Annotated in this window: 45 protein-coding genes (1 of these 45 running past the window's edge); 30 read left to right on the forward strand and 15 right to left on the reverse strand. The window is 48.7% G+C overall.

Going from position 1 to position 57,671, the window contains the following annotated elements:
• Positions 1-33 precede the first annotated feature (33 nt).
• The gene (locus AC1XUF_RS30210; RefSeq protein WP_483345605.1) at positions 34-585 is read left to right on the forward strand and encodes a dihydrofolate reductase family protein; all 552 of its coding nucleotides are present in this window, start codon (positions 34-36) and stop codon (positions 583-585) included.
• A 93-nt stretch (positions 586-678) separates the two neighbouring features.
• On the opposite strand, the gene AC1XUF_RS30215 is transcribed toward AC1XUF_RS30210, so the two are convergent.
• Positions 679-1,464: a 3-hydroxybutyrate dehydrogenase gene (locus tag AC1XUF_RS30215; protein WP_483345606.1), complete on the reverse strand. Its 786-nt coding sequence runs from the start codon at positions 1,462-1,464 to the stop codon at positions 679-681.
• Positions 1,465-1,556: 92 nt separating this feature from the next.
• Here AC1XUF_RS30215 and AC1XUF_RS30220 point away from each other — a divergent pair, with 92 nt between their 5' ends.
• The 7 genes from AC1XUF_RS30220 to AC1XUF_RS30250 all read left to right on the forward strand — a co-directional run bounded on the left by AC1XUF_RS30220 (position 1,557) and on the right by AC1XUF_RS30250 (position 6,966).
• Positions 1,557-2,237 carry a Crp/Fnr family transcriptional regulator gene (locus AC1XUF_RS30220; RefSeq protein ID WP_483345607.1) on the forward strand — a complete coding sequence of 227 codons (681 nt, stop codon included), beginning with the start codon at positions 1,557-1,559 and terminating at the stop codon, positions 2,235-2,237.
• 89 nt (positions 2,238-2,326) lie between these two features.
• A complete protein-coding gene (locus tag AC1XUF_RS30225) occupies positions 2,327-3,304 on the forward strand; it encodes a quinone oxidoreductase family protein (RefSeq protein ID WP_483345608.1) in 978 nt (325 codons plus the stop codon).
• A gap of 22 nt (positions 3,305-3,326) precedes the next feature.
• A complete protein-coding gene (locus AC1XUF_RS30230) occupies positions 3,327-4,658 on the forward strand; it encodes a ferredoxin reductase family protein (RefSeq protein ID WP_483345609.1) in 1,332 nt (443 codons plus the stop codon).
• 94 nt (positions 4,659-4,752) lie between these two features.
• Complete coding sequence (locus AC1XUF_RS30235) at positions 4,753-5,076, forward strand: ArsR/SmtB family transcription factor (RefSeq protein ID WP_483345610.1); 324 nt, start codon at positions 4,753-4,755, stop codon at positions 5,074-5,076.
• A complete protein-coding gene (locus tag AC1XUF_RS30240) occupies positions 5,077-6,021 on the forward strand; it encodes an SRPBCC domain-containing protein (protein ID WP_483345611.1) in 945 nt (314 codons plus the stop codon).
• 31 nt (positions 6,022-6,052) lie between these two features.
• Positions 6,053-6,433, forward strand: coding sequence for a VOC family protein (locus AC1XUF_RS30245; RefSeq protein ID WP_483345612.1), 381 nt, complete (start codon positions 6,053-6,055; stop codon positions 6,431-6,433).
• Positions 6,434-6,444: 11 nt separating this feature from the next.
• Positions 6,445-6,966 carry an SRPBCC family protein gene (locus tag AC1XUF_RS30250; RefSeq protein WP_483345613.1) on the forward strand — a complete coding sequence of 174 codons (522 nt, stop codon included), beginning with the start codon at positions 6,445-6,447 and terminating at the stop codon, positions 6,964-6,966.
• Here the strand turns inward: AC1XUF_RS30250 and pbfA are convergent.
• Positions 6,963-8,315 carry a (R)-1-hydroxy-2-aminoethylphosphonate ammonia-lyase gene (pbfA, locus tag AC1XUF_RS30255; RefSeq protein ID WP_483345614.1) on the reverse strand — a complete coding sequence of 451 codons (1,353 nt, stop codon included), beginning with the start codon at positions 8,313-8,315 and terminating at the stop codon, positions 6,963-6,965. The genes AC1XUF_RS30250 and pbfA overlap by 4 nt on opposite strands.
• A 330-nt stretch (positions 8,316-8,645) precedes the next feature.
• Between pbfA and AC1XUF_RS30260 the strand changes: the two genes are divergently transcribed.
• The 10 genes from AC1XUF_RS30260 to AC1XUF_RS30305 all read left to right on the forward strand — a co-directional run bounded on the left by AC1XUF_RS30260 (position 8,646) and on the right by AC1XUF_RS30305 (position 24,541).
• Positions 8,646-9,281 (forward strand): RNA polymerase sigma factor, encoded by a 636-nt coding sequence (locus AC1XUF_RS30260; protein ID WP_483345615.1) that lies wholly within the window; start codon positions 8,646-8,648, stop codon positions 9,279-9,281.
• Positions 9,278-10,348, forward strand: coding sequence for a FecR family protein (locus AC1XUF_RS30265; protein WP_483345616.1), 1,071 nt, complete (start codon positions 9,278-9,280; stop codon positions 10,346-10,348). The genes AC1XUF_RS30260 and AC1XUF_RS30265 overlap by 4 nt, the downstream gene beginning before the upstream one ends.
• Before the next feature lie 203 nt (positions 10,349-10,551).
• A complete protein-coding gene (locus tag AC1XUF_RS30270; protein ID WP_483345617.1) occupies positions 10,552-14,043 on the forward strand; it encodes a TonB-dependent receptor in 3,492 nt (1,163 codons plus the stop codon).
• 20 nt (positions 14,044-14,063) lie between these two features.
• Positions 14,064-15,566: a RagB/SusD family nutrient uptake outer membrane protein gene (locus AC1XUF_RS30275; RefSeq protein ID WP_483345618.1), complete on the forward strand. Its 1,503-nt coding sequence runs from the start codon at positions 14,064-14,066 to the stop codon at positions 15,564-15,566.
• 27 nt (positions 15,567-15,593) lie between these two features.
• Positions 15,594-17,564 carry a glycoside hydrolase family 97 protein gene (locus AC1XUF_RS30280; protein WP_483345619.1) on the forward strand — a complete coding sequence of 657 codons (1,971 nt, stop codon included), beginning with the start codon at positions 15,594-15,596 and terminating at the stop codon, positions 17,562-17,564.
• Between the two features lie 81 nt (positions 17,565-17,645).
• Complete coding sequence (locus tag AC1XUF_RS30285; protein ID WP_483345620.1) at positions 17,646-19,358, forward strand: hypothetical protein; 1,713 nt, start codon at positions 17,646-17,648, stop codon at positions 19,356-19,358.
• A 162-nt stretch (positions 19,359-19,520) separates the two neighbouring features.
• Positions 19,521-20,018 carry a hypothetical protein gene (locus AC1XUF_RS30290; RefSeq protein WP_483345621.1) on the forward strand — a complete coding sequence of 166 codons (498 nt, stop codon included), beginning with the start codon at positions 19,521-19,523 and terminating at the stop codon, positions 20,016-20,018.
• 464 nt (positions 20,019-20,482) lie between these two features.
• On the forward strand, positions 20,483-20,914 hold the full coding sequence (locus tag AC1XUF_RS30295) for a hypothetical protein (RefSeq protein ID WP_483345622.1): 432 nt from the start codon (positions 20,483-20,485) through the stop codon (positions 20,912-20,914).
• A gap of 16 nt (positions 20,915-20,930) precedes the next feature.
• Complete coding sequence (locus AC1XUF_RS30300; protein ID WP_483345623.1) at positions 20,931-21,362, forward strand: hypothetical protein; 432 nt, start codon at positions 20,931-20,933, stop codon at positions 21,360-21,362.
• Between the two features lie 29 nt (positions 21,363-21,391).
• On the forward strand, positions 21,392-24,541 hold the full coding sequence (locus tag AC1XUF_RS30305) for a T9SS type A sorting domain-containing protein (RefSeq protein WP_483345624.1): 3,150 nt from the start codon (positions 21,392-21,394) through the stop codon (positions 24,539-24,541).
• Between the two features lie 64 nt (positions 24,542-24,605).
• Here the strand turns inward: AC1XUF_RS30305 and AC1XUF_RS30310 are convergent, their stop codons facing one another.
• Together AC1XUF_RS30310 and AC1XUF_RS30315 are read right to left on the reverse strand one after the other, a co-directional pair.
• The gene (locus AC1XUF_RS30310; RefSeq protein WP_483345625.1) at positions 24,606-26,063 is read right to left on the reverse strand and encodes a SusD/RagB family nutrient-binding outer membrane lipoprotein; all 1,458 of its coding nucleotides are present in this window, start codon (positions 26,061-26,063) and stop codon (positions 24,606-24,608) included.
• Positions 26,064-26,075: 12 nt separating this feature from the next.
• Positions 26,076-29,324, reverse strand: coding sequence for a SusC/RagA family TonB-linked outer membrane protein (locus tag AC1XUF_RS30315; RefSeq protein ID WP_483345626.1), 3,249 nt, complete (start codon positions 29,322-29,324; stop codon positions 26,076-26,078).
• Between the two features lie 696 nt (positions 29,325-30,020).
• Between AC1XUF_RS30315 and AC1XUF_RS30320 the strand changes: the two genes are divergently transcribed.
• Both AC1XUF_RS30320 and AC1XUF_RS30325 read left to right on the forward strand, forming a co-directional pair.
• On the forward strand, positions 30,021-30,446 hold the full coding sequence (locus AC1XUF_RS30320; protein ID WP_483345627.1) for a hypothetical protein: 426 nt from the start codon (positions 30,021-30,023) through the stop codon (positions 30,444-30,446).
• Between the two features lie 104 nt (positions 30,447-30,550).
• Entirely contained in the window at positions 30,551-31,753 is a 1,203-nt protein-coding gene (locus AC1XUF_RS30325) for a DUF4249 domain-containing protein (protein ID WP_483345628.1), read from the forward strand.
• A 29-nt stretch (positions 31,754-31,782) separates the two neighbouring features.
• Here the strand turns inward: AC1XUF_RS30325 and AC1XUF_RS30330 are convergent, their stop codons facing one another.
• The 5 genes from AC1XUF_RS30330 to AC1XUF_RS30350 form a co-directional block, all read right to left on the reverse strand.
• Complete coding sequence (locus AC1XUF_RS30330) at positions 31,783-32,187, reverse strand: VOC family protein (protein WP_483345629.1); 405 nt, start codon at positions 32,185-32,187, stop codon at positions 31,783-31,785.
• A 104-nt stretch (positions 32,188-32,291) separates the two neighbouring features.
• A complete protein-coding gene (locus AC1XUF_RS30335) occupies positions 32,292-33,284 on the reverse strand; it encodes a hypothetical protein (protein WP_483345630.1) in 993 nt (330 codons plus the stop codon).
• 343 nt (positions 33,285-33,627) lie between these two features.
• The gene (locus AC1XUF_RS30340) at positions 33,628-36,027 is read right to left on the reverse strand and encodes an ABC transporter permease (protein ID WP_483345631.1); all 2,400 of its coding nucleotides are present in this window, start codon (positions 36,025-36,027) and stop codon (positions 33,628-33,630) included.
• Between the two features lie 174 nt (positions 36,028-36,201).
• Positions 36,202-37,626: a 3-keto-alpha-glucoside-1,2-lyase-like domain-containing protein gene (locus AC1XUF_RS30345; protein WP_483345632.1), complete on the reverse strand. Its 1,425-nt coding sequence runs from the start codon at positions 37,624-37,626 to the stop codon at positions 36,202-36,204.
• A 102-nt stretch (positions 37,627-37,728) separates the two neighbouring features.
• Positions 37,729-38,925: an MFS transporter gene (locus AC1XUF_RS30350; RefSeq protein WP_483345633.1), complete on the reverse strand. Its 1,197-nt coding sequence runs from the start codon at positions 38,923-38,925 to the stop codon at positions 37,729-37,731.
• Between the two features lie 175 nt (positions 38,926-39,100).
• Here AC1XUF_RS30350 and AC1XUF_RS30355 point away from each other — a divergent pair, with 175 nt between their 5' ends.
• Complete coding sequence (locus tag AC1XUF_RS30355; protein WP_483345634.1) at positions 39,101-39,553, forward strand: GNAT family N-acetyltransferase; 453 nt, start codon at positions 39,101-39,103, stop codon at positions 39,551-39,553.
• A gap of 88 nt (positions 39,554-39,641) precedes the next feature.
• On the forward strand, positions 39,642-40,571 hold the full coding sequence (locus AC1XUF_RS30360; RefSeq protein WP_483345694.1) for a DUF6624 domain-containing protein: 930 nt from the start codon (positions 39,642-39,644) through the stop codon (positions 40,569-40,571).
• 23 nt (positions 40,572-40,594) lie between these two features.
• Here the strand turns inward: AC1XUF_RS30360 and AC1XUF_RS30365 are convergent, their stop codons facing one another.
• Positions 40,595-40,819, reverse strand: a complete 225-nt coding sequence (locus AC1XUF_RS30365) for a hypothetical protein (protein ID WP_483345635.1) — start codon at positions 40,817-40,819, stop codon at positions 40,595-40,597.
• 143 nt (positions 40,820-40,962) lie between these two features.
• Between AC1XUF_RS30365 and AC1XUF_RS30370 the strand changes: the two genes are divergently transcribed.
• Complete coding sequence (locus tag AC1XUF_RS30370; RefSeq protein ID WP_483345636.1) at positions 40,963-41,484, forward strand: antibiotic biosynthesis monooxygenase; 522 nt, start codon at positions 40,963-40,965, stop codon at positions 41,482-41,484.
• On the opposite strand, the gene AC1XUF_RS30375 is transcribed toward AC1XUF_RS30370, so the two are convergent.
• The 3 genes from AC1XUF_RS30375 to AC1XUF_RS30385 form a co-directional block, all read right to left on the reverse strand.
• A complete protein-coding gene (locus tag AC1XUF_RS30375) occupies positions 41,481-42,113 on the reverse strand; it encodes a hypothetical protein (RefSeq protein ID WP_483345637.1) in 633 nt (210 codons plus the stop codon). The genes AC1XUF_RS30370 and AC1XUF_RS30375 overlap by 4 nt on opposite strands.
• An 11-nt stretch (positions 42,114-42,124) precedes the next feature.
• Complete coding sequence (locus AC1XUF_RS30380; protein ID WP_483345638.1) at positions 42,125-42,616, reverse strand: RNA polymerase sigma factor; 492 nt, start codon at positions 42,614-42,616, stop codon at positions 42,125-42,127.
• Between the two features lie 351 nt (positions 42,617-42,967).
• A complete protein-coding gene (locus AC1XUF_RS30385; protein ID WP_483345639.1) occupies positions 42,968-46,546 on the reverse strand; it encodes a histidine kinase in 3,579 nt (1,192 codons plus the stop codon).
• A gap of 304 nt (positions 46,547-46,850) precedes the next feature.
• Here AC1XUF_RS30385 and AC1XUF_RS30390 point away from each other — a divergent pair, with 304 nt between their 5' ends.
• From AC1XUF_RS30390 to AC1XUF_RS30420, 7 genes are all read left to right on the forward strand, one after another.
• Positions 46,851-47,531 (forward strand): response regulator transcription factor, encoded by a 681-nt coding sequence (locus AC1XUF_RS30390; protein WP_483345640.1) that lies wholly within the window; start codon positions 46,851-46,853, stop codon positions 47,529-47,531.
• 6 nt (positions 47,532-47,537) lie between these two features.
• Positions 47,538-48,794: a sensor histidine kinase gene (locus AC1XUF_RS30395; protein WP_483345641.1), complete on the forward strand. Its 1,257-nt coding sequence runs from the start codon at positions 47,538-47,540 to the stop codon at positions 48,792-48,794.
• 87 nt (positions 48,795-48,881) lie between these two features.
• Positions 48,882-51,356, forward strand: a complete 2,475-nt coding sequence (locus AC1XUF_RS30400; protein WP_483345642.1) for a TonB-dependent receptor — start codon at positions 48,882-48,884, stop codon at positions 51,354-51,356.
• A 28-nt stretch (positions 51,357-51,384) separates the two neighbouring features.
• Entirely contained in the window at positions 51,385-52,047 is a 663-nt protein-coding gene (locus AC1XUF_RS30405; protein ID WP_483345643.1) for a phosphatase PAP2 family protein, read from the forward strand.
• 120 nt (positions 52,048-52,167) lie between these two features.
• Complete coding sequence (locus AC1XUF_RS30410; protein ID WP_483345644.1) at positions 52,168-53,640, forward strand: ankyrin repeat domain-containing protein; 1,473 nt, start codon at positions 52,168-52,170, stop codon at positions 53,638-53,640.
• Between the two features lie 5 nt (positions 53,641-53,645).
• Positions 53,646-54,134 (forward strand): DUF2271 domain-containing protein, encoded by a 489-nt coding sequence (locus AC1XUF_RS30415; protein ID WP_483345645.1) that lies wholly within the window; start codon positions 53,646-53,648, stop codon positions 54,132-54,134.
• A gap of 15 nt (positions 54,135-54,149) precedes the next feature.
• Positions 54,150-56,345, forward strand: coding sequence for a PepSY domain-containing protein (locus AC1XUF_RS30420; protein WP_483345646.1), 2,196 nt, complete (start codon positions 54,150-54,152; stop codon positions 56,343-56,345).
• On the opposite strand, the gene AC1XUF_RS30425 is transcribed toward AC1XUF_RS30420, so the two are convergent.
• Positions 56,339-57,331, reverse strand: a complete 993-nt coding sequence (locus tag AC1XUF_RS30425; RefSeq protein WP_483345647.1) for an FAD:protein FMN transferase — start codon at positions 57,329-57,331, stop codon at positions 56,339-56,341. The two genes, AC1XUF_RS30420 and AC1XUF_RS30425, sit on opposite strands and share 7 nt — an antisense overlap.
• Positions 57,332-57,539: 208 nt before the next feature.
• On the reverse strand, positions 57,540-57,671 hold the 3' end of the coding sequence (locus tag AC1XUF_RS30430; protein WP_483345648.1) for a SusD/RagB family nutrient-binding outer membrane lipoprotein. The gene runs 1,308 nt beyond the window's last position; the window shows 132 of its 1,440 coding nt (coding positions 1,309-1,440); its start codon lies off the right edge, out of view — the gene reads right to left on this strand; its stop codon occupies positions 57,540-57,542.

Genomic DNA, 57,671 nt, shown 5'->3' on the forward strand with positions numbered 1-57,671 from the left:
AAAGTACACATAAGCCAAAAATAAAATACTTAGATGAGAAAGCTCAAATTACAGGTACAAATGACCGTCGACGGATACATAGCCGGCCGCGACGGCGAAATGGATTGGGTGACGTGGAACTGGGACAACGAACTGAAAAAATACGTCGGTGATTTAACTTCGCCAATGGACTGTATCGTTCTCGGCCGGAAGCTTGCAGAAGGATTTATCCCTCACTGGGCAGCCAACCTCCAGGAAGAAGGGGCGGTCCACTTCAATAATGCGCATAAAGTTGTTTTTACCAGAACCCTTGAAAAGTCCGGGTGGGATAATACAGTTTTGGCAAAAGGAGATATCACCGAGGAGATCAACAACCTGAAACAGCAGGCAGGCGGGGACATCATGGCATACGGCGGCGCTTCTTTTGTATCGTCCCTGATCAAGCACAACCTGGTCGACGAGTATCATCTGTTTGTCAATCCGGCTGCGATCGGCGATGGAATGTCGATTTTCAAAGAGCTCGAGAGCAAAAAAGAGCTGATTATGATCAAATCAATAGCCTTCGACTGCGGCATTGTTGTGCTGCATTTTGAGCCTAAAAACTAGCGTCTTCTTCTACTTTCTCCGTGTCCCGGGCCCTCGCCCGGAATACGGAGTGCTGCGCTGATCTGCCAGGATGCAAGTAGGGCAACAATACGCTTACTGCACGGTATAACCGCCATCGATCACCAAAGATTGCCCGGTAATGCCGGTGGCCTGGCCGCCGCATAGAAACATCGCACAATGGGCGATTTCTTCTTTGCTGATCAGTCTTTTCTGGGGGACCAGCGGGAAAATGACTTCTTCGAGAATTTTGTCTTCGGTCGTGTTCCTGGTACGGGCAAGATCCTGAAATTGCTTTCGCAAAAGCTCGGTGTCTACATATCCCGGACAGATTGCGTTGGCGGTGATCCCCCACTCCGCCCCTTCCAGCGCCGTTACTTTCGTAAGTCCGATCAGTCCGTGTTTGGCGCTGTTATAAGCGGCCTTTCCGGCAAACCCGATCAGCCCGTTGATCGAAGCCATATTGATAATACAACCCGACCGCTGCCTTTTCATAATCGGAAATGCATATTTCGTAGCGATAAACGGGGCTGTCAGCATGACTTTGACCATGAATTCGAATTGTGGTACGGCAAAATCTTCGATCAGAGAGACGTGCTGAAGGCCCGCGTTGTTGACCAGAATATCCAGCCGGCCATAAGTCTGATCTGCAAACGCGATCGCCGACTTCAATGCGTCTTCGCTGGTCACGTCGCACGGCAATCCCACCACATGATACCCTTTTTCGGCAAAGAAGGCCGCCTGCTCCCTGGCCCTTGACCCGTCGACGTCAGTTAATATGACCCTTGAACCGTTTTTGGCAAACTGACCTGCCATTTCCAATCCGATGCCCGAGGCGGCACCGGTGATCAGCAATACTTTGTCTTTGAGCGCATTTTCCATATGTATATGAATGCAATAATGTCCGGATCCTACTTAACCCCCGTCAGCAAAAAAATTGTCGCCCCAGAATCGCGTTGATGCAATTCCGGCGATTGAAAAAAAACAGGGTTCATCCGCACAAAGCATCAGAAGCGAATATATCGGCCTGGCTTTTTATCTTTGTGATGTTTAGATATACAGATACCGGTCTTCCAACAGTGCTCGAAAAATTCAAGACCCACTTCCCTGTTCCACCCGAAAAATGGGACGATTATGTGAGCCGCTTCAGGCGGATCCAGGTCCCGGCAAGAACTATCCTACTGCACGAAGGCGAGATATCCCGAAAAGCTTATCTGGTCGAAAAAGGTTGTCTCAGGGTATGGTTCAACAACAAAGGTGAAGAAGTGACCTTTCAGTTCTTTTTCGAAAATGGGGTGGTTTCCTCCATTGAAAGTTTTAAAAATAACATTCCCAGTTTATGCTCCATCGAGACAATAGAGCCCTGCACGCTGTGGTGGATCGATAAGGCCGACTTGGACAGTATGCTGGAAGAGATGATCGGGATCGCCTCCGTCCGCGATCGGATCATGGACACACTGTTCGATCGAACGGTGAACTATATCCAGCATTTCCTGTCCTTTATCCGGGATACGCCGCAGGAGCGGTACGTCAATTTGCTAAACGAAAGGCCTTACATTGTCCAGCGCGTACCCCAGCATTACATTGCTTCCTACCTGGGGATCAGCCGCGTCCACCTGAGCCGTATCAAGAGCAAGCTCGCGCGCTCAAAATAGGCGCATCACAAATTTGGTAACAAATGTTATCGTCTGCCGGGCAGGCGGCTTTCTACTTTTGTCGTACAAACATTCAAACGTAAGACAAAATGAAAGCAGCAGTCATGAACCCCGGAGAAGGAACCCTCCGCTACGTCGAGTGGCCCTATCCCGTCGTGTCCGGCAAGCACGAGGTAATCATAAAAGTAAAAGCCGCAGCAATTAAAAACGTCGACAGAAGCATAGCCAGAGGCCAGCACTATTCCACTGAGGCCGACGGCCCCGCACAAGCCCGGATCATCGGCAGCGACGGTGTAGGCGTACTGCCCGATGGCGCACGGGTGTACGCGATAGGAACCGGCGGAATGGTCGCTGAGTATGCCGCTGTGCAAAAAGACCGGACGGTTGGCATACCCAATAACCTGGCCGACGTAACTGCAGCCGCGTTACCCAATGCAGTGATCGGCGCAGCTTTGGGTCTCCGGTTTAAAGCGGATCTACAACCCGGGGACACGGTGCTGATCAATGGGGCAACGGGCGTTACCGGCCGCATCGCGGCCCAGATTGCAAAGCATTATGGTGCAGGAAAAGTGATCGCGACAGGGCGAAATCCCGAGTCTTTGCAAGCATTGCTGAGTCTGGGGGCAGATGAGATCATTTCTGTGCAGCAATCCGACGACCTATTTTTAGAAAACATCCGGGAAATACACAGCAGTACCCCAATCGACGTAGTGATCGATTATCTCTGGGGCCATACCGCCGAACTATTGCTCACAGCCTTGAAAGGAAGAGGTATGTTCACGCACCGGACGCGGTTTGTTTCAGTCGGAAGCGTAACAGGCGATACGATCCAATTATCAGCTTCCATTTTGCGAAGCGTTGACCTACAACTAGTCGGCTCAGGTCTGGGCAGTCTGACCCAACAGCATATCCATTCCTTTCTCACCGAAATATTACCCGAGATGTTTCAACTGGCAGCGGACGGAAAGCTGGTCATTGGAACCGTTGGCGTCCCTTTGGCCGAAATTGAATCTGTTTATGACGTGCCCGTTCCCGACGGCAAGCGCCTCGTCATCGAAATGAAGTAAGGGCCAATCTTTCGTTGATTTTATGAAACCTACAACAAGCTGGGTCACCGGTGCCCTGGTGGTCGCAGGGGCCGTTTTTGCCCTGTCGCCAGGCCCCGGCCATCTTCTTCACAATCCTTCCCCCTGGGAGTTTCGTGAGCAATTTGTTTTTCTGACAGGAGTTTGCACTTTGTCGCTCATGGTGCTGTCGATGGTTATTTCGTTGCGTATTCCCTGGATTAACAAGCAGGTGCATGGTTTGGACAAAGCTTACATCGTGCACAGGTGGACAGGCATCTTCGCAACCATGCTCATGATTTTTCATTGGCTGGCAGAAAAAGCGCCCGGGTGGCTCGTTGCATGGGAGGTAATCCCCAACCCAGGCGAGCTGAACGACGGAGGCAGTTTCTCGGACCTTGAAATTACGCTGTTCAAAAGCGGCACGGCAGTGGTGGAGGTTGCCTTTTACCTGGTGATCATTTTGGTGATCGTTGCGCTTTTCAAGAGAATACCCTACCGCATCTTTCGTAAAACCCATAAAGTTTTGCCGGCCATTTTTCTTCTGGCCGCCTATCATGGGGCCACCGCACAATTAAAGGAACGTTGGCTGACTTCACCGGCGGGGTATCTGTTGCTCTTGCTGGTAGCGATTGGCGCCGCAGCCGCCCTGGTGAGCCTGTTCCGGCAAATTGGTGCCTCCCGCAAAACGACCACCATCATTACCCAATTGAACGAATATTCCGATGGTATCCTGGATCTCAGGCTGGCCACCGCCGATAAATCTTTCTCTCACCGGGCAGGACAGTTCGCTTTCCTTCGATTTGCGCACGACAGAGAGCCGCATCCTTTCACGATCGCGTCCTCTGGCCGTGATCCGGGCGAACTGCGCTTTGTAGTCAAACCGTTGGGCGACTTTACAAATGATTTAACAAACAAATTGCAAGTAGGACAACCTGTGAAGGTGGAAGGGCCATATGGGGACTTCACCTTCCATTCTCCAAAGCAAAGACAGATCTGGATTGCGGGCGGCATTGGTATAACACCATTTCTAGCCCGTCTGGAATACTTGTCAAAGCAAGGCGGCACCACCCAACCCGTTGATTTCTGGTATTCCACGCGAGGTGTTAAGGATCATTCTTTTCCGGGATCACTGGATCAGTTATGTCGGCAGGCAGGTGTGACTTTTCAGCATCTGAATTCGGCCCAGGGCCAATACCTTACCGCCGACATACTTCTCCGGGCGATCGGCGACTTACAGGAAGCGAGTATCTGGTTTTGTGGTCCTCCCGCCTTTGCCGATTGCCTTCTGAAAGGACTTTCCCGCTACGGCTTCCATCCACGCTTCTTTCACTACGACAACTTCTCCATGCGGTAGGGCACATCAGGTAAAAAAAACGTCTTTTATTTGCAAACCAAATGGTTATATATACATTTGCATAACCGATTGGTTATATAATTGCAGATACCGGATGAAAGCGCGAAGAGATGTATTTCAGGCCATAGCGGACCCGACAAGGCGGGCGATGATCGGGTTATTGGCGAACCGCACGCTGACGATCAATGATGTGGCGGAAAATTTTGTCATGAGCCAGCCGGCCGTGTCAAAGCATATGCATATTTTATTGGAATGCGGGCTCGTGGTGATGGTCAAGCATGGACGAGAAAAGCGTTGCCGTGCGAACCTGGGCGCCTTGCAGGAAGTGACGCAATGGGCTGAGCAATACCGAGCGTTCTGGAACCAGCGGCTCGATATCCTGGAAGATCTTTTAAACACCGATGAACAGACTCATTGAATGGAAAAGCACAGCATTTTTGACAAAACCAGTGAAGATGATCCGGGGGAGGTATCTGTAACGGTCACCCGACAGTTAAAAACATCTCCTGAAAGAGCCTTCGATGCGTGGATAACACCTTCCATGATCGGGCGTTTCATGTTCGGGCCGCAGTTGCGGGACGAAACTATCGTACACCTGGAAGTAGATGCGCGATTGGGCGGAATATTCTCTTTCAAAGTGATACGTAATGGGCAGACGATTGACCATACTGGTGAATACCTGGCATTTGAAAGGCCGAACAGGCTGTCGTTCAGCTGGGGGATAGCTGGAGAAGCGACCGGGAAAAGCAGGGTTATGATTGATATCGTACCGATAGACGAAGGCTGCGTACTCACACTTACTCACAAACTTGATCCTGCCTGGAAAAATTACGCCGACCGGACCGCAAAAGGATGGAATTTCATGCTTGATAAACTAACAGAAACCATGGACACCAAAAACACAAGCCCGGCCGTGACGGCCCAAATGCTGATCCGGAAACCTGCCAGCATCGTTTTTGAAGCATTTATAGATCCTGAGATCACACGTAATTTCTGGTTTACCAAAGGCAGCAACAAGCTGCAGGCAGGCAAAACTGTTACCTGGGAATGGGAAATGTACGGCTTTTCAACACTGGTAGCCGTGGAAGAGGTTGTTCCCGAAAAGCTGATTGCAATCAAGTGGGGCGACCCGCTCACGACAGTAAGGTTCGAATTCCAGGAATTGTCCGAAGGATCTACCTACGTCACGATCACCAATACCGGCTTTGAACAGCAAGGCGACGAATTGCTCGCTGTCATCAACGACAACACGGGCGGGTTCACCACGGTGCTCGACGGGGCAAAGGCCTACCTCGAACACCATATCAACCTGAACCTGATCGCGGATAAATTCCCGAAAGAGCTTAGCCAGCATTCCAGATAATCTATTCTTACTCACCTCAAAACCTGATATCATGAAGATTGAAATGGTAAGTATTTTTGTCAACGACGTGAACGAAGCCTTCAAATTTTACACCGAAAAGCTTGGGTTCACTGAGCGGATGTACATGCCGGAGGCCTACCTGGCGATCGTGCTGTCGCCCGATCAGCCGGAAGGTACCTCTCTCCTTTTGGAACCCAATCAGAACCCGATTGCATCCACTTATCAGAAATCGCTGTACGAAGCGAACATTCCTGCGATGACCTTTTCGGCCAAAGACATTTACTCGGAACATGAAAGGCTGACTGCTGCCGGGGTACAGTTTCGCAAAGCACCGCAAAAAACGGAATGGGGCATTGAGGCGATTTTTGAAGATTCGTGCGGTAACCTGATCCAGCTAGCTTCCATCGCTTAATCCCGTTGATCATGAGCAAACAAGGAAAAATGCAGGCAGCAGACGTGCTTTGCTTCGAGCGCGTTTTTAACAGCCCCATCGAAAAGGTATGGACTTACCTGACCGACTCGGAAAAGCGTGGAAAATGGCTTGCAAAGGGCGAAATGGAGTTATGGGAAGGAGGGAACTTCACGCTCTTTTTCATGCATAGCGAGTTGAGTCCGATACCCGGTCCTCCGCCCGAAATGCACAAAGCAATGGAAAAAGGGCACAGCTTCTCCGGAAAGATTACGCGAATTGACCCGCCCAGATTGCTCGCCTTCACCTGGCATGACGATTCGGAGGTATGCTTTGAGCTAACCCAAGAAACTGAGGGCGTCAGGATGGTATTGACACATCGGAAACTGGCCGATACCAGAGCGACCCGACTGAATATTTCAAGCGGCTGGCATACGCATCTGGAAATCCTGGAGGCAACCCTGAATGGAACTACACCCCCCAATTTCTGGGCAGCTTTCGAAGAAATCCAGGAAATCTACAACCCGCTGTTTTAAACTTGATTCCGACCAAAAGCGACTTCCAATGCATGCACGATCATGTCGCATTCCTGCTGTGAAATCACCAGTGAAGGCCGCATGGTCAGTATGTTGCCTTCGATCACTTTAAGGGAAATACCTTGTTGCATACAATCATACATGATCCTTTCTGCATAATCAGTAGCCCGTTCCTTGGTCACCGGATCTTTGACTAAGTCTACCCCGATATGCAACCCTTTCCCGGCGATGTTCCCGATCACCGGAAAGCGGTTTTTCAGTTCTGTAAGTTGTGCGATCAGATATTCGCCCAGCGACGCCGAGTTGGCAACCAGGCTATTTTCTTCAATATAGCGGATGGTCGCCAGGCCTGCTGTGGAGCACAACGGGTTTTTCTCGTGGGTAAAATGGCCGATCGAGCGATGTTGGAGGACGTTGTATTTTTCTTTGGTCACAATACCCGCAAAAGGCATTAAGCCGCCTCCGAGCGTTTTGCCCAGGACCAATACATCCGGCGTCACGTAATGCGCACAGGCAAACCATTTGCCAGTCCTGCCGAAACCTTCGATAATTTCATCAAAAATCAAAAAGATAGCGTGCTGATCACACAACTCCCTGACCTGCTGCCAATAAGAAACCGACGGCACAACCGGCGTCGCCGAAATCGGCTCGGCTATAATCGCTGCGACATCGGGATGCCGCTGTAAAACGATTCTGATCTGCCTGAGGTACAAATCGTCGATGGCTTCCGGATCAGTCAGTCCCCAGGGATTGCGGTAATAGTTTGGGAATTCGACATGGAATGCGCCGGGAACCATAGGTCCCTGGCCAGTCGAAAAGTGTTCTTCGCCACCCACGCTGGAAGCCTGGAAACCGTTGCCGTGGTAGGAATCCCAATAAGAAATGGTTTTCCATTTACCGGTAACCTGCTTGGCAAGCGATATCGCCATTTCGATAGCCTCCGAGCCGCCAGGACAAAAAAGCACTCTCCTGAGTTCAGGAGGGGTGATTTCGATCAGCTTTTTGGCAAGTTCTATGGCAGGTATATTGGTGTAGCGGCGCGGCGTAAAAGCCAGATGCTCCTGCAATTGTTTGATCACAGCCTCAATCACGGCAGGATTGGAGAACCCGGCATTATGCACGCCGTTGCCGTGCAGGTCGAGATACCGGTGACCCGAAAGATCCTCAATGTAAGCGCCTTCCGTTTTCGACAGCACGTTCATGACCGGTGTCGACAATGCTTGATGCAGAAAATAACTCGCATCTTCTTCCAGCCAGAATTTGGTTTCAGCATTTAAGCCTTCCACATATTCCGCGCGAAACTCGCTTATATTATTGTCGCCCTGTTCCCTGGAAACCTCCCTGTTCATATTGTCATTTTTATTTATCCCGACAAATAGGGGCCGGGGTTGTCAATGTTTATAAATATTTAACAGCGGTAATTTAAAAATTTCCCCTAAGAAAGCAACGGCGCTAATTCATTGTCCGGATTACCATAGTGTTAACAAGCGCTTAACTCCCATTTACTCCCCGATCGTTACGGCAAGCATGGATAATGCGCCGCTTTTCAGCCGCGCTGTTTAATCATTTAAATATTTCTTTAAATTTTTTCAGGACATTGTTACATTTTCAGCCTCTTTAGAAACAGAAGCCTTTAATTCCGGAGTAACGGCCCGGTCAAATTGATTCGCGTTTCGTTTATGCCAGATCTTAATACCATTGCAGAGAAGATCACCCCCATTCACCCGCCTGTCGAAAACAGCAGCGAGGCCGTGTTATGGAATGCTTTTAAAAGTGGTGACCGGGAGGCATTTTCCGTTCTGATGAAAGCTTATTATCCTTTGCTGCTCAACTATGGATGCAGGCTGGATAAGGACCGCGAGTTTGTCAGAGACTGCCTGCACGACTTGTTTATCGACCTCTGGAACAAACGGCAAAAGCTGGACGACGTGGAAAAGCTGAAACCCTACCTGCTGACCACCCTGAGGAGAAGGCTGTTTCACGAAACAAAACGCCTGCGGTGGTTCCGGGAAGCAGAGCAGATCAATGAAGAATATACATTCGAGGTACAATTTGCCATTGAATCCTATATGGTCAGCAATGAAGTGCAGCACGAAGACCTGAAACGTCTGCGCTGGAACCTCGACAAACTGTCGAAACGCCAGCGCGAGGCCATTTACCTGCGTTTCTATCAGGAAATGGAATATGAGGATGTGGCCAGGGTTATGTCCATTAATTATCACTCCGTTGTTAACCTGATCTACGAAGCGCTCAGAATCCTTAGAAAGAACTGGTTTCTCAGCATATCAGCCCTATTTCCGATGCTCTGTCTATGAAAACGTATCTGAGTTATACCACTGAAGATTTTGTACAGGATATCTATTTCCGACGATGGGTGCTTGGACAGCTGAAACCGGAAGACGTTTTCTGGGAAACGTGGCAACGTGTGCACCCGCAACAAAATGAGATCATTGAAAAGGCCCGGTCGATTGTCATCGCCATGCAGGTTAACCCTATACCCGTTACCCTGGAAGAAGTACAGGACGCCATTGACGGCATCCTCCTTGCAACGGAGCAAAAAAACAGCACTTCCTTTTTCGGGAGAAACTGGTTGCGCTTTGCGGCCTCCGGGTTACTACTAGTCGGCTTAGGCACGTGGTTCGTCCTGCGTGAGCCCGTTGCCTCCCGCCATCCTGTCGCTACGGCAAGCCCTAAAGCTTTGGAAGAGCTGCATACTAATCAGGGAAAAACCGTAAAAACCATCACCCTTCCCGACAGCAGCCAGGTACTGCTCGAGCCGGGAAGTCAGCTCAAGGTCAGCTTAAATTTCGGACAGGCCAGGCGGGAAGTTTACCTGAGCGGGGAAGCGTTTTTCAGGGTAGCCCGAAACGTCGAAAAACCATTTATGGTGTATTCCGGCAAGATCGTCACCCGGGTGCTGGGTACCAGTTTCAGGGTCAGGGCTTACGATTCGGACGCCAACGTGTCCATCGGAGTGCGCACGGGAAAAGTGACTGTTTTCAAGCAAGCGACCAAGGAGCAGCCGGAACCTTCGCTTTCGGAAGAGGTGATCTTAACGCCCAACCAGCAGGCGGTTTTTGTGAAAAAGGACGAGCGGTTTGTCAAAACCCTGGTTTCCCAACCCCAGGCTGTCGCAACGGGTAAGGCCAGAGAAAGCCTTGAATTTCTGGAAACCCCTATACCAATGGTAGTTGGCAAGCTGGAACAGGTCTACGGAATCAGGATCATTTGCGAGGCGGACAGGCTGAAAGACTGCAACCTGACAGGTTCGCTCCATGAAGGCTCTTTGTACGACAAGCTGGCTATCGTTTGTGAGACCATCCAGGCCAGCTACAAAGTCATGGACGGGCAGATCGTCATTTATGGAAAAGGCTGTAAATAAGTACCAGTAGCATATCAATACCAGTGAAGAAAAAGGCCAACGGTGTTCGCGGCACCGCTGACCTGGAATCCCGGATGCATTTGTAAAACAAATGTAAGGGGACCGTTTTTGTCCAACTTTCTACAATCGTTCAAAAACTGCCGTAAAGGCTGATCAAATCTATGAAAAAACCCTTACTAAATGTTGACCTGTTAAGGACAGTTATGAGAATATCCTTTACACAACTGCTCATTGCGCTGATCAGCCTCCAGCTGACCTATGCCATCGAGTCGCCCGCGCAGGAAATGCTGGATAAGCATTTGAGCATCCGGGCGGAGGACCTGCCGGTCAAAACCATTCTCAACCGGATCGAAAATACTACAGGTGTCAAATTCACTTACAGCCCAAAGGCCATCCAGGCCGAAAGACGGACCTCCCTGGTGGCGCAAAACCAGTCGCTCCGGGACGTCCTGAACCAACTGCTCACACCTCTGCAAATTGGTTACCGTCCGATCGGGAACCAGATCATCCTCAGCAGTCAGCCCGAAACGCCCGATGATGCTAAACCCGCCAATCCCCCCCAGCCGACTTCGATAGACAAAACAATCAACGGGACCGTCAAAAGCGAGACAGGCGAAGGCTTGCCCGGCGTAAGCGTAGTTGTAAAAAACACCACGCAAGGAACCTCTACCAATGCGGAAGGCCATTTCACGCTGGCTGTTCCCGATCAAGCCGAGGTATTGGTTTTCTCGTACGTTGGCTACCAAAGCCAGCAGGTAACGCTCGGGCGCCAGACCAGCCTTGCGGTCCAAATGGTACCCAATCCCAAATCGCTCGATGAAGTAGTCGTGGTGGGTTATGGCACACAGGTCAAGCGGGAGCTTACGAGCGCGATCTCCAAGGTATCTGCCAAAGAACTTACCGAATTGCCGGTAGCGGAGGTAGGCCAGGCGCTTCAGGGCCGCGTGGCCGGGCTCACGGTAACCAATGTGAGCTCGCCCGGAACGTCCCCCAATATCCGGATCCGCGGCGTAAGCTCGGTGAGCTTTTCTACCGACCCGCTCTACGTGATCGACGGGTTCCCCACCACCAACCTTTCCAGCTTCGATAACCGCGACGTGGAATCCGTTGAAGTGCTTAAAGACGCCAGCGCAGCGGCCATTTACGGTTCCCGCGCCACCAACGGCGTGATCTTGCTGACGACAAAAAAAGGCCAGCGCAACAAAAAAATGACGGTTAACCTCGACTCGTACACAGGTGTCGAATCGGCCTGGCGCAAGCTGGACCCGATGAACACAGACCAGCGCATGCGGTTTATGGACGCTATGTTCTCCGGGGCTAACGACGAGAACGCATCGGCCCGCCCGAGCCGGTACACCACCGCCGAAATGAGCAAGCTGCCTTATCCGGGTGCCACACAATCTTACGCGCAAACCAATACAGACTGGCAAGACCTGTATTTTAAAAAGGGATTGATGACCGGCAACAACCTGTCCATTTCAGGAGGCAGCAATGCGTCTACCTTTTACAGTTCCGCGGGCTACACCAGGCAGGAAGGCATCGTGAAAGGCGTAGGATTTGACCGGTATAATTTCAGGATCAATTCTTCCCATGATCTGGGCCCCCGATTTACATTCGGCCAAAACCTGCTGATCGCTTATTCATCCCAATTGTACAACAACGCCGATGGCCAGACGGGCGACCAGGGCACACCGCTTTCGCTACTGCAGTTTGCGCTCCCGCATTTGCCGGTGAAGGACCCCAATACAGGCGCCTGGATCAAAGCAGGCGGGGATGCAATCGACGGCCACCCGTTCCCCAACCTGATCGCCGACATTGAAAACATTGTTTTCAGGAGAAATACCACTAAGATATTGGGTAGTGCGTTCCTGGATGTGAAACTGCTGAGCTGGCTCAAATTCCGCAGTACATTTGGCATCGACTACGCCAATTCATTGGAAAACGGAGCGGATAACAGCTACCTGGTCAATGACGGCAATAACACTTTTAAAACCAATGATGGTCTTTCGACGATTTCCAGCAATCGAAATGCCTATTCGTCGCTGCTTTACTCGGAGCAGTTGACAGCCGACAAAACACTTGGTACAGACCACCATTTAAATGCAATCCTGGTTTTTGAGGCCCAGAGCGGCCGCATCCGGACAGAAATGATGTCGGGCAAACAATCCAATCCGGCGATCAAAACATTGAACGGCGCCACCAACATCAGCGCATTGAACGCATTAGAAGAAAACCTGCTGACTTCATACGTCGCTCGTTTGGGTTACGCCTATAAAGGAAAATACATTGTGAATGCGAGTATCCGCCGCGACGGATCGTCGGTTTGGGCGCCTGGGAATAAGTTCGCCAATTTCCCGGCTGCCTCGGTAGGCTGGAATCTGGGGCAGGAAAGCTTCATGCAAACCATTTCCTTTTTGTCGGATATGAAAATCAGGGCGAGTTATGGGGTTACGGGGCTTAATCCTACCGCGCTGAGCAATTATCCATGGCAGTCACTGGTGTACAATTCATCCTATCCATTTAATAACGAAAATGTGGTCAATGCTTCCTTTTACAATAAGCTGGCCAATCAAAACCTGAAATGGGAAAAAACCAACCAGCTGAACATCGGTCTGGACGCAGCATTTTTCAATAATTCGCTCACCGTTACCGCCGAATACTTCAACCGGATCACCGACAACCTCATCCTGAAAGCCCCTACCCCGCCTTCCTTTGGTTATGTCCAGTTTACGGACGTCAACATTGGCAAAATGCGCAACAAAGGCTGGGAATTGCAACTGGGTTACCGCGCTCCGCGGAAAGGCGACTTTACATGGGGCGTAAGCGGCAATATCAGCGTGGTCAGGAACAAGGTACTCCGGCTCGATTCGCCCAGCGGGGTGATTTACGGAGGCGACGGCAACTACTTTTCAAGCTGGGGAGTACCGGTAACCCGGACGGTCGCGGGAGAATCGATCCAATCATTCTACGGCTGGGATTTCGACCACATTTACCAAAATCAATCCGAAGTGGACGCGGATAATGTGGCGGCCAGGTCCAAAACTGGTTCAGCGACTGCTTTTTACCAAAGTTCGGCCACCGCGCCCGGCGACGTCCGTTTCCGCGACCTGAACGGCGATGGCATTGTTGACGACAAAGACCGGAAGGTAATCGGCTCATTTCTGCCCGACTTCACGTATGGTCTTAACCTCACCGCGAGTTACAAGCATTTCGACCTCTCAATTCTTTTCCAGGGTGTGCAGGGCGGCGAAATATACAGCGGCATCGGCGTATATGCAGGCGCTTTCAGGTGGCCATTGGGCGGAAGCCTGTCAGCGTTTGAAAACGCTTGGACGGCCGACAACCACAGTACGACCAATCCCCGCATCAAATGGAGCGACCCTAACGATAATTCGAGGGTATCGCAGCGCTGGTTGCAGGATGCTTCCTACCTGCGTTTGAAAAACATCAATATCGGTTACGAGCTTCCGTCCGATCTGTTAGCCAAGAAAACCAATGGGGCCATTTCGAAATTCAGGATCTATCTGGCCTCCCAAAACATCCTGACTTTTACCAAGTATACCCTGGGATACGATCCGGAAATCGGTATGAAAATTGGCAGCAACCGCGGCGCAGGCAACCTGACCAACGGGATTGATTATGGTCAATACCCTGCCGCAAGGTCATTTACATTAGGATTGCAACTGGGTTTTTAATCTTCTTTTTATCCGACATTATGAAAAAATATAATTGCATACCCGCACTGATCGCCCTGTTTACCTTGCTTACCGGCTGCGAAAAACAGCTCGACAAAGTAAACCCCAACGCCGTCACTTCAGAAACCTATTTCAAAACCGCCGCCGAACTGGAAAAAGGCGTGAATGCAGCCTACACGACGCTCAATGGCAGTTATCTCGTTGGAAACTGTTATATCTGGCTGCAAGACCTTCGTTCCGATGATTTCGTAGGAACGACACTGGCCGACGACCGGGGCGAAATCCTGCGCGGAACCCTGGGAGTCAATAACTCTTACGTAGAGCGGGTATGGAAAGGATTTTACATTGTGATCCACCGCGCCAATGTGGTGATCACCAATGCGATCCAAATCGATCCGGACGATCCGCAGGGAACCTTGAAAAACCGGGTGGTGGCCGAGGCAAAATTTCTGAGGGCGTTTTCTTACTTCGAACTCGCCAGTCTTTGGGGCGGCGTGCCTTTGATTACCAGTCCGGTGACCGATTTCAGCGGATTTGTTCCCCGTTCGCCGCAGAAAACTGTATATGAAGCCGCCATCGCCGATCTGAAAGAAGCAGCGGAAATTTTGCCTGCTACCTATGACGCAGCGAACAATGGAAGGGTAACCAAAGGCGCCGCCAACGCATTGCTGGGCCGGATCTATATGCAAATGGGCGATTATCCCAATGCCAAAATCTATCTTGAAAAAGTCAGGAATTCCAATTTGTATGCACTCGTGGCCAATAGCAATGAAAACTTTCAGGAGGAAACCGAGTTTAACAAGGAATCTATTTTTGAAGTAATATTTTCGCCCTCTCCTTCCGCTGCCGAAGACGAGGGCGACGATTATGCGCAGGGTTTGTACCGGGAATCTACCAATGGGACCAGGCAATACGATATGAATACCGGCAACGGGATTGTCCTGCCCGCGCCGAAACTGAAAAGTGATTTCGAAGCCGCCGATATTCGCAAAAAATCGACTTTTTACGAGCCTGGCGACCAATGGGCCGGAGGTGTGATGACGCAGGAATCCTGGAAAAAATACACATTGAGCTACAAAAACGCCATGCCGGGCAATGTGGCCAGCGCGATTAACCGACGTCTGATCCGCTATGCCGAGGTGTTGCTGATGCTCGCCGAATGTGAAAATGAAACCGGCAATATGCAGGGCGCTATCGACCGCCTGAACGAAATCAGAAGCAGACAAGATTTGAAAACCGCTAAATTGAGTACCTTTCCCAATGCCTTGTTTCCCTGCAATACCAAGGATGAGGTGTTCAAAGCGGTGGCGCACGAGAAAAAGGTGGAGTTGGCCGGGGAGCAGGTCCGCAGCCGCGACATTATGCGCTGGCGCACCGCCGGAAAACTGGCATTGCTGGGCGGTGAGCCGATCAGCTATTTCCAGGCTGGCAAGCATGAGCTGCTGCCTATCCCGCAATCCGAGGTTGACCGCAATATTGCACTGGGTTCCGGTGGGGTGGCTGCCCAAAATCCCGGATATTGAAAGTTAATTGACTATTCCTAAACAACTATGCTCCGAATTCTGCTGCTGCTCGTCCTCATTTCTGTTTCTTCGCTTGCTGCCCGTGTGAAGGAAGTCAGTTCGCCAGACCAGTCTGTCCGGATTTCGGTAACGCTTGATTCGATACTTACCTACCAGGTTTCTTATAAAAATAAGCCGATCATTTCACCGTCGAAAATCGATATGGTTTTGACCAGCGGCAAAAGGCTTTCGCAGGGTTTGGCAAAACCCAAATTCGTGACAGGTACGCATGATGAAATGATCGTCTCCCCGGTCCCTGAGAAAAGAAGGCACATTCCGGATCATTACAATGAGCTCAGGGTCGAGCTTTCGAACGGTTTTGCGGTCATTTTCAGGGCTTACGACGATGGCGCGGCTTATCGGATAGTCACTTCATTCAAGGAGGAAACAGAAGTAAAAAATGAGATCGCTACTTTCCGTTTCCCCGGTAACCCGCTGACTTACATGCCTGAAGTGGTGCCTTCACCCAATATGGACATTTACCATACCAGTTTTGAGGAGCTTTATGGGATCAAAACACTGGATAGTGTTTCGCAAAAAGGTCTGTTTTTTACGCCGGTGCTCATTGCCCAAAACGATGCGCCCAAAATCGTTATTACCGAATCGGACCTGGAAAACTATCCCGGCATGTTCCTCAGGCGCGTGTCGGGCGACGGCCTGATGGGCGACTTTGCACCTTACCCTGCTGCAGTCGCCGAAACCAAGGACCTTTATTCTCAAAAGTATGTGACCCAAAGGGCCGGGTTTATTGCCAAAACCAAAGGCACCCGGAGTTTCCCCTGGAGGGTAATCGTTATTGCGCCTCGGGACAAGGACCTGCCGGTCAACGACTTGGTTTACCGGCTCGGGTCACCGTCGCGGGTGGCGGATGTTTCCTGGATAAAACCCGGCAAAGCGACGGAGGAATGGATCATTTCCTCCAATATTTTTAATGTTGATTTCAAAAGCGGGGTTAACACGCAGACTTACAAATACTACATCGATTTCGCCAAAAAATTTGGTTTTGAGAGGATCCTGATGGACGCGGGATGGAGCGACAATAATGATCTTTTCAAGATCACGCCGGGAATCGATATGGACGAAATCGTCGCCTATGCAAAGGAAAAGGGTATTAAAATCAGCATGTGGACGCTGGCACTGACCCTTGAAAAACAACTGGAACCGGCATTGGAACAGTTTAATCGATGGGGCGTCGACTTTATCATGACCGATTTCATCAACCGGGACGACCAGCAGGCCGTTGCGTTTTATTTCAAAGTCGCAGAAGCCTGCGCGAGGCACAAGATCATGCTCATGTTTCACGGCGCATTCAAACCGGCAGGTTTCAACAGGACGTTCCCCCACGCTTTGACGCGCGAGGCAGTACTTGGTTCGGAATACAATATGTGGAGCGATAAGGTAACGCCCCGGCACAATTTGCTGCTGCCTTTTATACGGATGGTGGGCGGCCCGATGGATTACGAGCCGGGCCAGCTCACCAATTCGACGCAAAAATCATTTAAATACGGGACCGAGAATGTCACTTCAATGACAACCCGCACCCAGCAGCTGGCCATGTTTGTCGTATATGAAAGCCCGATGCAATTCTTTTCCGGAAATCCCGCACAGGGCCTCATGGAGCCTGAGTTCATGCATTTGCTTGGGAGCATACCCACCACCTGGGATACAACGCGCATATTGGACGCCAAACTGGGCGAATATATCGTCACCGCACGCAGGAAGGGAAACGACTGGTACATTGGCGCCATGTCGGGCCAGTCGCCCCACGACTTCGCGCTCCCGCTTGATTTTCTCGGCGACGGCAGCTACCAGGCGACGATCTGTGCCGACGGGATCAATGCCGACCGCTATGCTGCCGACTATCGTATTTCCACCCAAACCGTCTCGAACAAAACCAGCCTGCCCGTGCGTCTGGAAGCCGGCGGGGGTTATGTCGTCAGGCTGATCAAAACCAATTGATTGCGTGTTTTACGCAAAGCTGCTACCCGATCTGTGAGGTTGGGATGCTATATTTATGCGCAAAATATTCCTTTACCTGCTATGATCCAGAAAAGCCAAAAGGCTGTTATCCTCACATTGACCGCTATTGCATTCGCCTGCATCAGTATATTATCCTCTTTTATCATTCAAAACCCTCGGGAAAGCACGCCTAAAAAGGGCAAAGACAATCCGAAAATCATCAACATTGTCAATTTCATTCGCTTGCTGGAACCCCGTGACCCGCTGATTACGCAGGATGTATTGTACCAAACTGTCGTCAGGCAGGTTGAGATCATGAAAAAATACAGGCTGGGCGGATCTTTTCTGCTCCAGTATGATGCTTTGATTGATCCGCGTTACCAGAAATTATTAAAGGATTTGCCCAAAGGAACATTTGAAATCGGTGCATGGTGGGAACTGCCGCAGCCGCTGGTTGAAAAGGCCGGGTTAAAATGGCGCGGACGCTACCCCTGGGACTGGCACGCCGATGTAGGCTTTTCAACCGGGTACACCCCGCAGGAACGCGAGAAGCTTATTGACGTGTATATGGCTGATTTTAAGGGAATTTTTGGCTATTACCCGAAATCGGTTGCTTCCTGGTTTATCGATGCGCATTCTTTGAATTATATGTACGACAAATACCATATCGTGGCCTCGGCGAACTGCAAAGACCAATATGGTACAGACGGCTACACGCTTTGGGGTGGCTATTGGAACCAGGCTTATTACCCGAGCAGGATCAACTCCTACATGCCGGCACAAACCACGGAAAAACAGTTACCGGTGCCCATTTTCAGGATGCTGGGCAGCGACCCGATCCGCCAGTACGATACCGGACTGGGCAACAGCAGACAGGGCGTGATCACGCTCGAACCCGTGTATCCGGAAGCTGGTGGCAGTGCTACCTGGGTCAGCTGGTTTTTAAAGGAGTTTGTCGAAGGCGAGTCGATGGCTTTCAACTACACCCAGGCCGGTCAGGAAAATTCATTTACCTGGAATGCGATGTCCAAAGGCTTTGAAATCCAGATGCCGCTGATTGCCAAATTGAGGGATGAAGGAAAAGTAAAAGTAGAAACACTGGAGGCTTCGGGGCTTTGGTTCAAAAAGAAATTCAAACTAACCCCGGCTACTTCTTTCACGGCCAACAACGACCTGCCGGGTGGAAACCAGAAAACCGTTTGGTTCAACAGCCGCTTTTACCGTGCCAACCTGCTCTGGGAAAATGGTTCTTTGCGCATCCGCGACATCCATATGTTCGACGAAAAACTACCGTCCGTCTACACCACCGAAAAGGCTACTTCCAATGAATGCTCATTTTTCACACTTCCGGTGGTAGACGGCTATTTGTGGAGTAAAAACGATCAGCTGGCCGGGTTGCGTTTTAAAGCGAATGTAGACGGCAAAGAGGTTTTGATCAAAGGCGGCGACCCGGTGATCACCAGCCCGTCCGAGGGCAAGCTGCACATTTCATGGCCTCTCACAACATTCAAAGGCACCTTGGTGATGGATCTGACTGAAAACCAAATGAAGATATCCCTCACCGGCGCTCCCGCACAAAACTGGTTTCTGGACCTGAATGTAGCAAAAGACGAAAATCTGCCTTTTAAAACAGTTAATCCGAACCAGGTGCAATGTCAGTTTGAAGGGTTGGACTATTCTGTTCCTGCTATTTCCGGGGCTTTTTCAAAACCTGGTGGTGATCAGGTGTTCAGGGTTTCTCCGAAGGGGAATGTGTTGGTATTGGATTTGTCGAATGGGAGGGGGTTGAATTAAGGTAAGTTTCAAAACCTGCTAATCTCCGCTCCCCGATCAAAAATAATAATAGATTATTTGGTTGATATTTAAATATCAGCCAAATAATTCCTCATTTCCGTTCGGGCACAAAATCGACCTTTAAATAATTGCTTTCGCTTTTTGTCAAAATGATTCTTCTACTTGTGCATAAGTAACTTTTGCGTCGGCTCCAAAAATTTACACTTCAAAGACACACTAAAACCTCAAAAGCCTGTCATAAAACATGTACTTAATGCATTACGTTTAACGCTAATCGTTACAGGATCAACCTTACTTTTTAATAACTGCGATGGGTTTGGAAAGCGAACAACTGTGGTTTACGGCACCATTACCGATATAGTCACCAAGCAGCCTGTGGACAGCATTCAGATTATTTTCAGCGAGTTGAGTTTTACAATTGACACAGATTTGAAAGAAACTTATTCTGATAAAGATGGCAAGTTCGAATTTGTGGGTGAAGTGTCCACAAAATATATCGCTATCGAGGTTGCTATTCCATTCTATCCAAGTACAAATCTGAAGTTTCAGAAACATTATAAAGGACACAAAATTTTTAAAAACGACGAGCCAACTGTTATTTGCTGTACTGCTATTATCGGCGCGAAAACCAAATACCAATTTCAGTTAATACATAAATAATTTGACTATCCGCTCTATGAAAAGAACTATTACATATCAGACAATATATTGCAAATCAATAGCATACATTTTCATTTGCATTATTTCCATACTGGCAGGGTGTAAAAAACAAGATAGAACTACTGTAGTATATGGTACGATTACTGATCAAACTAACCGGCCAGTTGACAGTATCATGGTCGAAATAAGTGGTTCACAATTTCTAACCGGCACCAAATTGAAGAATGTGTCTTCCGATCAAAATGGGAATTATGAATTGGTCGTTACCGCTGAAAAACGATATAACGCTGTATACATATCAATACCATTTTATCCCATGGGAAATCCCAAATTTCAGTGTAGCTATAAGGGCTATTATATTAAAAAAGATGATATCGCAACCTCAAATTGCTGCACCGCTGCCATTGGCAAAAAGACGAAATATGATTTTCAGTTAATTCCCAAGTAAATAATCTGCCTACCTCATGAAAAAAAGATTTACATGCTCCATAAGTTGCTTTAAGTCAGTAGCCACTTTTCTCTTTAGCTGCATTTTCGTCCTTTCAAGTTGTGAAAAGGAGCGAACAACCGTCATTTACGGCACCATTACTGATATAGTCACCAAACAACCCGTGGACAGCATCCAGATTATTTTCAGCGGTTTGGTTTTTACCAACGCTACAATATTGAAAGAGATTTACGCTGATAAAGATGGGAAGTTTGAATTTGTAAGTGACGTGTCCACAAAATATGGCACCGTCCTGGTTATAATCCCCTACTACCCCGACACAAATCCAAAATTTCAAAAGATGTATAGTGGATATGAAGTAATCAAAAACGACGAGGAGACATATACCTGTTGTTCAGCACTTATTGGCGGGAAAACCAAATACGAATTTCAATTAAAACCAAGATAATTTAAACCCCTTGTTCATGAAACAAAACGCTACATGCTCCATAAGTTGCTTTAAGTCAGTAGCCACTCTTCTCTTTAGCTGCATTTTCATCCTTTCGAGTTGTGAAAAGGAGCGAACAACCGTCATTTACGGCACCATTACCGATTTGGTCACCAAACAACCGGTAGACAGCGTTCAAATCATTTTCAGCGGATTGAATTTTACAATTGACACAGATCTGAAAGAAGTTTATTCTGATAAAGAGGGCAAGTTCGAATTTGTGGGTGAAGTGTCTACAAAATATAATGCAATCGCGGTTGCTATTCCATTTTACCCGAATACAAATCCCAAATTTTATAAACTGTATAAAGGACATAAGATTTTCAAAAATGATGAGCCTACTGATATCTGCTGTACAGCGCTGGTCGGCCTGAAAACCAAATATGAATTTCAATTAATTCCGAAATAGATTAAATCTTCCACTTAAAACCAATTCCAATGAAACATGTACACACATGCTGGAGGGGAAAGCTATGTAGTTTTCTTCAGCTTTTTCTATTGCTTATTTCTGCCGGGCAGGCGCAGGATTTTGAACAATTGAGGCAAGAAAAATTGAATAAACTTGAACTGTCTGGTCTTGGCAAAACCCTGCTGCTCAACAATGCCTGGACAGGACAAGCTGAAATCGACTATTTTAAAAACCTCACCAGGAATAAAACTCCAAAGACAGAGACTGTCTCGGCGGAAGAATGGGAAAATCTGTATGAAAGACTGATCGATGCTGACCTGACCCATCACATGCCCCATTTAGAAAAACTGATTGAAACTGATCCCGGCAAATTGACGAAAAGCAACGTGGTGCCTCTTGGCATTATGAACCTGGAAGGCATTTACCTTACCGATGCGCAGATTGCAGACAATGAGTTAAAAAAGAAAGCTGGGAAAGTTGTTGACTTCTCTGCTTACGAAAAGATCCCGATCGTCTATGCGTCGGTATTGCAGGATGAAGTTTATCAGGCTGACGTCTCCCTGGAAATTCGGCCAGAACTTTTCTTTACCAGTCATCCGGATATCATTAAGAACATTGAAATTGGTTTTGGTGAAGGGGAAGGTTATAAAAGCTATCCGATATCCCAACAATTAATACCTCATACCTTTGAAAATACCGGGAAGCAAAAAATCCGTATCAGACTTACGACACATGATGTTACTTACCTTTTCGAAACTTTCATAGACGTAAAACAACTTGAAAGAATTAAGCCGTATAAAGAGTTACGGGTTACCGCACCAGGGTTTACCTCTGACACCAATTCCTCAGAAAGATCGGCCCGTACCATGTTAATTGGAGGGGAAATCAGAATTATCAACGGCTGTGATCAGATATTCGACAAACCGATCATCATTGGCGACGGTTTTGACATGGGGCAAGACGTTTCATTGGATAATATTGAAGCGAAATACAAAGGCCCGTTGAGCCAGTTTCTATCTGAAGGATATGACCTAGTCGTGATCAATTATGACGATGGACGCGCAGCTATTCAGGATAATGCGCAGGTAATGAAAGCAGTTATACAGCAAGTGAATACGATTAAGCAGGGCAATCATCAAAACATTGTTCTAGGTGAGAGCATGAGTGGGCTCGTGGCGAGATGGGCGCTCAGGGAAATGGAAAACAACGGGCAGTCGCACAACGTAAGTCTATTGATTTGCTATGACACACCTAATCAAGGTGCAAACGTTCCTGTTGGGCTGACATCGCTTCCGTATGATTTAAGTGTAACCGTGCTTTCGCAAGTGGTTTTAAAATTCTTCGCAAAACGTTGGCGAAACTTTTACTCCGCATTGGCTACTCCCGCCGCCAAGCAGATGATGATCCATCAGGCAGGTTATCCAAATGTAGGTGGGAAGCATCAGGATTTTGATACGTTTCGTAGCGCACTGAATGCAATGGGTAATGGAGGCTATCCCCAGAATTGCCGCAATATCGCCATGATACATGCCAGCATGGACGCATCCGATCGGGCTATCTTTGAGCATTATAATTATGGGTTCAGGATATTCAGGAGTTATACACCCTGGCTGCTTCAAAATACAAATATTGAAGCTAACACTAATCAGATCAACCAGTTCGAAACGGTGCTCCGTGTGGGGGCTTGGGGAATACTATTTAAAGCCGTAGGAATTAATAGAAAATACACAAGCCCGTTTAATGACGATTTTCCACCAGGAGGGATAACGACATATAATGTCCCAAATAAGCTCATTAAACCAACAGGGGAATTTAATTTTTGTTTCTTGCCATCTTTCAGTTCCATTGATTACCAAGGGCCTATTTTAACCCAAAACCAACGTGAATTATTGAATGTCATGGAAGTAAATGCGATAATAGGACCCGCCAGACAAACGCCATTTACCGCTATTTATGGAAGGTCAGATAACATCAATACCCTCCACGCATTTGCGAAACTTCTAGATTGGGCCGGCATGGGTTTCGCGGAAGGCCTGTTAACCGGAAGTACTTCCTGCCCCGCCCTCCCACTCCCGCCAGCGCCCGTCATCGTAACAAGTGCAATCTGCTATCCTTTCAGCGAAAAAAGAACTACTGAGGATAACACAGCAAACATCACGATATCCCTGTCAGCTCCTTCCAATGGCATATATATCCACAACTGGACAGTGTTGCCTACGCAGCAGACTTTCACGACCACAAGTGACCAGATCACATTTCAGGCGGAGCGACCTGGGCCTTACCAGATCATTTGTGTCCGTACTTATCCGGGCCGCAGGGATCTGGAATCGTCTTCAACCGTGGACATGATCGTGTCGGATTGTGCAGATGTTACGGCCACTCCGGGACAGCCAGGAATGAACCCAGTCAATTCGGATGTAGATCGGAACGATATTTGGGAAAATGACTTCCTGCTCACTACGCCCCTACCCGACTCTGTGGCCGTGTTTGCACATTACACGCCAGGTGATCCGGGCATCCTGTACGCGACGAAACAAAACAATGATTTTGTTCCGAAGTCCGCATTGGTCACCAGTGGCATGTTTGAAGCGTTTGCGGAATTATTTGCAGAGAACGATCCAAGAATTGCCCTCCCGGTAACACTCAAGGAGTTCGATGCAAAAGCGGAAGGAAAAATGGCATTGCTTACCTGGACGACCACCCATGAAATCAACAGCGAACGGTTTGACATTGAGCGAAGCACTACGGGCAAAACCTGGGAAAAAATAGGTACGATCCCTGCCAAAAGGCTAAGTTCCGAAATGACCGACTATACATTTGCAGACAACCATCCTGAATCCAATACCAGTTACTACCGCCTGAAAATGATGGATACTGACGGCACTTTCGCTCACAGTCGTATTCAAATCGTCAAGTTTGAAAATCAGGACCTGATCGCATACCCTAACCCGGTCGACGATGGTCAATCATTGCAGTTATTGCTGGGCGACAGCAAGATCTCAAAAATCACGATCTACAATCTGGCTGGCAAGCCAGTCCGAGACCTTGATGCGGCTGCTGCGAAATCGTCCCGGATCCATGTCGCAAACCTGCCATCGGGCAGCTATGTTATGAAAATCCACTTTTCCGATGGAAGCGAGCGCAGCAAGGTCATTGTCAAGCGATCATATTTGCCGTAACAACGAACAAACCCCAACAGGCTGTGTTAACAGACCTGTCGGGGTTGAAGCAGCAAAGTATTTGCTACTTGATATCCCAGAACACCTTTGTCGTCACCTTGTCACCTCCTATGGCCGATGCAGCGGCGGTGTAGCTGGCATTATTGGTGGTCTGTTCGGAGTTAGGATAAGTATAGCGGATCGGGAAATCGCCCTGTGGGATCGGGGGCGCGTTGAAGGTAGGGTAATCGAGCCGACGGTATTCTGTCCAAGCTTCGAGGCCCCGGTTGAACATCGCAATGTATTTCTGTCTGGCGATCTTGTTCAGGTCGGTGGTGCCCAATGCGGTGGCAAAAGCAACATCCTTGTCGGTCAGATAAGCGGCTGCGGCTGCGGCAGTTCCGCCCCAGAATTCAACGGACGCTTGGATGGCGCTGGCATAGTGCAAAGCCGTGGTACCTCCTACAGTATATCCCCTTGCCGCAGCTTCGGCAAGATAAAACTCCACCTCGGCGTAATCCAGCAGCACGCCCGGGGCCGTCTCCGCCGTCATGGTAGGCCCAGCCTTGGAATAAGTCACATAGGAATTGCTCCTGCCATAAATGCCGCCCGTATAACCACCTGCGTTATCCTTTGTGAAATACAATGGAATGCGGGGGTCGTCCGCGGCGGGCGCTTTCATCATATCCATGAGGGTATTGGAGGCCACGTAATCCTCGCGGCCACTTTGGACCAGGTTCACCCAGATCGGGTTGGTGTTGGGCGTGGTAGGCAGATAATCCAGCTTGGCCACCTCGTCATTGGAAGTAAATACACCGGCCTTCACTGCTGCTTCGGCCATCGCTTTGGCCTTCGTCGCATTTACATCGGATAATGTCATGGCCATTTTCAACTTCAATGAATTGGCAAATTTGATCCACATATCAACATCCCCTCCGTAGATCAGGTCAGCCGACCCGAAGCCTGCAGCAGCGGGGTCCAGCTTCGCGAGCGCCTGGTCCAGGCGGGTGAACAGGTCGTCGTAAATGGCGGCAGCATCGTCGTATTCGGGCGTGAGGTTATCGGAGTCGAGCGCCTCCGCCTTCAATGCGGTATTGACCGCCCCTGCATAAGGAATGTTTCCATAAGTGTTGACCAGCAGGGAGTAGGTATATACCTCCATGATCTCAATCAACGCCAGCTTGTTCTGGTCTACCGCAGGGAAAAGGCTTGGCTTCTCGGTAATGATCTTTTTGGATTCCTCGTAATCCAGCAAAACATCCCGGTACATAGACACCCAGAAACTGCTGCCCACATCTACCAGGTTATAGGCACTTTCGGAGAAATAGGTGGTCTGGGCAAATTGCTGGGAGATGATTTTGAACAAAAAACCGTAGGTAACGGCATCGACCAGATTTCGGGAAGCATTGCTGTAGAAAGTCTCTCCGGGCACCGTTCCCGACTGATACGCTTTCGGATTGGTATTGATGGAAGTAAGGTCGTCACAGGATGTTACAGTGAGCACCGCGACCAAGGTATATATCGCTTTAAAAAATGTCTTCATGATCGTCATCAATTAAAATGTTGCTTTTAAGTTAAACCCGAGGGACCGCACCATCGGCAAGCTACCCACTTGCACGCCCTGAATGTTACCCGCGCCCAAGTTGTCCTCGGGGTCGGCATAAGGCAGGTTTTTGTGGATCAGCCAGAGGTTGCGGCCCACTGCGGAGATCGAAATGCCCCTTACAGGCCCCAACTTTTTCATCAGGCCGGATGGGAGCGAATAGGTCAGCAAAACCTCGCGCAACTTCACATAGCTGGCATCGTATACGTATCGGTGGGTCGGACCGACGGTCTGTGTGCCCAATTGCGGATAGTCCAGCATATTCAGACGTGTCTTGTTCACCGCCCCATCGGGATTGACTCCCGGCAGCAGAACGCCGCCGCCATCTGCAACCGGGCTTCTGACCGGCTTCCCAAGTTCATTCAGGCCCGCGCTTTCCTGGTACAGACCCGTTGCCAAGCCGTAATACATATCAATCGAAAGTACATCCCCGCCCTTTTTGGTGTCCAGCAAAAAGCTAAAAGTTACGTTCTTGTAGGTAAAGGAGTTATTCAGACCACCGGTCCACTTAGGATTAATATTTCCGATTTCATTGGTAACTGTCGAAGTCCGCTGGTAACGTCCTGTGGTGGGATCCACCGTGCGCTGACCGTTGGTATAAATATAATCCGTTCCGTAAAGCGTACCATAACTTTTGCCCAGGGGCGCATTGGTAGAACCGCTCGCCTGGAAATCTCCATTGGGCAGCGGGAAATTGGACACGTCTTCATACAATTTCACCACTTTGTTACGAATCCGCGTCCAGTTCAGGCCGACGTCCCATTTAAAAGAACCCACACGCACCGGCGTCCCGGTAATGGAAACTTCCCAGCCTTTGTTTTCCAGCGTACCGGCGTTGACATATTTCGAATTATAACCAGTCGCGGTTGAAACAGTTACAGGAATGATCTGATCCACGGATTTGGAATCAAAAAAAGTTACGTCCAATCCAAGGCGACCGTCCAGATAGCTCGTTTCGACCCCTACTTCATAGCTTTTGGTACGCTCGGGCCGCAAGCCGCCGTTATTTTTTGTCCCTGGCACCGAGAATATCGGGACCGCTCCGAAAGCGGTCGGTTTGTCATATAAGTCCGACAATGCATTGAACGGCGCATCCGCCCCCACTTCCGCATAATTCAATCTCAGTTTCCCGAAAGTAAAAACCGGGTTTTCCCTGATGAACTTCGAGAACACAAAACTGGTCGAAATCTGGCCATAGTTGTAAGCATTGTTCCCCTTTGGAAGCGAAGACGCATAATCCCTTCTGAAAGATCCGTTCAGGAAAATGAACTCTTTAAATCCAAATTCCACATCCGCAAAAACGCCGTTTACCTGTTTTTCGAGATAATACGTTTTCTCGTCCGGCGCTTCGATCGGGTTCAGCGAATTGGACAGGGCGTAAATTTTAGGAACCGTCAAACCGCCATTTGTCTGGGCACTAACTCCTGTTTGCTTGGTTTTACGGATATTCGTGCCGGCTGCTGCTTTAAAAGACAGGTTAGCGGTCAGGTTCTTACTGGCGGTGAGCAAGAAGTCATAATTGTATTCCTGGAAGGTGAGATCACGGCGCAAATAACGTCCAGCCGGATAAAGAATACTGCCGACCGCCGTTTTCTCTTCCTGTAGCTGGGTATAGCTATCCAGGGAAATGCGTCCCATCGCACTCAGCCAGCTGGTGATCTTATAGTCCAGTTTGGCATAGCCGAGGTACCGCAGGCGGCTGTCGTTTGGCGCATTTTCGTAGGCGGCGAAGTAGGGATTATCCCAGTAGATCAGGCCTGTTTCTTTCGGCAGACCGCTCGACCAGTTCCAGGTAATGTTCTCACCGGTACGCTTATATGCAGCTTCCTGCTCCTTGATATCCACATTGGCTTCCCACCATTCTCGGAAGCTGGAAATGTTGTTGTTCCCGCCATATCCCTGCGCATAACGCCCGCGGCCCTTCACATTGGTGTAGTTGATAGACGCCGTCGCGGTCAGTTTTTTGGTAATTTCGTAGGAGGCACTGAAATTCAGGTAGTTCTTTTCCAGGTGACTGTTGGGCTGTATCCCTTTTTCGGTGTTCCCAGTCCAGCCAAGCTTGAAGAAACCTTTGTCGCCCCCGCCGTCGATCGTAATGCTGTTGTTATTGACCACACCCTGTTCAAACCATTTGAAGGGATCATTGGCGGCTGCCTGCCAGGGCGTTGCCTTTCCGTACGTCGGGGAAGTCGGATCGCCGAACGCGTTCCACTGGTAGATCATCAGGCTAGGATCGAATGCAGCACCCACCGAAGCATCTTCATAGGTAGGTACAATGGGATCGGCCTTGCCATCGCCATCTACATCGGCCATATCGAAATAGCCGTCGCCATCCGGACCATAATATTTACCATAGCCCGCACCATATTCTTTCTGGTATTTGGGGAAAGTCTTTTTGTCGGCGCTATTGAAGGTAACCCCTGCGTTGACGGTAACGCCCAGTCCTTTTTTGCGGCCTTTTTTTGTCGTAATGTAAACAACGCCATTCGACGCCCTCGATCCGTACAATGCAGTCGCTGCCGGCCCCTTCAGGATGGTGGTCGACTCAATGTCGTCGGGATTAATATCCGCAGCTGCATTGCCAAAATCGTAACCTGCGGTTCCGCGGCTGGTACGAGAGGCATTGTTGGTCGAGTTGTCTATCGGAACGCCATCAACCACAAACAGGGCCTGGTTGGATCCGTTCAGGGACTTCCATCCACGGATCACAATACCAGTCGAACCACCCATGCTGTTGTTTTTCTGGATCTGTACACCAGCAACTTTACCAGAAAGCGCATTAACAAAATTGGCATCCCGGGTACCGCTGATCATTTCCCCGGAAACAGTTTGTGCGGAATAAGAGAGCTCATTCCTGGTTTTCAGGATACCCTGTGCGGTCACTACTACTTCGGTAAGCTGGCGGGTGTCCCCGGTCAGGGTAACGTCGAGCACATCTTTGTTACCAGTAACCATTTCGAGGGTTTGATGCCCGATGAAAGAGAACACCAGTGTTGTCCCGGAGCCGGGGACCTTAATTTTGTAAGTACCATCCACGCCGGTCACAGTTCCATTCGAAGTACCTTTCACCACTACATTTACGCCAGGCAAAATGCTTCCGTCTTCACCGGAAATCACCGTGCCCGATACTACTTTATCCTGAGCCCAGGCAATCGGGGCTGCAAAGGACAATAGTAATCCCAGGAGTAATATTTTCTTCATAAATTATTAGGTTTGTTATCCTCATAATTTACAAAATCAAAATCAATAAATAAATGCGTTATTTACTAATAATAGCATATTATATTTGGTTTTATAATTTATATCAAAATTATATTTGTTATTATTGAAATAATACAAATTAAAATATATACCAATCGGTTACTTGAAGATAAAATGGCCGTATTTACGCCATGCTGACTATCAGAGAGTTAAAGAAGAGGGTAAAGGGTTATCTAAAGAAACTCCCCACCAAGATCATTAGCAGCAAAGATTCTTCTTTGGATGAGCCCACGCTGACGTTGAACGCAAACTGCTCACGAAACGGCGTAACGTAAAACCCGCCTCCGTAGCCCTTATGCCAGTATTTCGCTTGGTGCCCCGCGCCGTCTGCCCATACCTGTCCAATGTCGTAAAATCCGCGAACGCCGATTTGAGCGGGATAAAAGTATTTCTGGTCTGTGCCAGCTGGTAACGCAGTTCAGTATTTAAGAATGCCCTGGACTTACCTGTAAAACGGTTTCTTTTATCGCAAGGCTGAAATAGATAAATGCGGGATAATGTTATAAGAACTGGTTGCGGAACGCGATAGCTGTTGCATCAGGTAAGCGCCTCAAACGAAAATGATCCGGACATAGATCCATTCAGGAATTGAATGGATCTATATTTGGAAAAACTTACACTAAATCGGTATACAGCATGAAAAAACTTGCTCTGCTCGGAGCTTTGCTCTCCGGTAGTACGATTGGCTTCGGCCAATGCGAAAAGGACCTTCTTCTCTCCAGCTCAAAAACAGAGTATCTCGACAGCCTTGGAAACCTTCAGCGGACTGTCGACGAAGAGACGGTCATCAAGATCAGTAAATCCCAAATCGTCATTAGCCCGGGAAACACGCCGCCGATGATCGGGACAATCGAATCCACGACCTGCGATTGGAAGGTAGCCTACAAAGAAGGAAAAACAGTGATGAAGACTGCATTCGAAGGGCCCCTTGGTCCGCTGCATGCCACTGCCACCACCGAAGGGAGCATGGGTAATTTGACGTTCCTGCTGGAAATTGCCGAAATACCTGACAAGAAAATCAAGGTCAGCCTTCATACATTCAAAGAAACGAGGAAAGAGTAAGCTCATCTTTAAGAGTAAGGTTGGTTACAAAAAGTCTTTATTTCTGCGGAGATGATTTCAAACAGAAAATAGAAAAGTTCTTCCTCAACGAACTAGATCTTAAGATGATAGCAATTCTTAAATGGATAAAAGACATAAAACATATTACAAAATCTTACAAATCAAGGTTTTATATAAAAAAACTGACGCTCTTCACTGCGGGCTTTCTCGCGTTACCTGTCATACTGGAAAGCTGCATTGAATCATTCTCCCCTCCCGAAGTAGGCCAGAACGATCATTTCCTGGTTGTCGACGGCTTTTTCAATGTCGGGGGCACAGATACCAGCCGCATTGAGCTGAGGAGGACCCAAAATGTAAATCAAACGGATGCACCGATTATAGAAACAAGGGCCTCCGTGCAGGTGGAAGGGAAAAATGGGGGAACCTACCCGTTTACAGAATTGAAAGACGGGCTGTATGTACTGCCCCCGGCTTCTTATGATATGGCAGACCAATACAGGATCCGCATCCACACCCTGAATGGTCGCGAATACGTTTCCGATTTTGTCGACGTGAGCCGCACGCCGGCCATCGACAGCCTTACCTACAGGCTGGATGCTGCTCAGAATGCCATGGTTTTCTATGTTAATACCCATGATGAACGCAACAAGACGCAGTTTTATCGCTGGAAGTTCGAGGAAACCTGGGAATACGACGCCACTTATTATTCCGCATTGGAAATAGTGAATGACAGTCTGAAGATCAGGCAGGAGAATATTAACAAATGCTGGGCTACCAAAAAATCTGGCAGCATTCTGCTAGGTAGCACGATCCGGCTCAGCAACGATATTATCAAGGATCTTCCGCTGAATACTGTACCTGTCTCAACCAACAAACTTTTCATCCGGTACAGCTTTCTTGTCAGGCAGTACGGCCTGTCGCGTCAGGCTTTTGAATATTGGACGGAGCTTTCCAAAACAACGCAGCTGACAGGAAGCCTTTTTGACCCGCAACCCGGACAGGTCACCGGAAACATTCGGAACGCCAGTGACACGAAAGACCTTGTTTTTGGCTACTTCAGCGCTTCCACCGAAGCAACCAAGAGAATCACCGTGGCACCTAAGCTGGGTACCTTTCCCAGATGCACCGATACGGACAGCATTCCCGTCAGGTGTAGCGGGAGTGCCGACGAACCATGCGCGTTCAACACCCAGCAACTGCTACTTACCTATTTCGGTCCAAGGGCCGATTCCGTTATCGTGGCAACACCTGAATGTACCGATTGCCGCCTCGCAGGAGGTACCAACAAGAGGCCTTCGTTCTGGTAACGTTCAGCCCTTGCCGACGGGCCCAATGCTTACTTCTCTATCCTCGATTGCGCTTCTGTGGTTAAGGGCGTAAAAAAGTTGACCAGGTTCCCATCCGGGTCCCTGAACAACAGCGAGCGGTTTCCCCAGGGCATGGTCGTTGGTTTTTGAACAACCCGATCCCCGATCAAATCAGCCAGCTTCTCGTATTGAGCGTCCACATCATCGACACGAAACTCGATAATTAGGGAACGATTGGCAGCCGGACTGGCTATCTCACTTCCCCCGAATAATTGCAAAGTACGCGTGCTGCCAATCGCCAATGTAGCCCCAGGCGTGCGCAGCTCGGCAAAATCATCGGTATATCTGGTCATTGCGATTCCTGTGACCTGCTCATAAAACGGAACAAGATGATTAATGTCTTCGGTGATGATCCTGACTGATGCGAAATTCATGGTATGTCATTATTTGATGAGATACAAAGAAAAAGGCCCCTGGTGACAAGGGTATGTCAGCAGGGGCCGAAGTAATTGTTAAATATTGAGGTTTACCTGAAAGATTACGGCTTGCTCAAAAAGATTGAAGTAGCGAAAGCATGCGCAGTACCATCAGAAAGAATGACCTCGGTGTCGTTTTTCCAGTATTTGGCTAAATATTTAACGCCATTCCCTCCGCCTCCCGATATATAACGGTCACTATTCAGCACTTTGATACCGCTGGCGTAGTTGGCATTGTTGATACTCCTGATAGAATTGTTCCAGTAAAACGCTATACTGGATTCCTGACCAACAATGTGTATGCTATTGTTTGAGACCGTAATATCAGTCGCTTCCGAGGGACTGTGGTTAGCGGTAATACCGAGTTCCACGCCATTTTTCCAGTACCTGGATACGATCATGCCATTTACATTCTCATAACCTACCACCAGGATTTCGCCGTTGGATACGGCAATGGCATTCGCATAAGCGTCTCTGGAACCGTCGGTGAGATCCATCTTGACCCCGTTTTTCCAACAGGTAGCTATCGTATGTGTTCCGTTAGAGGTCATGCCAGCCACGTAGACATCGTTTCCGTATACTGCAATACTTTTTGTAAACCCATACCCGCCCGGAAGCCTTACAGATACTCCGTTTTTCCAATAAGCCGGGAAGAAATCAGAACCCTCATATGCTACACCAGCTACATAAACATCGCCACCTGCAACTTCAACATCATGCAAGGTTCCGGCGGATATATCCGTTGAAAAATCTTCCAATACACCGTTTTTCCAATATCTGCTGGTCGCGAAACCCGTAGAATCGCTTTCTGATCCAACCACATATACATCGTTGCCGGCTACTGCAATGGAGTTCGTCAAAACAAGCCTTTGCGAGGTCTGCAGATGCACAGGCTGACCATTTTTCCAATATTTGGCAGTGAAAGAGGTATCGGTTTGTTCCCATCCAGAAACGTAAACGTCGGGTTCTGATGGTAAAACGTGGTCCTGCAGGGAACAGGATAAAGAAAATAAGCTAACAAGCAAGAGCGAAGCGTAAGCGCAGAGTTTTTTCATTGGGTGAGTAAGTAAGTTTATAAACAAAAATATAAACTTACTTCGGCTAAATCCAAAAAAGTAGCCTGAGGTTACAACAGAAGTCAAGGGATCACATAAGACAAACCATTTTGTTGACGTCAACAAAATGGTCCAGGAAGCTCTCAGGATAGTTTTAGTCACTTTATGGCTTTTTCTTAAGCCTCTTTTTATCTGAGGATTTGTCGCTGGATTTCACGCGGCGTTCCAATTTTTTAATATCTTCCTCGGCGGGTAAATCCTCGGGTTTGACGCCACTTTTCTCTAGCAAGGTCCTGACCTAACCAAACAATCATTACCGTTGAACTAATCAGTTTCCCAATTTTCAATCCGCCGCCAAACTCTCCACCGGATTCATCCGGGCCGCCTTCATAACCCTGAAACCAATTGTAACGGCCGTAATCGGTAAAATGAGCAGGCCACCGGCAGCGATGAGCCACCAATGCATGTCGATCCGATAGGCGAAATGGCTGAGCCATCGGTTCATCAGGAGCCAGGCCAGCGGGCTTGATACCGCAAATGCGATCAGGATCATAACCAGGAATTCTTTCCCAAAAAGCAGGAGAATATTGTCGACACTGGCTCCCAGCACCTTTCTGACACCGATTTCTTTGGTTTTTTCAGTGACCATAAACGACACCATTCCGTACAGTCCCAGGCAGCAAATGACAATCGCCACCCAGGCAAATAGGCGGATCAGATTGGTCAGCTGCTCTTCTTTGGCGTAAAAGGAAGCAATCTTTTCATCCGCAAACTCCCAATTAAACACTTCACCCGGATAATGCGCATCCCAGGTTTGGCGAATGCGCGCAAGTGTCCGCGAAAGATTGGACAAATCAAGTCTGACAGCCACTTCCCGGTACTGCTCAGGCCTGGCGTAAATCGCACAGGGTTCGATGCCTTCCTGCAATGATTTCAAATGAAAGCTTTTCACTACTCCCACGATCCGCCCCTTATAACCCGAAGAACCGTCTTCCATGGGCCGGCCGATCATCTTTTCCGGCTCCCTGATCCCCAGCTTTTTCATCAATTCTTCGTTGACTACAAACTCGGGCACCGAATCCCTATCTGAAAAGCTGCGGCCAGCCAGCAATGGCATTTGATAAGTTTTGAGATACTCAGCATCGCCAAACCGGACACGAATCATGAATTTCTCCCACTCGGTGCGGTTATCAAAACGTACAGAACCGCCAAAACCCATGTCGGAAGTGGGTGCGTCGTATTCATAAGTGACCGATTTGACCTCCGGATATTGTAACAAACTGTTTCGGAACGACTGCCTGTTCATAGGAGCGGGGCCTTGTTTGGGCAGTGTCATTTTAACGATCCCTTTTTGATCAAAACCCAGATCGGCATTGCGGAAGAACCGGATCTGCAGCATCATCACAAGCGCCCCGATGATCATGGTCTGTGCAATGGCTAGCTGTACCACGACCAGCGACCGCCGCAGGCCAATGCCACCCACTTGCCTGGGACCGAGCTTACTTTTCAATGCAGCCACCGGGTTAAATCCCGAGAGGATAACTGCGGGGTAAAAGCCGGCCAGCAATATGACCAAAACCATGGTAAACAATCCAAAAAACGCGATTTCCAGGCTGAATAAAGAAGATAACCGAAAAGCCTGCGTGTGCGCCCAATTGTTAAGAGGCGTGAGCAGCGGAATGATAAGTAGGATGGAAACCAGCGACGCGAGCACGGTTACCAGCGCCGTTTCACAGGTAAATTGCCAGAAAAGCTGCTGCCTCGTCCCGCCGAGCGCTTTGCGCACGCCTATTTCTTTGGAACGCCTCACGGCGCGCGCCGTCGCCATATTGATAAAATTAATGCTCGCAACAAGGATCAGGAAGCCCCCTACCCCGCCCAAAATCCAAAGGATCGATTTGCGGATCTTTCCGTCGTAGTTTTCATTGAAATGAATATCCAATAGCGGTTGCAAATGGTGCCGGAAGTAAGGTGCATTATCGGCGTAATAATTTTTGCCATTTTGTTTGATGACCTGTTCGATCCGTGAGGCGCGAATACCAGGCGCAAGTCTGACAAACGTAAAATTACGGCCGCTGATCCAGCCGTAGTCGTTGACCCAGTTGGTCGGCTCAATGGATTTTAATGTGGGTAGTGAAATATAGGCGTCAAAGCAGAAGTCCGTCGGATTGGGCTGATCTTCTGTGACGCCAGTGATTTTCAAGTCATGCGCATTGTCCAGCCGGAGGGTTTTTCCTACCACATCTTCCGTACCGAAATATTTGCGCGCCAGCTTCTGGCTGACCACGACGGTAAATGGTTCCCGCATACTGGCCGTCGCGTCATGATACATCCATTTGAATGCAAAAAGCTGCATATAACCCTGGTCTGCATACGCAACAGTTTCTTTTTCCATAAAACGCCTGATACCCTGCCCCGATCCGGCTGAGAATGTGACCATTGGCATCTTACGGATAAAACCGCTTTGCTCTACTCCGGCATAGTCGCGGCCCAATGCAGCCGAGAGCGCAAAGGCCGATCCCGATTCGCGGACAATACCTTCGTCCAGATGCAGGTCCAGCACAACCCGGTACAACCGATCGGCATCAGGCTGATGCCGATCGGTTGCTAGATGGTGGTTCAGGAAGAAAAATATCAGCGTCGCTCCTGCCATACCCAAAGCGAGGCCCAGTATGTTGAGGATGGTGTAGGTAGGACTGGTGCGCAGGTTTCGGGCGGCGATGAGCAGGTAGTTTCTCAGCATGACGGTCAGATCGGTTTAGTCCCTTAAAGTTAGGGCGGAAGCTCTTTGGGATCGTTCACCTGGCTTGACATATAGGCCTTTTTAACAAGATTTAACAAGATTCCGCAACCGTGCGGGACAAAAGGTGCTATTGCATCGAACTTCACTCATTTATCAGCCGGCAATCCGTACAAGCTATTCTTTTTTGAATTCCCGGCTGTCGCTACCCTGTTTCAGTACCAGCTTTTTGCTTTCCGGCATAAACTCAAAAGTGGCGTTAGCACTCGTAAGTGCGAAAATATGCTTCCCGAGTGCCTGAAGCAATGACGGTTCTTGTCCCGTAGCCTGCACAAAGAGCTGCTTTTCCTTTTGGGTAAAATTCAGTTTGAAGGACGCGTCTGAACTGCCGTAAGTGCCTTCATATGGATGGAGGTCCAGATTCATGATTTCCTTTGCCAGATCAATGATACCTGCGACCTGGTCTGTCTCAGTGATCCCATCCGTCGATTCCAGCCTGGCCATTATTCCCCAACCATAAAAGTCATTGGAAACCCCAATGAGCAGATCGTTTTCTCCCGGTTTCAGGTTCAATGGCATAGCGGTGTTATTGATAGAAATGCGACCTTCCGGATATTTTCGCATCGCCTGCGCAAAAAGGTTTTTATCAACCAATACCATCTGGTTATTCACAAACACCCATATTTCGTCACTGAAACCAATATGGAGCTTGGTTTTAACCGCTTCTTTTGCAGTGATTTTGGCTTTTAGCCAAACTACCCTTCTGCTTTTGCTCTCCCCGTATTTACGGGTAAGGTTAACCAGCGCTCTGCGCTCGGCCCGAATGGAGTCTGTAAAGGCTGATGGCTGGGGCAGGTTTCGGAAGGACAGCTCGTTACCATCCGGTAAATTTGCAGGAACCGTTACCGCCCAATTTCTGAGATAGCTGGCGTCATGATCGGTCAGGTCGGGTAATGCAAGCGGGCTCAGACCTTCAACTTCATTGGGTTTCAGTTGTACATTGGCGATGTAAGACGATCCCTCGAACGCAATGCTCCCTTCTGTAAGGGCACCTTCCAATTCGGGAATGTCCAGAACAGGTTTAGGCACATTGTTCAGAAAAACCTGCAATCGCTTGCCCGACAAGATAAGCTTCATATGGTTCCACTCTCCTGCTTTTGCCATGGCCGGTGCCTGGTACTCGGGATACATATCCCACATATTCACCGCGTCGAAATAGGGCGTGTACTGGATGCCCGCGCTCGATACCTTGTTCCCGACTGCTCCAAGTCTCAGATAGACAATCTCCTGCTCTTTATGGTCTTTCCGGTGAAAGTAAATGGATTCGGCAAATTCGGGAGCGATGGGCTTGATATCGAATTCAATCGTACCGTTTTTGAAAACAACATCTTTCAAAACCACCTGCCCCGAACCGGGCGCAAGCTTCATGGCTTTCATTCCCTGATGGTCTTCAAAAGCTACCTTTCCTTCTTTGTACTCCCATTTTTCAGGAACGATGGCAACGGAGTAATCTACTTTTTTGGTTAAAGGCTGTTCTTTTTTCTTTTGTCCAAAACTTTGAACGGCGAGCAGAATAAACACGATCTGAACTAGTTTTTTCATGGCATTTTTGCTGTTTGATTTTGAGCAAAAGTGCACCAGGAAGAAGTTTACGCCGATTCAAACCCGAACCAAGTTTGGTTCAAGTTGAGTTCAAGGCGAATTTCAGGAAGATTTTCTTACGAGCGGACGCTGATCTGAGAACACCAGGAACAGACCGAGCAGTCCGACGATAAAAAAGCTCAGAACGAGCGGCAAAACGCCATCTGCCATCAGGCCGCTGATCACAGATCCCAGGGACGCTCCAATAGAAAAGAAAAGGGTCCCGTATATCGCTGAGGCCATTCCTGCCATATCACCCATCGGCTCCAGTGCCAAAGCGCTGCTATTCGGCTCGATGGCCAGGTTGAGCGACATTAACATAGCGATGCCAATGAAGAACAGAACCATATCGGGCAGGCTCCCGGCAGCGTATGTGAAAAGCAATAAAAGCCCTGCTATCAAACTGTAGATCATCAGCAGCCACCGGATGCTTTGCCGAGCCCCGAACCTGGATGACAGATGCGAGTTCAGCAGCGAGCATAAGGACATGAGCATTCCCATACTGGCAAAAATCCACGGAAAGAGCTTCGGTTTGTCGTAGATACCTCCCACAATATGTTCAGAGCTGGCCACATACGAGCTCAAAACCGTAAAAAGAGCGGTCGCAACCCCCGTGTACCGGAGAAAAACCGGGTTGCCGATGACCTTCCGGATCGACTGACCGATGCTGACCCAATTGAGCGGGTTGCGCTGATCGACCGAAAGTGATTCTTCCAGCCTGAGTGACCAGACAAACACGAAAACCGCGAAAATGGGCGGCGTGAGGAACACCATTTGCCAGGATGAAACGGATAGAATGGCGATTCCCAGAAAAGGTGCAATAACGGGTGTAAATAAGAATATCGTGAAGACAAGTGACATAATCCTGGCCATTTCGTCTCCTACAAAACGGTCCCTGACACCTGCGATTGTTGTCGTAAAAACGGCGGATGCACCTACGCCGGCTACAAAACGCGCTGCCAGCATCCAATAAAGGCTGGGCGAATAAGCTGCCGCGACGCCTCCGATAATATAAAGCGGAAACCCGACTCGCAGGATCGCCAGTCGGCCGAAACGATCTGAAAGCGCTCCGAAAATAAGCTGTGCGATCTGCCCCAGGAAAAAGAATGAAATGATCTGCGCAGTAACGGTAGATTTGGGATCAAGCCCGAAGTGCTCCCGAAGTTCGCCAAATACGGGAAGCATGATGTCGATTCCCAAAGCCGTCAGCATCATCGTACAGGCCGACAGGGCAATGAACTCGGCATGCTTCATTTTCATACGCAGGTTGCTATCCGTTTTGATTAGTGCTCCTAAGTTAAAGCTTTGTTGCAAAGCTACCGACTAAATGAAATAGCATAGGGGTGCAAATCAGACAATTTACAGGGTTGATATGGACAAAGTGAACGTCTATCTTTGCGCGGCACCAGCCAATCTTATCTATCCAACATATCCCATGAATTTCAGAAAAGCGACCTCGTCCGATATCCCTTTCATCATCCAGATGCTGGCCGACGATGCATTGGGACAAGCACGGGAAGATTTTAAAGATCCGCTGCCGGCAAAGTATTACGCGGCTTTTGAACATATCAATAACGACCCCAATCAGGAATTGATCGTCGTGGAGAACGCGGAACACAAGATCATAGGTACTTTACAGCTCAGTTTCATACAGTACCTCACCTACCAGGGCGGCATCCGGGCTCAAATTGAGGCGGTCCGCGTTCATAAAGACCACCGGAACGAAGGAATCGGAAGGCAGTTTTTTCTTTGGGCCATTGATCGTGCAAGAGAAAGAGGCGCGCACCTGATGCAACTTACGACTGATAAGCAACGTTCCGCCGCAAGGAGATTTTATGAGGGACTGGGTTTTGTGGCTTCGCATGAAGGGATGAAGTTGCATTTGTGACCTCATTTTGTAAGCTTCTTTCAAAGAGGAATGCATTCAACTATTATATTAGTTATATTGCAAAGACCTTTGATTTACCGCCGATGAGATTCCTACTACTACTACTTTTCATAGTTCATTCGCTTCCAGCCAGGATTACAGGGCACTTGTCCGTCAGGCCAATGTTTATTACACAGATAAGGCTTACCCGCAATCTGTCGCGTTTTATCAGCAAGCTTTCAAACTAGCTCAGAATAATCGAAGTGATCTCTACAATGCAGGCTGTTCGGCAGCATTGGCTCATCATTCCGATCTCGCGATGAAATGGCTCAATATGGCTTTTGAGCAAGGTTTTGTCAATATCAGACATATGCAGTCGGATAGCGACCTGACCTCCCTTCACATGAGGAAGGACTGGAAAACGCTGACGGCAAAAATGGACGGGCTGGAAGCAAACTATGATAAGCCTTTGCAGAAAAAATTACTCCGGATTTACGACGAGGATCAAAAATATCGCCTGCAGATCGAAGAAGTAGGGAAAAAATATGGATTTGAATCAAAAGAGATGACTGCGTTGTGGAAGGTCATGGGAGAGAAAGACAGCATTAACCTACTGCAGGTGAAAGAAGTTTTGGACCAAAATGGTTGGGTTGGAGAAGACAAGATTGGGCCCCAGGCCAACTTAACGTTGTTTCTCGTGATCCAGCATGCGGATTTAGCGACACAACAAAAATACTTACCTGTGATGCGGGAGGCCGTAAAAGCCAATAAGGCACAGGCCAGTTCATTGGCTTTGCTGGAAGACCGCGTTGCATTGGGTGAAAAAAGACGCCAAACCTACGGCAGCCAGATTGGTGAAGATTCCACTGGAAAAGCATACGTACTACCACTGGACGATCCCGATCATGTGGATAAGAGAAGAGAGCAAGTAGGGCTGGATCCGCTTTCAGATTACGTAAAGCATTGGGGTATCACCTGGGACCCGGTTGAATATAAAAAATGGTTACCTGAATTAGAGCGGCGGGCAGGTATAAAATAAGGCCCTTTCTGCTGCAATCCGGCTTATTCATCTTCAATTCCTTCAAAATAATTCAATACAGTCATCAGCGGAAGAGTAGCCTTGTCGGCGGCATTGGACATCTGGATGACGGCCCGGTCGATATTGGTTTTATCAAAACCAATGAAATTGCCTTCGATGGTCTCACCGGGCCTGACCTGGTAGCTGATTCTCTTGTTGATGTATTTCGAGACCCTTTTCTGTAAGCCTGTAAGTTGTGTTTCTGACATGATTGACTGCTTTAAAATACCCTATGGCAAAATCCAGACAAATGATCTGAAAAAATAGTTCTGTGATCCCGATACTTTGCAAGGAGATCTCCTTTGTAATATATTGGGACCATCAATCAGAATTTCAGAAACAGCTCCAACCCATGCCCATACACGTCGCCATCACCCGCAAAGTCCTGCCCGGGAAAGAAGAGGAATTCAAAGAAGCGCTTCGCCGGTTTCTGGGAGAATCGTTTCTACATGGCGGTGTCCAGGGCGCAGGTATGATTACCTCGCTGCCCGGCGCAGAGAGCAACGAAATTGGGATCCTCCGTACATTTGCAGACGAGGCTGAACGGGATGCATTTTATCATTCCCAATTATTCAAGGACTGGGAGGCATATGCCGCAACGCTCACCGAAGAACCCAATTATCGTCAACTGACCGGGCTCGAAGCCTGGTTCCGCTCGCCGGTACCTCCTCCCCGTTGGAAAATGGCGGTCGCTACCCTATGCGGGGTTTTCCCGACGAGCTTGTTTCTTCAATTCACAGTCGGACCCTTCATACGAGAACTTCCAGCTGCCCTGCGTACGCTGGTTATCGCTGCCTCTATGGTCGGGATCCTCACCTGGCTTGTGATGCCGCAGGTGATCAAGCTCCTGAAACCCTGGCTTCAGAGAAACTAGGGTGCCAGCGGTCCCGTCAACTCTTCGAGTTCCGCCAGATGCATTCTTAATTCGGTCAGGTACGGATCAGGCAACCGTTTGAAGAGCAATTTTGCAGCTTGATACACGCCTATAATTGTTAGTGCATTTGCGCCCGTGAGTACCAGGGATTTTGTCAAACCATAGGACTCGAAGTTCCTCACCATCAAGGACATTCCGAGCAGAAAACCGCCTACAAGACTGATCTGCCAGACACGCTCCATTGTTTTCTGATCATTTTGCTTCATGAGAATCACCTGGCGCAAGCCTTCGCGAAGGTTACTTTTGCTGAGTGTAACCCGGCCGATTTCCGTCTTGAAAGAGACAATAAAAAATAATGCCGTTAAAACTATGAATTCATACAGGACGGCGGGTATGTACTCAAACCATTGTTCATAATCGAATGGATTTCCCGCTAAAATTGCCGCAAACAGAACCAGCAGCCCAGAAAAGAAAAAAGCAGCCGTACTCAGCTTCCGCTGCATTTTGGACAGGGTACTTTGCGATTGTTGCCTGATCATCGTCAGCACAACCTGTTCGTTTAGCATTGTCGAGGCCTGTACCTTTTCTTCCAATGCATTCCAGTTCGTTTTCAAGTCGTCAAGATTCATAAGTAGCTGTTTTAAAGCGTGATTGATTTAACTAGTTTTTCCAATTTGATTTTAATGCGACTCAACTTGACACCTACGTTCGACTTCCCGATACCTAGTATCGCAGCCATCTCCTCATAGCTTTTTTCGTCCAGATAAAGCAATACGATAGCCTTCTCGACATCGGTAAGCTGATCGATAGCCTGGTACAACAGCGCGGTTTCGGACGAAGATTCATCTGTATCTGACAGGTCGGGGACCACATCGTGGAGATCGGTAAAGGGTGTAGGAACTCCGCGCTTCTTCTCTTTACGGAAATTGGAAACAGCAGTGTTCATGCCAACCCGGTAGATCCAGGTACTGGCGCTGGATTCTTCTCTGAAACCTGGAAAGGCTTTCCAAAGCTGAAAAACCATTTCCTGAAAAAGGTCCCGCCTGTCTTCTGCATCCCTGCAATACATCTTGCAAATCTTATAAAGAATGGCCCGGTTCTGATTCAAAAGAAGTACAAATTGCTTTTCCATGCTGGATTGACTGACGTTTGGTACATTAGTCGGAGAAGGGGCAAAAAAATTACACCGGGGACGATTATTTGTAAATTATGGCCAAGGCTTTTGGAGGTTTATAGTGATGAAAGCGCGGTAAATGTACGCGTAAAGTCGGGGATCAGTTGTAACGCTCCGTCGACTACCCAAGCTGCCTCAAAAAGAATGTGAACCTCAACAATAGGACTTTCCTTCAGGTAGCCGTCCGCACGGAGCAGTGTTTCGCGTCCTCGATTTTCAATTCAGAAGTCCCGGTTGGTGAATAACAAACAAAAAGGAAGAATTGCAAACATAAAAGCATCCGCGGGCACCGATCAACCCAGGTATTGATCAATGCTTCTCCAGGTTCATCGAAAGCTCGATGATAACCAGGGTGCCACAAGCCACATGCTCCTCGTCATATTTATCGATAATTTCTACGGACGCGTGTTCTCCCTGCAGGCTCAGGATATCAATACGGTCCTGGGTGATTTTCAGCCCTTTGGATTTATGGGCATGTGTTTTGGCGGCGTTTCTCCTGATTTCCTGGGCCTTTTGCCGGCCTATCCCGTTATCCTCAATCCTGCATTCAAATAGTTCCTCACTGAGTTTTCTAAACGCGATCGACAGTGTTCTAGGGCCTTTTTTATGCATCAGACCATGCCAGAGCGCATTTTCCACATAAGGCTGCAGAATCATCGAAGGCAAGACAATATCTTCTCCCTCCAGCTCGTCGTCCAGCGTGATCGAATATTCGAAACTATGCTGAAAACGCATCAGCTCAAGCTCGAGGTAGAGTTCCAATACCGTGATTTCCTCTTCAATACTCACAAAGCTTTTGTCGGAGTTGTTGAGCACCATCCGGAAAAGCCTTGAGAATTTATTGAGGTACATACTGGCCTCGCCAAATTTTTCCGTGATAATACATTCCTGTATCCCGTTCAGACAGTTAAAAACAAAATGGGGATTCATCTGCGCCCTCAAAGCCATGAGCTGGCTCTCTGCCAGCATTTTATTGATTTCCAAGAGTTGAAGCTCGCGCTCGTCTGCCTGTTGCTGTGCTTGTGCCTCGGCAATCTTGTTGGCGCTGATGGAGGCGATCGTTTGCAGAGCCTCGAGATGTTCGTTGTTGAAAAAGCCCTTTCGGCTGTGTTCGGAGTCGATGACGCCAATCAGCTTCCCTTCATGCACGATCGGCACTGCGATCTCAGAAAGCCGGTGCTGATCATCGACAATGTACTGAGGATGTTTGGTCACGTCAGGGACGATCAACGGCAGTTTAGAAGCACCTACCGAACCAACTATGCCCTGTCCCAGCGAAAGCTCAATGGGGTTGAAAATTTCAAAACCCCTCAGGTTCTTGACGCCATAAGCACCCTTTTGAATCAATTTGTCTCTTTTTTCATCGTAGAGGTACACCACACAGTCTTCAAAACCCATTTGGGCCATGCAATTCTTTGCGATGTCCCAGCAAATTTCATTGACTGTGTTATCCCCGTAAACCGAGTTGGCGAAGTAATTGATCATCCGCGCAAACCTCGCTTTTCTGCGGCGGCGTTTCTCATCTTTGTACGCTGCAAAAGCAATGCAGCCGATCAGACCGGACAGGATGAATAAAAACCACCATGTATTCCACCAGAAAGGCTTTACATAAATATTAACCGTTGCCATCTTCGGCATCCATATCCCCTTTTCGTCCGTGCTCCTCACTTTAAAACGGTAACTCCCCGGCTGGATGTTACTGTACGAAACGGACAGCTGACGACCCACATCAATCCAGTCCTTATCAATGCCTTCCAGCTGATAGCTGTACCTGAGCGAGGGAATGTCCCTGTGGTTCAGCGATGCATATTGGAATGTCACGAAATCTTCGTCCGGTTCCAGGACAAGTTCCTGCTCATTCCAGAAATTGGATCTCTCCTCCTGAAATATCTTGATGGATGTAATTTGTGGGGGCCGCCTCACCACTATTGCCCTGATTTGGGACGGGTCGATTACCACCACATGGTCCAGCATGACCGCATATACTTTCCCCTTGACAATTTGCAGATCATTCCAATAGTCTTCGAGCGTTTTTTCAAAATCAATTTTAAAACGGTTCTCGATCTTTGTTTTTAAATTCAGGAATACAAGCCCTTCTCTGCCAGCAGCCCATATATTGTTCGAATCACTCATAGAAATACCTGCAAAGCGATCGAGCAGAACACCATTACCCGAATTTAGACTATCCAGTTGGCGACCCTGTAAACTGAATTTGATCAGTCCGCGACCATACACCGAAGCCCAGATGTTGTGATGCTTATCTTCCAGTAAATCCTTTGCCAAAAATTTTCCGGCGGCTTTCACGGGGGACTGCAAAAACAAGTTGTTTTTTTGATCAAACCGCAGGAAACCCAGTCCATCCATCGCGAACAGCACATCACCGTTTTTCAGCCTTAAAGCCGATGAAACATTACTGTAATTAAACAGACCAAAGCGCGGATCTGTCCCGTCAAAACGTTCCGTAGTCTGGGTTTGAATATGATAGCGGTACAGGGCATCTCCCACCATGTGAAACCAGATACAGCCACGATCATCGTTCACCAGGACATTAGCCAAACCGTTTTTCAAGGGTTCCCCGATTGGCAGCCGCACGATATTGTCCCCTTTGGCATCAAAGTAATAGACCCCGTCCACACCGGCAAACCACCAGCGTCCTTCTGCTTTCGCCGAAACTACAAAACGGTTTCTGATCAGGTCCGGGCCAGAGGTAACTTTGTACCTTTTATATTGCCGGGAGGTCATGTTGAAAAAGATAACACCTTCCTCCTTACAAGCGACGATTGTATCCTGTACGACATTAATCGAATTAGCATGTGCGAACCCCGTCTGAAGAAAATAAGGGAAACTGGGCAGACGATAAATGGCTTCGATCGGAAAGTAGACCTGGCTTTCACTGACACCATTGATCGTGCCAAACCACACGTTCCCTTCTGAATCCTGCAATACATCCCTGAAATTCCCATAAGCGATCGAATAACCCTGATCCTGGCTGTAAGGTATCATTTGAATCGCCTTATGCGGTTCCTTAAGATAGGCCGCATACGACCATGTCGAGATCCATAACCTGTTTTTATTATCCACAAAGAGCCTGTTACAGCCTTCGTTGATGGTCCTTCCATCCAGTTCCTTGTAGACCTGGACCGAATGATCGCGATAATTCCAAAAATTCAGCGTCCGGTCATCACCGCATCCGTACCATAAGTTGAAATCATTATCCAGGGCAATTGCTTCAACAAACCTCCGGTTGAATATGGGGGAATGGTAAGGATTGTTTGTGCTGCTGTATACGCGATTTCTAGCGCAATCGATAAAATATACCTGTTCGCCTCCTACCCAAAAACCAATCCGGCGCTTGTCCCAGACGAAACTTTCAGAAAAGAAAACTGGATTTTTAATGGCGACCGTCTCGGGGATCACTTCCTTTAAAATGGTCAACCTGTTATTGACATAAACAAAAATGTCGGTTGTAGAAATGATCCATAAACGACGTTTCTGATCCACCCTAAACGCCACAATCTCGTGGTTGCTCAGCTGCGAAAACCGCTTGTCACTGGAAAACGAACCGGTACGCTTGTTGAATATCTTGACACCCTGTTTGGTCCCGAGGATCAGATAACCCTGGTCCCTGAGCGGCTGAATGGCATTGATATACAGATTAGGCCTGCCTTTGACGTCGCGAAATTGCCTGATGGTCGCCCCGTCGAACCGGTTTAGCCCGCTCGTGGTACCTATCCACAAAAATCCGTCGCTGTCCTTGAAGAGACTTCGCACCTGTTTTTCAGTCAGGCCGTCCTGCAACTTTAAGTTTTGAAAAATAAAGTCAGCCCGAACATCGTGCGACGCTACAATCAAAATACATCCTATAAGCCAGCGTCCTAAATTTTGCATATAAAAATGGTGATCTGACCTGCGGCCGGGATTTCAAACGGCTGTGTTTTAAATCAAAACCCTCACTTTGATTTGAGTGCTGATACCTTAAACACAAAAGGCCGTTTTTAAATAGTTTACCTTGCAAAAAACAAGGGATCACTGAAAACTGCCTGAACCTGAGCGAGTATTTTATTCATCGGTTTCTGTCAGTTATTGAATGGTAAAATAGGGGCCAGTTGTACCACTCCAGAAATAATTCAGATTCTACCTCAATCTTTGAATGATCAAATGCCGTGCAGAATTTATCATAAAAATTTCAGATATGAAATTATTGGTTATAGAAGACGAAAAGGACCTATCCGACAGCATTTGCTCCTATTTGAGCTCCGAACAGTTCACCTGCGAAACGGCCTACGACTACCCAACGGCGTTTGATAAAATGGTTATGAATGAATATGTCTGCATCATTCTGGACATCACTTTGCCACATGGAAACGGGTTGGATATCCTGGCGGAACTGAAAACCCTGAATAAATCGGAAGGTGTATTGATTATCAGCGCGAAAAATGCTCTGGACGACCGGATCAAGGGTCTCAACAGCGGCGCCGACGACTACCTTGCCAAGCCTTTCCATCTGGCCGAACTGGGTGCCCGGGTGGCGGCCATTGTCAGGAGAAAATCGTTCGAAGGCAAGACGCGCATCACGGTGGGACCCCTGACCCTCGATCTGTCCGAGCGTATTTTGAGGTCAGGGAACGAGCCTATCCCGCTGACTAAAAAGGAATACGAATTGCTTCTTTATTTTATCAGTAATAAAAACAAAGTAGTCACCAAAGAGGCGATCGTGGAGCATCTTTGGGGCGATGATATCGATATGGCGGACAGTTACGACTTCATTTATTCCCATATCAAAAACCTGCGGAAGAAGCTCATGCACGCCGGCTGCCCCGATTACATCAAAGCTGTATACGGAATGGGTTACAAATTCAGCCTCGACAATTGAATACCCATGAAATTATTCTCCCGCTATAATCGCATCAATCTGACCGTCATGGTCTCGCTTTTCCTGCTTTCGGGGATTTGTTATTACTTTTTGATCAAATACGTGCTGGTCCATGAACTGGACGAGGCCTTGGACGATTACCGGATCAGGATCGAAAACTTTGTCGAAAAGCAGGGCAATTTACCGCCGATCGGTATGATGGACGAGACCAGGGTTTCCTACGCCAGATGGCACTCCGCCAGGCAGGCGGTTTCACTTGCGACAGTGACTATTTCAGACAGGACTGCAAAACGGTCGCACCGGTACAGAAAACTGACCTTCACACAAAATGTCGGCAATGCCACCTATCTGGTTACCATTGCCAAGCCCATCGAAGGTGTACACTTACTCACACGGACAGTTGCGGGAATTACGATAGCCATGCTGCTGATCGTGATCATTACAACGATTGCTTCCAACCAGGTGATCCTCAGCCGGTTGTGGCAACCATTTTACGGCTCACTGGCTTCCATGAAGGGCTTTAAACTTGGCAAGAAACAACTCCCCGATTTTCCCGACACGGATATTGAGGAATTTGCCTACATGAACAGGCTGTTGGAAAGTACGATCAGCAATGCGGAAACGGATTACCAGGTCCTCAAAGAATTCACCGAAAACGCATCGCACGAAATCCAGACGCCGCTCGCCATCATACGGTCCAAGCTGGACCTTGTAATTCAGGAAGAAGGCCTTTCGGAAAAACAGACCCAGGCGCTGTCCAGCATTTATTCGGGAATCAAAAGATTGAACAAGCTCAATCAGTCCCTTTTGCTTCTTGCCAAAATTGAAAATAACCAGTATACGAAAACGGCCTCGGTAAACCTGCAAGAGAGCGTCCGGGAAAAGCTCGAACAGTTTCAGGAGTTCTGGCAGAACAATGAGATCACTACCTCCGCCGACCTGCATCCGGCCGCGATCCAGGCCAACCCGGAGCTGATCGATATCCTCCTCACCAACCTGATCGGAAATGCTGGAAGGCATAACAATGAAGGCGGGTCTGTTTACATCAGCCTGTCAGGCCACGAACTCTACATTGAAAATACGGGCCCGCAAAAACCGCTGGATAACAAACGGTTGTACCGACGCTTTTACAAGGAAGCACAGCACAGCCAGCATAACGGGCTCGGCTTATCGATTGTCAGACAGATATGTGAACAGCTGCGAATTGATATTTTGTACACATATACCGACGGCCTGCACCGCTTCACATTAAAGTGGCATTAAATTTTCCAGAAAACGAAGGTATTAGCCCGTTTCTCTAAAAATTCTCCAGAATTGGCTTCTAGGTTTGCCTCATCACCTGAGCAACTTATGAAGTCATTTATTTCTTCCGCACTCCTGTTACTATTTGTCTGGACCGACGTTTACAGTCAAAGCAAATCAAACCAGAAAATAACCGGCAAAATCACCGACAGCACGAGCCATCTGCCCGTCGAATATGCCTCGGTGGGCGTCACCGACCAGTTGACCAATAAGGTCGTTAATGGTGCCGTAACCGACTCGACAGGTTATTTCGAAATCACTGGACTTACATCCGGCACGTTCACGGTGAACATCGATTTTATTGGTTACCAGAAAAAATCAGTAAAGGACCTGACCATCGGTGCAAACGATAAGGTCATTGCACTAAATAATATTGCGTTAACCCCATCAGTCAGAACATTGGCCGAGGTAACAGTTACAGGGCAGGCGGCGATTATAGAAAACCAGATCGACAAAATTGTTTTTAACGCAGCGAACGATGTGACGTCCCAGGCGGGCGTGGCACTGGATGTTTTGAAAAAGGTACCGCAGGTTTCGGTGGATATAGACGGCAATGTGGAGCTGCAAGGAAACCCCAATGTTCGCTTTCTGATCAACGGCAAACCCTCAAGCGTTTTTGGCAACAGCCTCACCGACGCGCTGTCCTCCATTCCGGCCAGCCAGATCAAAAGTATTGAGGCCATCACCAGCCCCGGGGCAAAATACGACGCACAAGGAACAGGCGGGATCATCAACATTATCCTCAAGGAAAACCGTTTACAGGGAATCAACGGAAGCGTTAACCTGACCGTCGGCACCCGGCTTGAGAATGGCTCTGTAAACCTGAATTTCAGGAAAAGTAACTTTGGCGTCAATGCATTTTTCAGTGGTAACAAACAATTAAGCTCCCGCACGCCCAGCACGCAGGACCGGCTCTCCGCAAACCCGGCCGACAGCACGCAAACCCGTTTGCTGCAAAATGGTCACCAGGATTTTCAGAGGAGCGGTTACCGGTCAGGGGTCGGGTTTGACTGGAATTTATCCAAAAAAGACAATCTGATCGGGGCGGTTGGCTATAACAACTTCAGCAATGGCAGCAACGGTATAACCAGCATCCGTCAGTCGGTTATTGGTGCAAGCGGCACCCCAGCGCCCACCTCCGATATTTTAAGGAACTCTGGTAGCCACGGAGGGATCACCGCTCTCGACTGGAGCTTAAATTATATCAAAAAACTCAGAAGGGACGGCCAGGAGCTGAATGTGTTATACAGCTCAAGCTTTGGGAAACCACGAAACAGGTACAACCAATTGCAATACATCGGTTCGGAAGAAGCGCCATATATGGGAACTTCTGGGAATACGCCCGGCAATGACAAGCAAACCAACATTTCTATCGATTATACACACCCCGTCAAAAAGGACTTTATCATTGAAACCGGCGTAAAAACAGTATGGCAGGACATCAGCAGCCTGGCGGATATCCGCGTCTTCAGGCCTGCGGCTGACCAGTACATTCCTGATCCGGCTCAATCTTACAGGCTGAATTACAACATGAAAATCTATGCCGGATATTTGTCTGCTACATTTTCACTGTTCCATTTCCTGAATGTAAAGGCTGGTGCGCGGTTTGAGCATACGGATGTCAGGATCGATTATCCAAACACGTCGATCCCGTCCTATAATAACCTGGTACCTTCCCTTATCTTCTCCCATCAATTCAAAAGCGACCAGTCACTTAAGCTGGCCTTTACCCGCCGGATCGAGCGGGCCGAATACCGGGATATCAACCCGTTCATGAACCTGAGCGACCCTTATAACATTACTAGCGGGAACCCGCTCCTGAAACCCGAAATCGGGAACAATTTCGAGCTGGGCTACAACAAATCATTCAAAAACGGTGGAAGTGTTTACGTCGCACTGATCGAAAGGATCAATACCGACGATGTCAAACCTTACACGGTTCTTTACCCGACTTATGTGATTGGCGACTCCACCTACCTGAATGTTTCCGTCACCAACCGCCAGAACATTGGCATCGAGTACAACTCCGGCGTCAGCGTTTCGGGCTCAGTGCCGGTTACCAGCCAGCTTAACCTGCGGGGAAATCTGATGGTAACCCAGAAAAGAGTTGTAAACGACCTCCTGGGTGGCCATGTGACCAACGGTACCAACTGGCGGTTCAATCTCAACGCCACTTACCAGCTTCCCAAGAACCTGGTCCTGGAAGGTTTTGGAAACTATTCGTCGGCGATCAATACCATTCAGGGGAAACGACCGCAACAGCTCACTTACAATTTTGCTTTCCGCAAACAATTTAATCATAAAAACGCCAGTATAGGCCTCACTGCGACCAATCCTTTTACCAGGTACATCAGCCAGGTCACGACCATCAGAACCCCCAATTATATCTCGACCAACACGGTGCTGGTGCCGTACCGATCGTTTGGTGTAAGCCTTACCTACAAGTTTGGAAAGCTTGAATTCAAAAAAGGCAAAGACCAGGGTAACGATTTTTTGCATAGTGCCCCTGGCGGCGACAATTGATCTTTCACTTTATCAGATACCCCCTCTTATGAAATCAGCCTTCGTTTATCTAACCATTCTGTTGGCCATGCACTCCCGGATTTTCGGGCAGACCCTCGATTCGGTCTCTTATGCCCGGCCACAGTTCACAGTCAAGGGGCTTTACCCACCGGCATCTCTCATTCTCGCAGGACTGGTCTCCAATGGACATTCGGAGGAATCCATCAAAAACGAAGTCGCCGAAGAGCGGAACGAACATATGCCCCGGTTCAAAACGCATCTGGACGATTACCTGCAATTTTCGCCTCTGGCCGTTGCCTATGGCTTGGATGCCCTTGGCATTCAATCAAAAACCGATTTTGCAAACCGCTCCGTCATTTTGTTGAAAGGCGAAATCCTGGCATTGGGGGTAGCCTCGGTTTTGAAAAAGGCCACCCACGAGCTGAGGCCCGACGGCAGTTCATATACGTCATTCCCTTCCGGCCATACCACACAGGCCTTTGCCGCAGCAACTTTTCTGAGTGAAGAATACCAAGACAGATATCATTGGATGCCTTATGCTTCTTACACCGTCGCTTCTTCCGTGGGGCTGCTCCGCGTAGCAAATAACCGGCATTACATCAGCGACGTGCTGGTCGGGGCGGGGATTGGATATCTGGCTATGAAAACTGCTTACTGGACCCACCGTTACAAATGGGGAAAAAGACGATGATAACGCTAAACTTGCGCCATTACTTCCATTATTTAGACCAATTATCGTTAACTTTGCCCGCCTTTCCCGTAAAACAAACTTAATCCAGAAGGCAGCCAGCTTCCAATCCAATCTGTTTGTATGAAAAAAATTCTCATCCTCGTTTGTACATTATTTTCTTTCGCAGCCCCGGCACAGCAAAATGTGCTTCTTGACCAGTCATTCTGGAAAACGGGCCCGGATGTGAATGCGGTCAAAGCCGAGATTGAAAAAGGCAGCAACCCCTCCCAATTCAACAGCAATATGTTTGACCCGGTCGTGCTGGCCATTAATGCACAGGCACCCAATACCACCATCGAATATCTTTTGGCCCAGCCGGGGAATACGGTCGAAAAACTGACGCATGATGGCCGCATTTACCTGCATTGGGCGGCAAACCGAGGCAATGTTGAACTGATGGAGTACCTGATCGCCAAAGGCGCGAAAGCGGACGTGATAGACAGCCATGGTGCAACACCCGTTAATTTCGCGGCAGGCAACGGCCAGCAGAACACAAAAGTTTACGATATCTGCCTCGCCCACGGCGCCAATCTCAAAAAAGACCTTAACCACGACGGCGCCAATGCATTGCTGATCGCCATAGCCAACGATAAGGACCTTACGCTCACCAATTACTTTATTTCAAAAGGACTCGACCTGAAAAGTACCGACGCGGCCGGTAACAACGCGTTTGCCTATGCCGCCCGCGCTGGCAATATAGAGATGCTCAAAAAACTTTTGGAAAGAGGCGTTCCTGCCAATGCGAATGCCATGCTGATGGCATCGCAGGGGTTTAGAGGCAGCTCCAGCCCCATAGAAGTGTACCAATACCTGGAAAGTCTGAACATCAAGCCGACTGTGGTGGGCAAGAACGGCGAAAATGTACTGCATTCACTGGCACGCAGGGCAAAACAGGAGGATATCATCAAATATTTCCTTTCAAAAGGGGTTGATGCGAACCAGGCCGACGAGGACGGAAATTCGCCGCTGATGAATGCCGCGGCATCCAACCGGGATACAACCACGCTAGGCTTACTGATCCCGAAGGTTAAGAATATCAACCAGGGCAATCTGAAAGGCGTTTCCGCTTTGGCCATGGCTGTCCGGAGCAACACTCCTGAAATCGTTGGTTACCTGATCAGCAAGGGGGCTTCGGTCAATGTGACCGACGTAAGTGGCGACAATCTGGCCTCCTATCTGATCCAGTCTTACCATGCACAAAGGGTGGGCGATTTCGATGCCAAGTCGAAAATTCTTCAGGATAAAGGTTTTAAAATCACCGAGCCGCAAAAAAACGGGAACACTTTGTACCATCTGGCAGTGGCTAAAAACGACTTGTCGCTGGTTAAGCATCTGGAATCTTTTCACGTCGATATCAATGCCAAAAACAGCGAAGGCCTGACAGCGCTGCACCGGGCTGCGATGATTTCAAAAGATGATACCATGCTGAAATACCTGATTTCTATCGGCGCAAGAAAAGACATTGAGACCAGTTTCAAAGAAACCGCTTTTGACCTGGCTACCGAAAATGAATCGCTTGCTAAAAACAATGTTACCGTCAATTTCCTGAAATAATACCCATGTCCAGTTTATTTAAAATAGCATTCGTCTTCCTCGCACTTACATTTGTGCGCCCTGCTTCCCTCTTTGCGCAAACCACCAGCAAATACAAATGCATGATCCAGATGACCAATTACATGGGCGAAGGCGCTTATATGGTCATCTCGCTGATTGACGCCAAGGGCGCCTACGACCAGACCCTGTACGTGCTGGGCTCCAATAAAAAATGGTACAACAGCCTGAAAGAATGGCATAAGTTCCAATCTAAAAAACCAGCCAATATCAGCGCGATCACGGGTCCGTCGGTTACAGGCGGAGACCGCAGCGTGAATGTGCTTGAAATCGACAATGCGAAAATCAATGCAGGTTACAAGATCAGGTTTGAAAGCGCGGTGGAAGATAAAAACTATTACGTAAAAGACCTGGAAATACCGCTCACGACAGAAGCGCTCTCCGCAAAAAGCGAGGGTACCGGATTTATCCGCTACGTCCGGTTCAGCCCAAACTAACGTTTCGACTGCCTTATGACGATTTCTATATGGAGATACAGCCATCTCGCATTGGCCGTATCTTCTTTTCTTTTGCTTTCGCTGGCTTCCGTTACAGGCATACTGCTGGCCTTCCAGCCCTTATCAGAAAAAACCCATCCTTACCGGGCCGATCATTTTGATGAGATCAATCTTGCCGAATCACTTCCACTGCTCAGAAAACGATACCCGGGGATCAGCGCGCTTTCCGTCGATGCCAACCAGTTCGTCCTCGTCAGAGGCAGCGACGGCGAAGGCAAAAAAATCCTGGCTTATGTAAACCCGCATAACGGCAAAATCCTGGGAATCCCCGGACCGAAAAACGAATTCTTCGAGTGGGTAACCGCCCTGCACCGTTCCCTTTTCATACATGAAACAGGCCGGTTTTTCATTGGCCTGACCGCCTTTCTGCTATCGCTCATCACGGTTTCCGGCACCGCACTGATCCTTCAGCGCCAGCGCGGCCTGAAACGCTTCTTCGCCCGCATTGTCAGGGATAATTTCGCCCAGTACTATCACGTCGTACTGGGGCGGTTGTCGCTGGTCCCGATCTTGATTATTGCGCTCACCGGTACATACCTGTCACTGGCCCGGTTCGGCCTGATTGAAACACCGAAATATTCCTCTGATGTTGATTTTGACGCTATTAAGGATCAACCGGTAAAGAACCCTGCTGATTTCGAAGTTTTCAGGCGTGTAAAACTATCGGAAGTTCAAACCATTGAATTCCCATTTTCAGAGGATCCCGAAGATTATTACACACTCAAACTTAAAGACAGGGAACTGGCTGTCAATCAGATGACCGGCGACATACTCACCGAGGCCCAATATCCTGCCGCCGCAGTACTTACCGAGCTCAGTCTCGACCTGCACACCGGCCGTACCAGCGCCATTTGGGCCGTTGTCCTCGCCATGGCATCGGGTAATATCCTCTTTTTCATTTATTCCGGATTCGCCATGACGCTGAGACGCAGGGCCGGACGGGTGAAGAACAAATTCAGGGCCGACGAAAGCGAATTTGTAATCCTTGTCGGGTCGGAAAATGGCGGCACTTTCCGCTTTGCCAACGCGGTGCACCAGCATTTGGCGGCAAGTGGTAAGTCCGTTCACGTCACCGAACTGAACAACTATGCCGTTTTTCCTAAAGCGTCGCATATCATTGTCATGACGGCCACTTATGGTTTGGGCAATCCGCCTACCAATGCGGCAAACTTTGAAACGTTATTGGAAAAACATCCTCAGCCTAATCCGGTCCGTTTTTCCGTCGTTGGTTTCGGCTCCCACGGCTATCCCGATTTCTGCAAGTATGCTTTCGAAGTGGATCATTGGTTTGGCAAACAGAAATGGGCCGTACCGATGCTGGAGATGCATACAGTGAACGACAAATCTCCCGATGAGTTTGCTCAATGGGCAGCCACCTGGTCGCAGCACGCCGACATTCCGCTGGACCTCACTGCCGGTCCGCTTGCTGCGGTACAGGAAAAGCAGGAATCTTTTACAGTGACCGAAAAAACGGCAGTGACCCATCCAGGCGAAGCTTTTTTAATACGATTTCGGCCAAAACGCCGCGTTAAATTCACATCCGGGGACCTCCTGGCGATCCATCCGGCAAATGACCACCGGGAACGGCTTTATTCCATTGGCAGGATCGGGAAGGATATCCAACTGAGCGTCAAGCTGTATGAGCACGGGCTGGGCTCCGGCTATCTTTATCGCCTTACCCCCGAAAACCTGATCAGCGCGCGTATTGTTGGTAACGCCCATTTTCATTTCCCGCAAAAAGCGCCCACGGTGATCATGATTTCCAATGGCACGGGTATTGCCCCATTCCTGGGCATGATCGATGAGCAAAAACGGGGCACCAACTGTCATCTGTATTGCGGATTCCGGGACCAGGCATCTTTCAGGCTTTACAGTACAGCACTTCAAAAGAACTTGACCGACCAGAAGCTCACCAGCCTGCATGTAGCTTACTCGCGAGAAGGCGAAAAGCAATATGTGAAAGACTTACTGACCCGCGACGAGGCCATTGTAGCGGAAACGCTGGCCAAAGAAGGCGCAATCATGCTTTGCGGATCATTATCCATGCAAAACAATGTGGTGGACCTGCTGGAAAATATTTGTCAGAAACATTTCGGAAAAAGCGTCAGCTACTATCAGTCTCGCAGCCAGGTTTTGATGGATTGTTACTGAGTTACCCTGTATGCCGAGATATCCAGGTTATCCGAAGTCAGCACTTCGCCGCCATCGGTGATCATGACGCAGCTGAACTCCGGGAACCTGTTGATGAGCCTCAGACCCGCCTGTTTACCCATCACCATGAGGGACGTACTGAACCCATTCGCTTTTTCCGCACTGGGGCCGAAAACAGTCACGCTGGTAAGGCCGGTCGCCGGATAGCCTGTTGCCGGATTGATAATGTGGGAGTACCGTTTGCCGTTGAATACCACAAATTTTTCATAGCTCCCTGAGGTAACCACTGCGCCTTGTCGGAGTGGTACAATCGCGAAAAGCTCCCCAGGCCGGGCCGGATCGTTGATACCGATTACCCAGTCGGTCCCGTCGGGCTGCTTGCCCCAGGCGCTCAGGTCGCCCGAACCATTGACTATACCTGCCCTGATCCCCTTTTTCAACATCAGCTCCCGGCATTGGTCCGCCGCATAACCTTCGCCCAGCGCACCGAAACCGATCTTCATTCCTTTTAGTTTCAGGAAAATCGTGGAATGCGTTTCGTCCAGGACGATGTTTTTGTAACCCACTTTTTCAACAGATTTTTTAATGGCGGCAGGCGCTGGCAATGCAGTCATGGATCCATCGAACTTCCAGATGCGGTCCATCGCTGCAAAACTGATATCGAATGCGCCTTTGGTTAATTCCGACAGGGCAAGGGCGCGTTTGGTTAATTCAAAAACCTCACGGTCGACCTGCACGGGGCGTATACCTGCAGCAGCGTTCACCTGCGAGACCTGCGAAGCGGGCCTCCAGTCGGAAATCAGGTTTTCGATACGGGTAACCTCCCGGATCACGGTATCGATATGCATTTCAGCCGTCAGCGAATCCTTTGCCACAATGGTAATATCAAAACGCCCGCCCATCAGCGTCGTCGTCCTTTTCCGGAGAACCTGTGCCTCGGAAGCAATTGAAATGGCGACAAGAAGTAGGGGCAGGTATTTTTTCATGACGAATAAAAGCGGAAAGGGATATGCGCCTTTGCCTTCAAATATGGAGAGAAAAATTCAGGTTTAAATCATCACTCAACGGGAAGTCCTCTGTTTGTAGGCGATGATCTCTTGCCGAGAGATGCAGCAGGCGCAAAAGAAAAAACCTGCCCTGAAAGTTCCGATGACTTTCCAGGGCAGGTACATCCAACAAATATGCAGACGGCTGTTACTTCAAATCCCAGAAAATTTTGGAAGTAACCAAATCCCCGCCCATGGCAGTTGCCGCAGCCTGGTAATTAGCGCTGTTGAGGTTTTGCTCCGTAAAAGGATACGGAAAACGAAGCGGCATGTCCGACAC

Source organism: Dyadobacter sp. HNCC25DJ185 (assembly GCF_056895195.1).

Coding starts and splice junctions, on each gene's coding strand:
- pbfA (WP_483345614.1), bottom strand. CDS start 8,315: ATGAACAGGGAGGTTTCCAGGGAACAGGGCGACAATAATATAAGCGAG.
- AC1XUF_RS30280 (WP_483345619.1), top strand. CDS start 15,594: ATGCTCCGAATTCTGCTGCTGCTCGTCCTCATTTCTGTTTCTTCGCTT.
- AC1XUF_RS30425 (WP_483345647.1), bottom strand. CDS start 57,331: ATGAAAAAATACCTGCCCCTACTTCTTGTCGCCATTTCAATTGCTTCC.
- AC1XUF_RS30420 (WP_483345646.1), top strand. CDS start 54,150: ATGACGATTTCTATATGGAGATACAGCCATCTCGCATTGGCCGTATCT.
- AC1XUF_RS30305 (WP_483345624.1), top strand. CDS start 21,392: ATGAAACATGTACACACATGCTGGAGGGGAAAGCTATGTAGTTTTCTT.
- AC1XUF_RS30405 (WP_483345643.1), top strand. CDS start 51,385: ATGAAATCAGCCTTCGTTTATCTAACCATTCTGTTGGCCATGCACTCC.
- AC1XUF_RS30275 (WP_483345618.1), top strand. CDS start 14,064: ATGAAAAAATATAATTGCATACCCGCACTGATCGCCCTGTTTACCTTG.
- AC1XUF_RS30225 (WP_483345608.1), top strand. CDS start 2,327: ATGAAAGCAGCAGTCATGAACCCCGGAGAAGGAACCCTCCGCTACGTC.
- AC1XUF_RS30210 (WP_483345605.1), top strand. CDS start 34: ATGAGAAAGCTCAAATTACAGGTACAAATGACCGTCGACGGATACATA.
- AC1XUF_RS30300 (WP_483345623.1), top strand. CDS start 20,931: ATGAAACAAAACGCTACATGCTCCATAAGTTGCTTTAAGTCAGTAGCC.
- AC1XUF_RS30335 (WP_483345630.1), bottom strand. CDS start 33,284: ATGAAAAAACTCTGCGCTTACGCTTCGCTCTTGCTTGTTAGCTTATTT.
- AC1XUF_RS30230 (WP_483345609.1), top strand. CDS start 3,327: ATGAAACCTACAACAAGCTGGGTCACCGGTGCCCTGGTGGTCGCAGGG.
- AC1XUF_RS30385 (WP_483345639.1), bottom strand. CDS start 46,546: ATGCAAAATTTAGGACGCTGGCTTATAGGATGTATTTTGATTGTAGCG.
- AC1XUF_RS30265 (WP_483345616.1), top strand. CDS start 9,278: ATGAAAACGTATCTGAGTTATACCACTGAAGATTTTGTACAGGATATC.
- AC1XUF_RS30315 (WP_483345626.1), bottom strand. CDS start 29,324: ATGAAGAAAATATTACTCCTGGGATTACTATTGTCCTTTGCAGCCCCG.
- AC1XUF_RS30365 (WP_483345635.1), bottom strand. CDS start 40,819: ATGTCAGAAACACAACTTACAGGCTTACAGAAAAGGGTCTCGAAATAC.
- AC1XUF_RS30345 (WP_483345632.1), bottom strand. CDS start 37,626: ATGAAAAAACTAGTTCAGATCGTGTTTATTCTGCTCGCCGTTCAAAGT.
- AC1XUF_RS30390 (WP_483345640.1), top strand. CDS start 46,851: ATGAAATTATTGGTTATAGAAGACGAAAAGGACCTATCCGACAGCATT.
- AC1XUF_RS30270 (WP_483345617.1), top strand. CDS start 10,552: ATGAGAATATCCTTTACACAACTGCTCATTGCGCTGATCAGCCTCCAG.
- AC1XUF_RS30370 (WP_483345636.1), top strand. CDS start 40,963: ATGCCCATACACGTCGCCATCACCCGCAAAGTCCTGCCCGGGAAAGAA.
- AC1XUF_RS30380 (WP_483345638.1), bottom strand. CDS start 42,616: ATGGAAAAGCAATTTGTACTTCTTTTGAATCAGAACCGGGCCATTCTT.
- AC1XUF_RS30400 (WP_483345642.1), top strand. CDS start 48,882: ATGAAGTCATTTATTTCTTCCGCACTCCTGTTACTATTTGTCTGGACC.
- AC1XUF_RS30330 (WP_483345629.1), bottom strand. CDS start 32,187: ATGAATTTCGCATCAGTCAGGATCATCACCGAAGACATTAATCATCTT.
- AC1XUF_RS30250 (WP_483345613.1), top strand. CDS start 6,445: ATGAGCAAACAAGGAAAAATGCAGGCAGCAGACGTGCTTTGCTTCGAG.
- AC1XUF_RS30350 (WP_483345633.1), bottom strand. CDS start 38,925: ATGAAAATGAAGCATGCCGAGTTCATTGCCCTGTCGGCCTGTACGATG.
- AC1XUF_RS30375 (WP_483345637.1), bottom strand. CDS start 42,113: ATGAATCTTGACGACTTGAAAACGAACTGGAATGCATTGGAAGAAAAG.
- AC1XUF_RS30310 (WP_483345625.1), bottom strand. CDS start 26,063: ATGAAGACATTTTTTAAAGCGATATATACCTTGGTCGCGGTGCTCACT.
- AC1XUF_RS30285 (WP_483345620.1), top strand. CDS start 17,646: ATGATCCAGAAAAGCCAAAAGGCTGTTATCCTCACATTGACCGCTATT.
- AC1XUF_RS30260 (WP_483345615.1), top strand. CDS start 8,646: ATGCCAGATCTTAATACCATTGCAGAGAAGATCACCCCCATTCACCCG.
- AC1XUF_RS30235 (WP_483345610.1), top strand. CDS start 4,753: ATGAAAGCGCGAAGAGATGTATTTCAGGCCATAGCGGACCCGACAAGG.
- AC1XUF_RS30245 (WP_483345612.1), top strand. CDS start 6,053: ATGAAGATTGAAATGGTAAGTATTTTTGTCAACGACGTGAACGAAGCC.
- AC1XUF_RS30340 (WP_483345631.1), bottom strand. CDS start 36,027: ATGCTGAGAAACTACCTGCTCATCGCCGCCCGAAACCTGCGCACCAGT.
- AC1XUF_RS30240 (WP_483345611.1), top strand. CDS start 5,077: ATGGAAAAGCACAGCATTTTTGACAAAACCAGTGAAGATGATCCGGGG.
- AC1XUF_RS30355 (WP_483345634.1), top strand. CDS start 39,101: ATGAATTTCAGAAAAGCGACCTCGTCCGATATCCCTTTCATCATCCAG.
- AC1XUF_RS30325 (WP_483345628.1), top strand. CDS start 30,551: ATGATAGCAATTCTTAAATGGATAAAAGACATAAAACATATTACAAAA.
- AC1XUF_RS30410 (WP_483345644.1), top strand. CDS start 52,168: ATGAAAAAAATTCTCATCCTCGTTTGTACATTATTTTCTTTCGCAGCC.
- AC1XUF_RS30215 (WP_483345606.1), bottom strand. CDS start 1,464: ATGGAAAATGCGCTCAAAGACAAAGTATTGCTGATCACCGGTGCCGCC.
- AC1XUF_RS30395 (WP_483345641.1), top strand. CDS start 47,538: ATGAAATTATTCTCCCGCTATAATCGCATCAATCTGACCGTCATGGTC.
- AC1XUF_RS30295 (WP_483345622.1), top strand. CDS start 20,483: ATGAAAAAAAGATTTACATGCTCCATAAGTTGCTTTAAGTCAGTAGCC.
- AC1XUF_RS30415 (WP_483345645.1), top strand. CDS start 53,646: ATGTCCAGTTTATTTAAAATAGCATTCGTCTTCCTCGCACTTACATTT.
- AC1XUF_RS30320 (WP_483345627.1), top strand. CDS start 30,021: ATGAAAAAACTTGCTCTGCTCGGAGCTTTGCTCTCCGGTAGTACGATT.